Source organism: Actinoplanes sp. NPDC051405 (genome assembly GCF_055586185.1).
The window spans coordinates 198114-251161 of the sequence record NZ_JBVJIR010000002.1 but is presented as its reverse complement, the minus strand read 5'-3'; the positions used below and the strand labels follow the sequence as shown (position 1 = coordinate 251161).

At 72.1% G+C, this 53048-nt stretch carries 60 protein-coding genes and 1 riboswitch (2 of these 61 cut by a window edge); of the genes, 26 read left to right on the top strand and 34 right to left on the bottom strand.

Annotated features, from left to right (window positions below):
* Nucleotides 1-69: the beginning of a zinc-dependent alcohol dehydrogenase gene (locus tag ACZ6S4_RS05570; protein ID WP_465473741.1), read on the bottom strand. Its footprint begins 915 nt before the window's first position; the window shows 69 of its 984 coding nt (coding positions 1-69); it begins with the start codon at nt 67-69; its stop codon lies beyond the left edge, outside the window.
* A 105-nt stretch (nt 70-174) separates the two neighbouring features.
* Here ACZ6S4_RS05570 and ACZ6S4_RS05565 point away from each other — a divergent pair, with 105 nt between their 5' ends.
* Nucleotides 175-981: a CDP-alcohol phosphatidyltransferase family protein gene (locus ACZ6S4_RS05565; protein ID WP_465473740.1), complete on the top strand. Its 807-nt coding sequence runs from the start codon at nt 175-177 to the stop codon at nt 979-981.
* 9 nt (nt 982-990) lie between these two features.
* Here the strand turns inward: ACZ6S4_RS05565 and ACZ6S4_RS05560 are convergent, their stop codons facing one another.
* The 3 genes from ACZ6S4_RS05560 to ACZ6S4_RS05550 form a co-directional block, all read right to left on the bottom strand.
* Nucleotides 991-1212: a hypothetical protein gene (locus ACZ6S4_RS05560; protein WP_465473739.1), complete on the bottom strand. Its 222-nt coding sequence runs from the start codon at nt 1210-1212 to the stop codon at nt 991-993.
* Nucleotides 1213-1309: 97 nt separating this feature from the next.
* Nucleotides 1310-2779, bottom strand: coding sequence for a glycosyltransferase family 2 protein (locus tag ACZ6S4_RS05555; protein WP_465473738.1), 1470 nt, complete (start codon nt 2777-2779; stop codon nt 1310-1312).
* Nucleotides 2780-3176: 397 nt separating this feature from the next.
* Complete coding sequence (locus ACZ6S4_RS05550) at nt 3177-3386, bottom strand: hypothetical protein (protein ID WP_465473737.1); 210 nt, start codon at nt 3384-3386, stop codon at nt 3177-3179.
* 368 nt (nt 3387-3754) lie between these two features.
* Here ACZ6S4_RS05550 and ACZ6S4_RS05545 point away from each other — a divergent pair, with 368 nt between their 5' ends.
* Entirely contained in the window at nt 3755-4081 is a 327-nt protein-coding gene (locus tag ACZ6S4_RS05545) for a hypothetical protein (RefSeq protein WP_465473736.1), read from the top strand.
* 101 nt (nt 4082-4182) lie between these two features.
* On the opposite strand, the gene ACZ6S4_RS05540 is transcribed toward ACZ6S4_RS05545, so the two are convergent.
* Nucleotides 4183-4419, bottom strand: coding sequence for a hypothetical protein (locus ACZ6S4_RS05540; protein ID WP_465473735.1), 237 nt, complete (start codon nt 4417-4419; stop codon nt 4183-4185).
* Nucleotides 4420-4421: 2 nt separating this feature from the next.
* A complete protein-coding gene (locus ACZ6S4_RS05535; protein WP_465473734.1) occupies nt 4422-5246 on the bottom strand; it encodes an alpha/beta fold hydrolase in 825 nt (274 codons plus the stop codon).
* Between the two features lie 113 nt (nt 5247-5359).
* Between ACZ6S4_RS05535 and ACZ6S4_RS05530 the strand changes: the two genes are divergently transcribed.
* Complete coding sequence (locus ACZ6S4_RS05530; RefSeq protein WP_465473733.1) at nt 5360-5734, top strand: hypothetical protein; 375 nt, start codon at nt 5360-5362, stop codon at nt 5732-5734.
* Between the two features lie 7 nt (nt 5735-5741).
* Here ACZ6S4_RS05530 and ACZ6S4_RS05525 read toward each other — a convergent pair whose 3' ends face one another.
* Complete coding sequence (locus tag ACZ6S4_RS05525) at nt 5742-6512, bottom strand: alpha/beta hydrolase (protein WP_465473732.1); 771 nt, start codon at nt 6510-6512, stop codon at nt 5742-5744.
* Nucleotides 6513-6681: 169 nt separating this feature from the next.
* On the opposite strand from ACZ6S4_RS05525, the gene ACZ6S4_RS05520 reads away from it, so the two are divergent.
* Together ACZ6S4_RS05520 and ACZ6S4_RS05515 are read left to right on the top strand one after the other, a co-directional pair.
* Entirely contained in the window at nt 6682-7023 is a 342-nt protein-coding gene (locus ACZ6S4_RS05520; RefSeq protein ID WP_465473731.1) for a winged helix-turn-helix transcriptional regulator, read from the top strand.
* Nucleotides 7024-7037: 14 nt separating this feature from the next.
* Nucleotides 7038-7586: a carboxymuconolactone decarboxylase family protein gene (locus tag ACZ6S4_RS05515; protein WP_465473730.1), complete on the top strand. Its 549-nt coding sequence runs from the start codon at nt 7038-7040 to the stop codon at nt 7584-7586.
* Nucleotides 7587-7589: 3 nt separating this feature from the next.
* Here the strand turns inward: ACZ6S4_RS05515 and ACZ6S4_RS05510 are convergent, their stop codons facing one another.
* Entirely contained in the window at nt 7590-8708 is a 1119-nt protein-coding gene (locus ACZ6S4_RS05510; RefSeq protein WP_465473729.1) for an FAD-dependent oxidoreductase, read from the bottom strand.
* Nucleotides 8709-8753: 45 nt separating this feature from the next.
* Between ACZ6S4_RS05510 and ACZ6S4_RS05505 the strand changes: the two genes are divergently transcribed.
* Both ACZ6S4_RS05505 and ACZ6S4_RS05500 read left to right on the top strand, forming a co-directional pair.
* Nucleotides 8754-9362: a TetR/AcrR family transcriptional regulator gene (locus ACZ6S4_RS05505; RefSeq protein WP_465473728.1), complete on the top strand. Its 609-nt coding sequence runs from the start codon at nt 8754-8756 to the stop codon at nt 9360-9362.
* A 180-nt stretch (nt 9363-9542) separates the two neighbouring features.
* A complete protein-coding gene (locus tag ACZ6S4_RS05500; protein WP_465473727.1) occupies nt 9543-9761 on the top strand; it encodes a hypothetical protein in 219 nt (72 codons plus the stop codon).
* A gap of 1 nt (nt 9762) precedes the next feature.
* Here ACZ6S4_RS05500 and ACZ6S4_RS05495 read toward each other — a convergent pair whose 3' ends face one another.
* Complete coding sequence (locus ACZ6S4_RS05495) at nt 9763-10464, bottom strand: hypothetical protein (RefSeq protein WP_465473726.1); 702 nt, start codon at nt 10462-10464, stop codon at nt 9763-9765.
* Between the two features lie 54 nt (nt 10465-10518).
* Between ACZ6S4_RS05495 and ACZ6S4_RS05490 the strand changes: the two genes are divergently transcribed.
* On the top strand, nt 10519-10950 hold the full coding sequence (locus tag ACZ6S4_RS05490; RefSeq protein WP_465473725.1) for an ASCH domain-containing protein: 432 nt from the start codon (nt 10519-10521) through the stop codon (nt 10948-10950).
* Between the two features lie 16 nt (nt 10951-10966).
* Here the strand turns inward: ACZ6S4_RS05490 and ACZ6S4_RS05485 are convergent, their stop codons facing one another.
* Nucleotides 10967-12313, bottom strand: coding sequence for a ferredoxin reductase family protein (locus ACZ6S4_RS05485; RefSeq protein ID WP_465473724.1), 1347 nt, complete (start codon nt 12311-12313; stop codon nt 10967-10969).
* A gap of 120 nt (nt 12314-12433) precedes the next feature.
* Between ACZ6S4_RS05485 and htpG the strand changes: the two genes are divergently transcribed.
* Nucleotides 12434-14266, top strand: coding sequence for a molecular chaperone HtpG (gene htpG, locus ACZ6S4_RS05480; RefSeq protein ID WP_465473723.1), 1833 nt, complete (start codon nt 12434-12436; stop codon nt 14264-14266).
* Nucleotides 14267-14304: 38 nt separating this feature from the next.
* Here the strand turns inward: htpG and ACZ6S4_RS05475 are convergent, their stop codons facing one another.
* Together ACZ6S4_RS05475 and ACZ6S4_RS05470 are read right to left on the bottom strand one after the other, a co-directional pair.
* Nucleotides 14305-15192 (bottom strand): aminoglycoside phosphotransferase family protein, encoded by an 888-nt coding sequence (locus tag ACZ6S4_RS05475; protein ID WP_465473722.1) that lies wholly within the window; start codon nt 15190-15192, stop codon nt 14305-14307.
* A gap of 71 nt (nt 15193-15263) precedes the next feature.
* On the bottom strand, nt 15264-15788 hold the full coding sequence (locus tag ACZ6S4_RS05470) for a TetR/AcrR family transcriptional regulator (protein WP_465473721.1): 525 nt from the start codon (nt 15786-15788) through the stop codon (nt 15264-15266).
* A 59-nt stretch (nt 15789-15847) separates the two neighbouring features.
* On the opposite strand from ACZ6S4_RS05470, the gene ACZ6S4_RS05465 reads away from it, so the two are divergent.
* Nucleotides 15848-16855: an NADP-dependent oxidoreductase gene (locus ACZ6S4_RS05465; RefSeq protein ID WP_465473720.1), complete on the top strand. Its 1008-nt coding sequence runs from the start codon at nt 15848-15850 to the stop codon at nt 16853-16855.
* Between the two features lie 64 nt (nt 16856-16919).
* Here ACZ6S4_RS05465 and ACZ6S4_RS05460 read toward each other — a convergent pair whose 3' ends face one another.
* Both ACZ6S4_RS05460 and ACZ6S4_RS05455 read right to left on the bottom strand, forming a co-directional pair.
* A complete protein-coding gene (locus ACZ6S4_RS05460; RefSeq protein WP_465473719.1) occupies nt 16920-17945 on the bottom strand; it encodes a poly(ethylene terephthalate) hydrolase family protein in 1026 nt (341 codons plus the stop codon).
* Between the two features lie 183 nt (nt 17946-18128).
* Nucleotides 18129-18365, bottom strand: coding sequence for a hypothetical protein (locus ACZ6S4_RS05455; protein WP_465473718.1), 237 nt, complete (start codon nt 18363-18365; stop codon nt 18129-18131).
* Nucleotides 18366-18468: 103 nt separating this feature from the next.
* Between ACZ6S4_RS05455 and ACZ6S4_RS05450 the strand changes: the two genes are divergently transcribed.
* A complete protein-coding gene (locus ACZ6S4_RS05450) occupies nt 18469-18933 on the top strand; it encodes a MarR family winged helix-turn-helix transcriptional regulator (RefSeq protein ID WP_465473717.1) in 465 nt (154 codons plus the stop codon).
* A 231-nt stretch (nt 18934-19164) separates the two neighbouring features.
* Here ACZ6S4_RS05450 and ACZ6S4_RS05445 read toward each other — a convergent pair whose 3' ends face one another.
* From ACZ6S4_RS05445 to ACZ6S4_RS05415, 7 genes are all read right to left on the bottom strand, one after another.
* Nucleotides 19165-19326 carry a hypothetical protein gene (locus tag ACZ6S4_RS05445; RefSeq protein ID WP_360825058.1) on the bottom strand — a complete coding sequence of 54 codons (162 nt, stop codon included), beginning with the start codon at nt 19324-19326 and terminating at the stop codon, nt 19165-19167.
* Nucleotides 19327-19343: 17 nt separating this feature from the next.
* A complete protein-coding gene (locus tag ACZ6S4_RS05440) occupies nt 19344-20576 on the bottom strand; it encodes a glycosyltransferase family 2 protein (protein WP_465473716.1) in 1233 nt (410 codons plus the stop codon).
* Nucleotides 20577-20812: 236 nt separating this feature from the next.
* Nucleotides 20813-21145 carry a hypothetical protein gene (locus ACZ6S4_RS05435; RefSeq protein WP_465473715.1) on the bottom strand — a complete coding sequence of 111 codons (333 nt, stop codon included), beginning with the start codon at nt 21143-21145 and terminating at the stop codon, nt 20813-20815.
* Between the two features lie 112 nt (nt 21146-21257).
* Nucleotides 21258-21407, bottom strand: a complete 150-nt coding sequence (locus ACZ6S4_RS05430; protein ID WP_465473714.1) for a hypothetical protein — start codon at nt 21405-21407, stop codon at nt 21258-21260.
* A 158-nt stretch (nt 21408-21565) separates the two neighbouring features.
* Nucleotides 21566-22921, bottom strand: a complete 1356-nt coding sequence (locus ACZ6S4_RS05425) for a VWA domain-containing protein (RefSeq protein WP_465473713.1) — start codon at nt 22919-22921, stop codon at nt 21566-21568.
* Between the two features lie 55 nt (nt 22922-22976).
* Nucleotides 22977-23600 (bottom strand): class F sortase, encoded by a 624-nt coding sequence (locus tag ACZ6S4_RS05420; RefSeq protein WP_465473712.1) that lies wholly within the window; start codon nt 23598-23600, stop codon nt 22977-22979.
* Nucleotides 23587-24873 (bottom strand): hypothetical protein, encoded by a 1287-nt coding sequence (locus ACZ6S4_RS05415; protein WP_465473711.1) that lies wholly within the window; start codon nt 24871-24873, stop codon nt 23587-23589. Before ACZ6S4_RS05415 ends, ACZ6S4_RS05420 begins: the two co-directional genes overlap by 14 nt.
* Nucleotides 24874-25173: 300 nt before the next feature.
* Here ACZ6S4_RS05415 and ACZ6S4_RS05410 point away from each other — a divergent pair, with 300 nt between their 5' ends.
* Entirely contained in the window at nt 25174-26577 is a 1404-nt protein-coding gene (locus ACZ6S4_RS05410; RefSeq protein ID WP_465473710.1) for a serine/threonine-protein kinase, read from the top strand.
* A 167-nt stretch (nt 26578-26744) separates the two neighbouring features.
* Here the strand turns inward: ACZ6S4_RS05410 and ACZ6S4_RS05405 are convergent, their stop codons facing one another.
* The 3 genes from ACZ6S4_RS05405 to ACZ6S4_RS05395 all read right to left on the bottom strand — a co-directional run bounded on the left by ACZ6S4_RS05405 (nt 26745) and on the right by ACZ6S4_RS05395 (nt 28715).
* Complete coding sequence (locus ACZ6S4_RS05405) at nt 26745-27605, bottom strand: PfkB family carbohydrate kinase (RefSeq protein ID WP_465473709.1); 861 nt, start codon at nt 27603-27605, stop codon at nt 26745-26747.
* Between the two features lie 14 nt (nt 27606-27619).
* A complete protein-coding gene (locus ACZ6S4_RS05400) occupies nt 27620-27775 on the bottom strand; it encodes a hypothetical protein (RefSeq protein WP_360830816.1) in 156 nt (51 codons plus the stop codon).
* Nucleotides 27776-27842: 67 nt separating this feature from the next.
* On the bottom strand, nt 27843-28715 hold the full coding sequence (locus ACZ6S4_RS05395) for an amidohydrolase family protein (protein ID WP_465473708.1): 873 nt from the start codon (nt 28713-28715) through the stop codon (nt 27843-27845).
* Nucleotides 28716-28775: 60 nt separating this feature from the next.
* Here ACZ6S4_RS05395 and ACZ6S4_RS05390 point away from each other — a divergent pair, with 60 nt between their 5' ends.
* Together ACZ6S4_RS05390 and ACZ6S4_RS05385 are read left to right on the top strand one after the other, a co-directional pair.
* Complete coding sequence (locus ACZ6S4_RS05390; protein WP_465473707.1) at nt 28776-30320, top strand: DHA2 family efflux MFS transporter permease subunit; 1545 nt, start codon at nt 28776-28778, stop codon at nt 30318-30320.
* Nucleotides 30317-30928, top strand: coding sequence for an acyl-CoA-like ligand-binding transcription factor (locus tag ACZ6S4_RS05385; protein WP_465473706.1), 612 nt, complete (start codon nt 30317-30319; stop codon nt 30926-30928). The genes ACZ6S4_RS05390 and ACZ6S4_RS05385 overlap by 4 nt, the downstream gene beginning before the upstream one ends.
* On the opposite strand, the gene ACZ6S4_RS05380 is transcribed toward ACZ6S4_RS05385, so the two are convergent.
* Nucleotides 30925-31512 (bottom strand): TetR family transcriptional regulator, encoded by a 588-nt coding sequence (locus tag ACZ6S4_RS05380; protein WP_465473705.1) that lies wholly within the window; start codon nt 31510-31512, stop codon nt 30925-30927. The genes ACZ6S4_RS05385 and ACZ6S4_RS05380 overlap by 4 nt on opposite strands.
* Before the next feature lie 104 nt (nt 31513-31616).
* On the opposite strand from ACZ6S4_RS05380, the gene ACZ6S4_RS05375 reads away from it, so the two are divergent.
* Nucleotides 31617-32300 (top strand): SDR family oxidoreductase, encoded by a 684-nt coding sequence (locus ACZ6S4_RS05375; RefSeq protein ID WP_465473704.1) that lies wholly within the window; start codon nt 31617-31619, stop codon nt 32298-32300.
* A 47-nt stretch (nt 32301-32347) separates the two neighbouring features.
* Here the strand turns inward: ACZ6S4_RS05375 and ACZ6S4_RS05370 are convergent, their stop codons facing one another.
* Nucleotides 32348-32977 carry an FMN-dependent NADH-azoreductase gene (locus tag ACZ6S4_RS05370; RefSeq protein ID WP_465473703.1) on the bottom strand — a complete coding sequence of 210 codons (630 nt, stop codon included), beginning with the start codon at nt 32975-32977 and terminating at the stop codon, nt 32348-32350.
* A gap of 90 nt (nt 32978-33067) precedes the next feature.
* Between ACZ6S4_RS05370 and ACZ6S4_RS05365 the strand changes: the two genes are divergently transcribed.
* Together ACZ6S4_RS05365 and ACZ6S4_RS05360 are read left to right on the top strand one after the other, a co-directional pair.
* A complete protein-coding gene (locus tag ACZ6S4_RS05365) occupies nt 33068-33508 on the top strand; it encodes a MarR family winged helix-turn-helix transcriptional regulator (protein ID WP_465473702.1) in 441 nt (146 codons plus the stop codon).
* A gap of 41 nt (nt 33509-33549) precedes the next feature.
* On the top strand, nt 33550-35043 hold the full coding sequence (locus tag ACZ6S4_RS05360) for a GntP family permease (RefSeq protein ID WP_465473701.1): 1494 nt from the start codon (nt 33550-33552) through the stop codon (nt 35041-35043).
* Between the two features lie 45 nt (nt 35044-35088).
* Here ACZ6S4_RS05360 and ACZ6S4_RS05355 read toward each other — a convergent pair whose 3' ends face one another.
* Nucleotides 35089-35283, bottom strand: coding sequence for a hypothetical protein (locus ACZ6S4_RS05355; protein WP_465473700.1), 195 nt, complete (start codon nt 35281-35283; stop codon nt 35089-35091).
* A 169-nt stretch (nt 35284-35452) separates the two neighbouring features.
* Between ACZ6S4_RS05355 and ACZ6S4_RS05350 the strand changes: the two genes are divergently transcribed.
* Nucleotides 35453-36697 (top strand): sensor histidine kinase, encoded by a 1245-nt coding sequence (locus tag ACZ6S4_RS05350; protein WP_465473699.1) that lies wholly within the window; start codon nt 35453-35455, stop codon nt 36695-36697.
* On the top strand, nt 36685-37344 hold the full coding sequence (locus tag ACZ6S4_RS05345) for a response regulator (protein WP_465473698.1): 660 nt from the start codon (nt 36685-36687) through the stop codon (nt 37342-37344). Before ACZ6S4_RS05350 ends, ACZ6S4_RS05345 begins: the two co-directional genes overlap by 13 nt.
* Before the next feature lie 36 nt (nt 37345-37380).
* Here ACZ6S4_RS05345 and ACZ6S4_RS05340 read toward each other — a convergent pair whose 3' ends face one another.
* Entirely contained in the window at nt 37381-38163 is a 783-nt protein-coding gene (locus ACZ6S4_RS05340) for an LLM class F420-dependent oxidoreductase (protein ID WP_465473697.1), read from the bottom strand.
* 87 nt (nt 38164-38250) lie between these two features.
* On the opposite strand from ACZ6S4_RS05340, the gene ACZ6S4_RS05335 reads away from it, so the two are divergent.
* Nucleotides 38251-39282, top strand: coding sequence for an alpha/beta hydrolase family protein (locus tag ACZ6S4_RS05335; protein WP_465473696.1), 1032 nt, complete (start codon nt 38251-38253; stop codon nt 39280-39282).
* Nucleotides 39283-39301: 19 nt separating this feature from the next.
* The gene (locus ACZ6S4_RS05330; protein ID WP_465473695.1) at nt 39302-41461 is read left to right on the top strand and encodes a transglycosylase domain-containing protein; all 2160 of its coding nucleotides are present in this window, start codon (nt 39302-39304) and stop codon (nt 41459-41461) included.
* 9 nt (nt 41462-41470) lie between these two features.
* Here the strand turns inward: ACZ6S4_RS05330 and ACZ6S4_RS05325 are convergent, their stop codons facing one another.
* Together ACZ6S4_RS05325 and ACZ6S4_RS05320 are read right to left on the bottom strand one after the other, a co-directional pair.
* Complete coding sequence (locus ACZ6S4_RS05325) at nt 41471-42154, bottom strand: response regulator (RefSeq protein ID WP_465473694.1); 684 nt, start codon at nt 42152-42154, stop codon at nt 41471-41473.
* Complete coding sequence (locus tag ACZ6S4_RS05320; protein WP_465473693.1) at nt 42151-43731, bottom strand: sensor histidine kinase; 1581 nt, start codon at nt 43729-43731, stop codon at nt 42151-42153. Before ACZ6S4_RS05320 ends, ACZ6S4_RS05325 begins: the two co-directional genes overlap by 4 nt.
* A gap of 96 nt (nt 43732-43827) precedes the next feature.
* Here ACZ6S4_RS05320 and ACZ6S4_RS05315 point away from each other — a divergent pair, with 96 nt between their 5' ends.
* The 3 genes from ACZ6S4_RS05315 (at nt 43828) to ACZ6S4_RS05305 (ending at nt 46928) form a co-directional block, all read left to right on the top strand.
* A complete protein-coding gene (locus ACZ6S4_RS05315) occupies nt 43828-45225 on the top strand; it encodes a cation:dicarboxylate symporter family transporter (protein ID WP_465473692.1) in 1398 nt (465 codons plus the stop codon).
* Between the two features lie 179 nt (nt 45226-45404).
* On the top strand, nt 45405-46445 hold the full coding sequence (locus ACZ6S4_RS05310; RefSeq protein ID WP_465473691.1) for a hypothetical protein: 1041 nt from the start codon (nt 45405-45407) through the stop codon (nt 46443-46445).
* Nucleotides 46446-46523: 78 nt separating this feature from the next.
* A complete protein-coding gene (locus ACZ6S4_RS05305; protein ID WP_465473690.1) occupies nt 46524-46928 on the top strand; it encodes an ester cyclase in 405 nt (134 codons plus the stop codon).
* 27 nt (nt 46929-46955) lie between these two features.
* Here ACZ6S4_RS05305 and bluB read toward each other — a convergent pair whose 3' ends face one another.
* The 4 genes from bluB to ACZ6S4_RS05285 form a co-directional block, all read right to left on the bottom strand.
* On the bottom strand, nt 46956-47582 hold the full coding sequence (gene bluB, locus ACZ6S4_RS05300) for a 5,6-dimethylbenzimidazole synthase (RefSeq protein WP_465473689.1): 627 nt from the start codon (nt 47580-47582) through the stop codon (nt 46956-46958).
* A 36-nt stretch (nt 47583-47618) separates the two neighbouring features.
* Nucleotides 47619-47822: riboswitch (cobalamin riboswitch) on the bottom strand.
* Nucleotides 47823-47858: 36 nt separating this feature from the next.
* Nucleotides 47859-49103, bottom strand: coding sequence for a D-arabinono-1,4-lactone oxidase (locus ACZ6S4_RS05295; RefSeq protein ID WP_465473688.1), 1245 nt, complete (start codon nt 49101-49103; stop codon nt 47859-47861).
* 23 nt (nt 49104-49126) lie between these two features.
* On the bottom strand, nt 49127-50338 hold the full coding sequence (locus ACZ6S4_RS05290) for a fatty acid desaturase family protein (RefSeq protein WP_465473687.1): 1212 nt from the start codon (nt 50336-50338) through the stop codon (nt 49127-49129).
* A gap of 45 nt (nt 50339-50383) precedes the next feature.
* Entirely contained in the window at nt 50384-51439 is a 1056-nt protein-coding gene (locus ACZ6S4_RS05285; RefSeq protein ID WP_465473686.1) for a ferredoxin reductase, read from the bottom strand.
* Nucleotides 51440-51534: 95 nt separating this feature from the next.
* Between ACZ6S4_RS05285 and ACZ6S4_RS05280 the strand changes: the two genes are divergently transcribed.
* Nucleotides 51535-52707, top strand: coding sequence for a PucR family transcriptional regulator (locus ACZ6S4_RS05280; RefSeq protein WP_465473685.1), 1173 nt, complete (start codon nt 51535-51537; stop codon nt 52705-52707).
* A gap of 88 nt (nt 52708-52795) precedes the next feature.
* A protein-coding gene (locus ACZ6S4_RS05275; protein ID WP_465473684.1) for a hypothetical protein crosses the window boundary here: on the top strand, nt 52796-53048 show its 5' portion. Its footprint extends 239 nt past the window's final position; the window shows 253 of its 492 coding nt (coding positions 1-253); it begins with the start codon at nt 52796-52798; the stop codon falls past the right edge of the window.

The window sequence follows — 53048 nt, the reverse complement described above, 5'->3', positions numbered from 1 at the left end:
GACGCTCACCGGCCGGATCTCCCCCCGGCCGGGCGCGGCGAGCCAGAAGGCGCGGGAGTGACCCGTCATCGGTAATTCTCCTCCGAGCGCTGAACCGAACGCGCGGATCAAGCGTGTTCAGTGACGACAGCGGCAACCATACGCGGCAACGGATCTTGCCCACCCGGAGGCACGGTGACTATCAGTATCGCCACGATGACGGCTCGCGAGAGCCGGGGACCGATCGTCGGCCTGGCCGCCCATCTGATCCTGGTGACGGCGCTCGCCGCCACCGTGGGGGTCAGCCCGGCCGGCTGGCTGGCCGGTACGGCGTACGCCGTGGTCCTGGCCGTGGTCCTCGGCGCGGGCCTGCGCCGCAGCGGGATGCGCGCCCTCGGCCCCGCGAACGCCGTGACCCTGGGCCGCGCGACGCTCGTCGGCGGCGTGACCGCCCTGGTGGTGACCTCTTTCACGGCGCCGGTGCCGTTGCCGGTGCTGGTCACCCTGATCGGGGTGGCGCTGGCCCTGGACGGCGTGGACGGCCAGGTGGCCCGCCGCACCAACTCCACCACGAAGCTGGGCGCCCGCTTCGACATGGAGATCGACTCGTTCCTGGTCCTGGTGCTGAGCATCGCCGTGGCCGGCACCTTCGGCTGGTGGACGATCGCGATGGGCGCCTTCCGGTACGTCTTCGTCGCCGCCACGTGGGCGTGGCCGTGGCTCAGCGCCCCGCTGCTGCCGAGGTTCTCCCGCAAGGTCGTCGCGGCAGTACAGGGCGTGGCGCTGGTGGTCGCCACCGCGAGCCTGCTGCCCGAGGCTGTCGCGTTCGTCGTGCTGGCCGCCGCACTGGCCGCGCTGACCTGGTCCTTCGGCCTCGACGTGCAGTGGCTGTGGCACGAGGAGAGCCGCCGCCGGCTGAACGTCGCCCGGGCTCGGGTGGCCCAGCGCCGAGTGGTCCTTCTGCCGGACCCGCGTCGCCGGCCCGCCTCGGTGAACGCCTGAGGGCCTTGGTCAGGCGACCCGGGCGATCGCGCCCGGCGGGGGAGCGGGCACCGCGTCCGGGTGCAGAATCGCCGCGATCGCCTGGACGCCGTCGACCAGGCGCGGGCCGGGCCGCACCACCAGAGCGTCACCGTCGATCGCCCACACCTGGGCTCCCGGGAAGTGCGCCGGGATCCCGGCGGCCTGGGCGGCGGCCCCGTCCAGGTGGAATCCGCACGGGGTGACCAGCACTTCCCTCAGCCGGATCGGCTTTCGCCGTTTCCGGAGGACGACAAAGGGCCGGCGCTCACCACCCGAAGGCAGCAGACGCCGGCCCGGGCTCACGCTCCTAGCTCGACGACATGCGCTGCTGGACCTCCACGATGTCCAACACCGCCGTCGACTCCAGATCACGGCGCCTGCGCTGCTCCGGGGCCGTCGACCTGACCTGCAGCGCCCGCTGGATCGAATCCGACGGGATCACCCCGGTCCTTCGTGCGCGCCGCGGCACATGCACCGGGCGGGACGCGGAAGCCTGCTGCGGGATCAGGCCGCGGATCTCCCGGCTGGTCCACTTGATCTGCCGCAGCTGCATCAGCGACAGGTACCGGGGCAGAACCACAGCGAACACCCCGAAGGCGAACAGCAGGGTTCCTGCCGTCAGCATCGACACCCATTTCTGCCGGGCCGGCATTCCCGGCCGGCGCAGCAGGTACAGGCCACACAGCGCCAGTTTCCCGATGACGGCGAGGGTGGCGAACGCGGCAAGGTCCGCCCATGACAGCTGCAGCGCGTCGTCGCCGCGGGCCTGCCCCCACAGCACGGCGATGGTGACGGCGACGATGCTCAACGGGGCGGTGACCAGGAAAACGAAGTTGATCACCAGTGGGATGAGTTGTGTCCACCGATGACGGGCGATCGAATAGCCAGCCATCAGGAACGTCGACTTACACCAACGGGCCCGCTGCTGATAGGTGCGGCGAACCGAGGTGGGCATGTCCGTGTCGACGACAGCCTCGTTCACCCCGACCGTTTTCCCGCGCAGCAGAGCCCGTGCGGTCAACCAGTGGTCGTCGCCGGCGCCGGCGTTGTCGAGCAGATACTCCTCGGCCTCGTCCCACAACAGGTCAGCCCGGTACAGGGCCAACGCACCCGACATGGTTTCGATCGCGCCGATCTGGGTGCGGGAGGACCGGTTCATCACCATCGCGGTGCCGATGTCGAGGTCGGCGCACCGCGCCACCCAGTTGTCGGCGTAGTTACGGGTGTGGACCCATCCGGTGGCTGCCCACACCGTGGGGTCGCTCATGGCCCGCAGCAGATGCTCGAGCGCGTCACGGTGCGGCTCACTGTCGGAGTCGATGGTGAACACGAAGTCGTAGTCGCCGCGGTCGGTGGCGTACAGGCCGGTGACCTGCGCGGCGCGTTTTCCCGCGTTGGGTTGCCGCGCCCACCTGACCCGCGGGTGCGGGAACGAGCTCAAAGGGACGACGGACCCGTCGTCGACGACGATGATGTCGCAGTCCACCGTCTGGGCGAGGACGGCCCGGACGGTGGCGTGGACCGCCTCGGTTGTTTCGTTGTACGCCGGAATGATCGCGAGGACTCGGCCGGGCGCGACCGGCAGGTGCAAGTAGCGGCCGGTGTCACCGACGTGGCTCAGAACGCCCCACAGCAGAACTCCGGCGGTGAACGCCCAGAAGCCGAGAACGGCGAGGTCTTGCCCGCTGTCGCGGTAGACCAGCAGCGTTGTGGCGGCAACGCTGACGGTGGTGACGGCGGCGATCCCGACCTCAGCGAAGCGCCTACCTCCGGGCACGGCTGGCGTAGCGGATGACGGCGAAACCGGCGACGACAAGGAGCGTCCCGGCTGCGGCAACCCACTGGATGCCGAGGCTGGCGCCTGCGACGACGATCCCTGCTCCGGTGACGGGCAGGGTGGCGCTGGTGGCTGACACGTTGATTCTCCTAGCGGATGGCGCACCGGGGAGCGCCTATGTGTCGGTGTCGCAGTTGGCTATTCCGCAGGGCTGTTGTCCCCGGTGGTGGTGGTTGAAGCCGGACAGGGTGCGGTGACAGACACTATGGATGCGCGCCTTCTTCCGCTATTGAAGTCCCGCTCAGGGGGTAGTCCGGACGGTTGTGCGACAAACCGATGATCGTCGTAAATGCAGAACAATCGCCTGCTCACCAGCCGTGAGGCCGCAAGCAGGAGATCAATCACTCGACGGTGGGCGGCGCGGCCGGGTCTGCGGGCGTTTCGGTGACCGTGGTGCCGCGTAGATTCCGGCGGCACCGACCGCGGTGATGAACATGAGCAGGAACTCGTCACGGCCAAGACCGCCGAGTATTGCGGTGGTCAGGATCTGAAACACCGACAGGACGACGGCGACAGCGGTCTTGGCCCACGTCGCGTACGGCGACATGGGCTACATACACGCCGGCGGTGACAAACGCGATCGCGATGGACACCCACTCGGCCGGCTCGATGTTCCGGTCACCAGACAGCGCCTGATAGGCGACGACAACGGCGGCGGTTTAGCGCCGCAACGATCGACATTCCGTACTTCAAGGCGGCGACTAGCTGGGGTTCTATAGGAAAGGCCGTCTTGCTATGAATCGGCGGCCGGGATGGAAAGGCAGGAATTGTCAGACCCGCTGACCACCCGGCGCGGCACCAAGGCCTACGCCCCTCACACGGAACGGCAGGGCCTGCAACGCGGTCGATGCATGGATGCGCCGACTCGGCACCGGTTGGCGCGAAACCACCGGCCAAGACGCCTAGATTCAGGTCATGGATCGGGTGGCCCCGACCCACGAGTACGGCGTCGACCGGCAACGGGTGTGGCGCGACCGGGCCACTTCCGCGTCGAACGTCCAACGGATCACCTTCGGCCGGCTCGGCGACGCCCGCTGGTTCTGCGACCGCCGTGCACGTGAAGGCGCGGACGTGTTCACCGCCGACCAGCCAAACCACGACCTGGCGCTACGGCTCGCCTACCGGTGGATGGCCGAGTCGGGCCGGCACCGGTTTGCGACACCGCTGCCTACAACAGCCGGTCCGAGCCCATGGATGGGCTGCCGTGGGTACGCCGCGGCGGCGAATGGTTCCGAGGACTGAGCGACTCCCCGGTCATGCGGGTGCACGCGTCGAAATCCCCAGCCGGAGAGAACACAACACGCGGCCCCTCGGACGGCGTGGACCACGTTCGACGCCTGCGGCTACGTGGAGTGGCCGACCCCACACCGGGTCCGCCGCTCGATCATGATCGGGCAGTTGTCGACGAGTACTTCTTCTGCAAAGAAGCTACGGGTGTCGCGGCCGCCGACCACGACGGCCTTGTCCCGGCGGGCGGCCGGTGGCTCGTCGCACTCGAACGTGACGCCGACGAGGTCGTCGCCGAGGCCGAGGGCGTACACGATCTCGGTGGCGGACGGGAGCAGCGAGACCAGGCGCATGGTCAAGCAGTGTGCCGCAGGATCTCCTCGATCACGACACCCCACACGGCCCGGGGCGGGAACTCGTGGCCCACGCCGGGCAGCGGCACCAGCCGGGCGTCCGGGATCTCCCGGGTCAGCGCCGCCGGGTGCGCCATCGACAGCAGCGGGTCCACGGTGCCGTGCATGACCAGCGTGGGCACGCCGACCGTGCCGAGGCGGTCGCGGACCGGCGGGCCGCAGGCGGCCAGCCAGTGGTTGCTGTACGCCGCGGCCGGATCGGTGGTGCGGTCGAAGACCCGCTCGGCGAGTTGCCGCAGGTGGGCCGCGTCCGCGGTGAACGGTCCGCCCACCTCCGCCACGCAGGCGACGAGCTCGTCCACCGCCGCCGTCCGGTCCGACCAGTCGGTCCGCGGTGGCCGCGGCCGCACCGTCCCGGCCGGCACCTCGTCGACCAGGCCCGGCGTGGTCGAGATCAGCGTCAAGGTGCGCAGCCGGGGCGGGTCCTCGACGGCCAGGCGCTGAGCGAGTCCGCCGCCGAGTGACAGCCCCACGATGTGCGCCCGGGCCACCCCCATGGCGTCGAGCACCCCGAGCGCGTCCTCGGCCATGTCCACCTGGGAGTACGGCGGCGCCCCGGCCGGGAACGACGTCGACCGGCCGGTGTCGCGGTGGTCGTAGCGGATCACGAAGCGGCCGCCGTCGGCCAGCCGGCGGCAGAACCCGTCCTCCCACCAGTCCATCGACCGGGCGCCGCCGGCGATCAGCAGCACCGCGGGGTCGTCGCGCCGGCCGAACGCCTCCAGGCACAGATCCACCCCGTTCGCCGGCACCATCGTCTCGCCCATGGCCGGAGTATTGCCGCGCAGCCTGACAGTTTCCTGCGCCGCGCTGTCCCCCGAAAGGCTCACGTCGCGGCGCTCCGGTCTCCGAAGATCATCGTCCGTGGCAGGGTCGGGCCGTGCCTCTGCCCGATCTCGCCACCTACACGCCGCACCGCACGGTCACGGACGCGACCTTCGAGGGCGTCGCCGTACCGGGCCTGCGGGCCGAGTTCTTCCACCGCGCCGAGGGCGAACGGGTGGCCTCGGCCGGCCGCTACTCGCTGGGCGGCCGTGACCTGCTGCTGGCCTGGGGCTGGACCGACGAGCCGGACTGCCGGTTCTCGTCCGTCCGCGATCCCGACGGGTTCTGGCATCCGGAGACCGCGGGCTGCCCGGTGGTCGAGATCCTGCGCGACGGCGCGGCACCGGACGCGCCGGTGACCGGGCTGGCGCTGCGCACCCCGGCCGGTCAGTGGATCACCGCCGACCGGGCGCCGGCCCGCGCGCGCTGACAGCCGGTCAGCGCAACGCTCGCGAGACGAGATCACAGGCGGCCGGCAGGCACGTGCTCCAGTAACCGAAGTTGTGCCGGCCGCCGGTGTACGAACCGGCGGCCCTGGGCTGCGGCAGGGCCCGTTCCAGCGCCCGCACGTCGCCGAGCAGGCCGTCGTCGGTCCCGCACCAGAGCCCGACCGGCACCCCGCGCAACGCGGCCGCGCCGGCGAAGACCTCGTCACCGGGGGAGACCGCCGGCGAGAACGCGGCCACGGCCCGTACGAAGCCGGGAAAGGTCTGCGCCAGCAGCAGAGCGCCGTACCCGCCCATGGACCAGCCGCACACCGCCAGCCGGTCGGTGGCGAAACCGCGTTCGGCGCACCAGGCCGGGATCTCCTCGTGCACCATCCGCTGCGGGTCGTCCGCCCCGGAGGGCCGCCAGGAGAGCCGGCCCCCGGTCGCGCCAGCCAGCACGAACGGCGCGTTGCCCCGCCGGACCGAGTCGGAGGCGAACCGGCCCAGCCCGAGCGCGGGGAAGTCGGCGGCGGTCTTCGAAGCGCCGTGCAGGACCAGCAACACGGGCAGGCCGCGGCCGTCGCCGTACCCGGCCGGCACGGCGGTGTAGAAGTCGACGGTCCGGCCGCGGGCGGCCGATCGCCGCTGCTCCAGCCGCTCGTCACCGAGCGGGGCCCCGGGGATCACCGGTACGGCGGAGCCACGCCGCTGATACCAGCCACTGACCGCCGCGACCCCCGCCGCCGCGCCGGCCCCCGCCAGCAGGGTCCGCCTTCTCACCCGGTCTCCATTGTCCCTTCAACGGCGTCCACGGCAGCGAGGTGACGGTGGGTCAGGCGTTGCCGTGCCGGACCGCGGTGGCCTGGGCCGACCCGCTTCGGATTCCGAATCACCCGGCCACGCGTTACTGTATCGGAAACAGAAGCACTCGGGAGGGGGCGGGAACGCGATGACGGTGCCGAGACCGGGCCAGCCGGTACGCGGGTCGAGCACCGGGCGTCCGCTGATGGCGGCGCTCGACCTGTTCGGCCGGCGCTGGAGCCTGCGCATCGTGTGGGAGCTGCGGCACGGTGCGCTCGGCTTCCGGGCCCTGCAGCAGCGCTGCGACGACATGTCCTCCAGCGTGCTGCGGCAACGGCTGTCCGAGCTGGTCGAGGCCCGGATCGTCGCGCAGGAGGCGGACACCGCGTACGCGCTCACCGAGCTGGGCCTGGCCGCGTACAAGGCGCTGCGACCGCTGGTCCGGTGGGCGGACGACTGGGCGAGCGCCCTCGAGGACGACGCCCCGTGACCAGGATCGCCCCGGTGGAACCACCGTATGCGCCGGACGTGGCGGCCCAGCTGGAGTCGATGATGCCGGCCGGGGTGCCGCCGATCGGGCTGTTCCGCACCCTCGCGCGCAACCTGCCGATGACGGCCGCGATGAGCGGGTGGGGCCGCTACGAGCTGGGACCGCGGCTGTCGCTGTCCATGCGCGAGCGGGAGATCGCCATCGTGCGCACCTGCGCGCGGTGCCGCTGCGAGTACGAGTGGGGCGTGCACCTGAAGTTCTTCGCCGAGCGCGTCGGGCTCACCGACGACCAGATCCGCTCGCTGACGGCCGGGTCCGCCGGCGACCCGTGCTGGGCGACGGCGAGTGAGCGGGCGGTGATCCGGGTCGTCGACGCGCTCTGCGACACCGGCGACGTCGGCGATGAGCTGTGGGCGGCGGCGCGGGAGGTGCTGGCCGAGCCGCAGCTGCTCGACCTGCTGCTGCTCTGCGGCTGGTACCACGCGATCAGCTTCACCGCCCGAGCCGTCCGGGTCGCCCTGGAACCGGGCGCTCCCCGCTTCGCGGACGTCGCCGCCCCCTGACGCTCACGGGTGCCAGTCGGCGTAGCGGGCCATCGACCGCAGCGCCAGGCGCGGCGGCGTCCAGCGGATCGCGGTGTTGCGCGCGGCGACCAGCAGCGGCTGAGTGAGCCGCTGGCCGAAACGCCCGATGCGGTACGAGGCCCGGGCGACCGACTGCGACCGGGGCCGCCGCCGCGCGTCGTAGTCGGCGAGTCCCTCGGCGAGCGGCCGGCCCGGCGGGCACGAGGCCCCGAGGACCACCGCGTCCTCGATGGCCTGGGCCGCACCCTGGCCGAGGTTCGGCGTCATGGCGTGGGCGGCGTCACCGAGCAGGGCGACGGTGCCGCGCACGTAGGTCGGCAACGGGGCCGGCAGGTGCCGCAGATCGTGGTGCAGGACGGTCGTCGTCGCGTCGAGCAGCGCCGGCACGGGGTCGTGCCAGCCGCCGACGATGTCCCGGACGACCGCCTTCTCGTCGTCGGACCGGGTGCCCGGCGGGGCGTTGGTGGCCGCGAACCAGTAGACCCGGCCGTCGCCGAGCGGCACGATGCCGAACTCGGTTCCCGGGCCCCAGGTGATCGCGACCGTGAGCTCGCCCGTCCACGGTTCGTCGGTGACGCCGCGCCACGCCGTCGTCCCGACGTATCGCGGCGGGGCGGCGTCCGGCCAGAGCTGGCGGCGTACGGCGCTGTCGATGCCGTCGGCGCCGATGATCAGGTCGGCCTCGAAGCGGCCGGCTGACGAGAGCACCGCGCCCGGCTCGATGCTGCTCACCGCGGCGTTTGTGACCAGTGCGGACTCGGGCAGGGCGGCGAGCAGGACGCGGTGCAGCGTGGCACGGTGGATGCCGAGAGCGCCTGTCCCGAGGGCCGACTCCAGGTCGGCGGCGTCGATGCGGGCCAGCCAGCGGCCGTCCGGCGTACGGGTGCCGCCCGGCGCGTCGACCCGGCCCTGGGCGCGCACCTCGTCGCCCACGCCCAGCGCGTCGAGCCCGGCCAGTGCGTTGGCCATCAGCGTGATGCCGGCGCCGACGGCTCCGATCCGTGGCGCGCGTTCCAGCACGGTCACTTCCCACCCGGTCCGGCGCAGTGCCAGGGCCGCGCACAGCCCACCGATCCCGCCACCGACGATGACAGCCTTCATGTCGCGCCACCCTTCTACATCTGTAGAAAGCCATACTACGCAGTCGTGGCCACCACCTCACCCGAGCGCTTCGCCGCTCTCACCGACGCGGCGATCGCGCTGATCGCCGAGCTCGGCATGCGAGGCCTGACCCATCGCGCCGTCGACGCCCGGGCCGGGCTGCCGGCCGGGACCGCCTCGGCCTACCTGCGTACGCGTAAAGCGCTGGTCGAGGCGGTCGTGCAGCGCATCGCCGACCTGGACACCGCGGACCTGGCCACCCGGGCGGTGCCAACCGGAGCCGTCGACGCGGCCCCGGATCTCGACGCGCTGGCCGCGAGCATCGCCGCGCTGCTGGACGACTGGCTGACCACCGGCCGCACGCGCACCCTGGCCCGGTACGCCTGCCTGCTGGAGGCCACCCACCACCCCGAGCTGCGGCCGATCCTGGCGTACGGGGTGGCCATGCGGGCGCAGGCGCAGGCGCTGCTGACCGCGGCCGGGGCGCCGGACGCCGAGCAGCGCGGCAGTCACCTGGTGGCCGCCGTCGACGGGCTGCTCTTCGACCGGCTGGCCGGCGCGGGCTCGCTCGCCGCGCCCCCACCCGGCACGCCGCAGAACCGCGCGGACCTGACCGCGGCGGTACGTGGTCTGCTCCGCGCCGCGATTGCTTAAGTACTCTCACGCTGCGTAGACCATCCGGCCGGCAATGATGGCTGTACGGGCCATGTGACTACATCCTGTCACGTCGCCTAGAGTGGTACGGTCGGCAGCTGCTGACGTAGTGAGCAGGAGATAACCGTGCATCTGAGCGAAGTCGCCATGGCCGCGGCTATCACCGTGAGTATCGCGGGCGTGTCTTACGCTGCGTTGAACACCGATCGGATCCGCAGCACCGCCGAGACCGTGGCGGGCCAGGCCTCGTGCCGGACCGTCGACCAGGCCATCCTCGGCTACGTGGCACAGCACGACGGCACCGCGCCCACCACGATCAAGCAGATCCAGCCGTGGGTGAAGGGCGACATCTCGGCGTACCGGATCGTCAAGGGCCGGGCCACCGGACCCGGCTGCTGAATCACGGTTGCGGGTCGGCCTGGATCTCGACCCGGTGGCGGAGATACTCGTCGTCGGAGGTCCGGGCGATCTCCAGCGCCCGGGTCACGAGCTCCTGCAGCTCCGCCGGGTGCGACGCCCGTCGCAGGGACAGGATCGCCAGGATGCACCGGCGCAGATCAAGGTCGTCGTCGGTGACGAAGCGCCGCAGGGCGGCGTCGGCCGCGCGCCGGTTCAGATCCCGGTAGCTGTCGCGTTCGGCGGCGCTCTCCGGGGTCAGGATCCTGGTGCCGGGCTGGTAGCGCAGGCTGAGAGACGTCCAGTACATGGCGCGGACGGCGCCGGCCGCGTCGGCGACGGTGCCCGCCTCCAGGCGTTCGATCAGGGCCGCCCGGACCCGGCGCCGGCCGTACGCGTCGAGCGCGGGCCGGATCAGCTGACTGACATGGCTCGGGTCCCGCTCGTGCACGGCGGCCCGCATCAGCGGCTCGAACCACTCGTCCGGCACGGCGCCCGCCTCGGCGCGGGCCTTGATGGCTCTGCCGACGACCCAGCGGGCGCGGTGCCGCCACAGCCGGCGTTTATTCGGCTCCTCCGACCATTGTGGAGGCTCGGCGCCGGTGAGCCGCAGCAGCTCCCACAGCAGGACCTCATAGGCGGCGGAACGGTCGACGGTCCGGCCCGGCAGCGGCAGGAACTCCCTGGGCGGCTCCTCCGTCGGCACGCCCGGCAGCGTAACCGAGCGGCGCAGCCGTCGAGGGATCCGTACGCTGCCGGCATGGACATCGACGCCGCACCGGCTTACTTCGCCTTCCCCGGCCCGCTGCGCGACCAGCTCGTCGGCGCGATCCTGACCGGCGCCAAGACCTCCACCTCCAGCCTGGTCGCCGACTACGAGCACCACAACGAACCGCTGCCGCAGGTCGGCGAACGGTCGGTGGTGATGGACTCGCAGGACCGGCCGGTCGCGGTCATCGAGACGACCGAGGTCCGGGTCGTCCGGCTGGGCGACGTCGACCTGCGGCACGCGATCGACGAGGGCGAGGGCTTCGAGTCGGTGGCCGCCTGGCGCGCGGACCACGAGGACTTCTGGCAGAGCGCCGAGGCCCGCGCGGACCTGGACGACCCGGCCTTCACCGTGGACGACGACACCCTGATGGTCGCCAAGCGCTTCCGCCTGGTCGAGATCCTCCCGCCACCGACGGCCTGAGCGGGTGTCCGCCGCGTCAGCTCGCCAGGCTGAAGCGTTCCGAGTGCACCTGGGCCGTCGGCACCTTCAGGGCGCGCAAACTGCGCAGCACCGCGTCGGTCATCGCCGCCGGGCCGCAGACGTAGACGTCCCGGTCGGTGATGTCCGGGACCAGCGCCAGCAGGTTCTCCGGGGCGAACGGGGTGTTCGGCGGGGTGCCCGCACCGGTACGGCCGGTCAAGACGTGCAGCCGGGCGCCCCGCGACTGAGCCAGGTTCTGCAGTTCGCCGAGCAGGACCGCCTGCTCGGTCGTGGCCGCGCGGTACAGCACGGTCGTCGGGCCGGTCGCCTCCTCCAGCAGGGCCCGGATCGGGGTGATGCCGACGCCGCCGGCGATCAGCAGGGTGGCCGGTTTCGTGCGGCTGAGGGCGGTGAAGGCGCCGTACGGGCCCTCGGCGAAGACCCGGGTGCCGACCGGGACCGTCCGCAGGCGCGCGCTCGCCGTGCCCACCGCCTTGGCCGTCAGGCGCAGGGTGCGGCCGTCCGGGGCGGCCGACAGGGAGAACGGGTTGGCCTCCCACCAGCGGCCGTGGCCGAGGAACCGCCAGATCATGAACTGGCCCGCGCGGGCCGGCAGCTTGTCCAGGTGCTTGCCGGTCACGTAGACGGAGACGACGTCGTCGGACTCGGGGACCACGGCCGCGACCCGGAACTGGTGGCGTGCGTTGCGGACCAGGGGCAGCACGATCCGGCCCACGATCAGGGAGCCCAGGGCGAACACCCACAGCGCCCACCAGTACGCCTCGGCGAGCGGCGAGGAGGTGAACGTCGAGACCTCGGTCAGCTGGTGGATCAGGGCGAAGACGATGGCCACGTACAGCAGCAGGTGCACCGTGTGCCAGGCCTCGTACGACAGGCGGCGGCGGGCCACGCGTACCGAAAGGCCCGCCGCGACGAGCACGATGCCGGCGGCGAGCATGCCCAGCAGGACCGGCAGCTGGCCGCTCAGGGCCTTGAACTCCTTCAGCGGCGTACTGCTGTATTCGCCGGCGTAGCCCAGCAGGACGAAGGTCGGGTGCAGCAGGACCAGCCAGAACAGGGTGAAGCCGGTCCAGCGGTGCCACGAGGTGAGCCGGTCCATGCCGATCCGCCGGTCCAGCCAGCCGATCCGGGCCACCAGCAGGAGCTGCAGGATCATCACCAGCGCCAGGTGCAGCCCCAGCCACTTGCCGAAGCCGAGGATGGCGTTCTTGGCCGGGTCGGCGGTGAGGAACACCGTCTCGACGATGAGCACGTTGAGCGCGACGACCGACCACAGGACCACGCGCCCGGTCAGCGCGGGGGACAACCCGGCGGGGGCGGTGGCGTGGTGCGCAGCGGGCATGGTGACTCCCAGTCCGGACGGAAGGCCGTCAGTTCAGCACGGCGGGGCGATCCGGGGGAAGGCCGGTCACTGTCAGGTCATACGATCGCTGCGGAACGACAAACCGGCACGGAGGGTGTTATGAGTTCGGAGACGCTGGAATTCCAGGCCGAGGCGCGGCAGCTGCTGCAGCTCATGGTCCATTCGATCTACTCGAACAAGGACATCTTCCTGCGGGAGCTGATCTCCAACGCCTCCGACGCGCTGGACAAGCTGCGGCTCGCGGTGCTGACCAGCGATCTGGAGGCCGACACCGGCGATCTGCACATCGCGCTGGAGGTGGACGCCGAGGCGCGCACGCTGACCGTGCGGGACAACGGGATCGGCATGTCGCGGGACGAGGTCGTCGCCCTGATCGGCACCATCGCCAAGTCCGGCACCGCCGAGATGCTCAGCCGGCTCAAGGATGCCAAGGAGTCGGCCGAGCTGATCGGCCAGTTCGGCGTTGGTTTCTACTCCACCTTCATGGTCGCCGACAAGGTCACCCTGGTGACCCGCAAGGCGGGCGAGAGCGAGGGTACGCGCTGGGAGTCGGCCGGCGAGGGCACCTACACGATCGAGTCCGTCGCCGACGCCCCGCAGGGCACCGCGGTGACCGTCCACCTGCGTCCCAAGGACGAGGAGGACGCGCTCTACGACTACACCGACGAGTGGAAGATCAAGGAGATCGTCAAGCGGTACTCCGACTTCATCGCGTTCCCGATCCGGATGGGGGACCAGACCCTCAACTCGATGAAGGCGCTGTGGGCGCGCCCCCGGTCGGAGGTCAAGGACGAGGAGTACACCGAGTTCTACCGGCACATCAGCCACGACTGGACCGACCCGCTCGAGACCATCCAGATGAAGGCCGAGGGCACCTTCGAGTACGAGGCCCTGCTGTTCATCCCGTCGCGGGCCCCGCACGACCTGTTCCAGCGCGACGGCCGCCGCGGCATCCAGCTCTACGTCAAGCGCGTCTTCATCATGGACGACAGCCGTGAGCTGATGCCCGACTACCTGCGCTTCGTCAAGGGCGTGGTGGACGCGGCCGACCTGTCGCTGAACATCTCCCGCGAGATCCTGCAGCAGGACCGGCACATCCAGCTGATCCGCCGCCGGCTGGCCAAGAAGGTCCTCAGCACCATCAAGGACCTGCAGACCAAGGAGCCGGAGAAGTACGCGACCCTGTGGCGCGAGTTCGGCCGCGCGATCAAGGAGGGCCTGCTCGGCGACGCCGACGACCAGAAGGCCATCCTCGACGTCGCGTCGTTCGCCTCCACCGCCGGCAGCGAGCCGACCACCCTGGCGGCCTACGTCGAGCGGATGCCCGAGGGCCAGGACGAGATCTACTTCATGACCGGCGAGACCCGCGCGCAGGTGGAGAACTCCCCGCACATGGAGGCCTTCACGGCCAAGGGGTACGAGGTGCTGCTGCTCACCGACCCGGTGGACGAGATCTGGGTCGACGCCGTCCCCGAGTACGACGGCAAGAAGCTCCAGTCCATCGCCCGGGGCTCGGTGGACCTGGCGTCGGAGCCGGCCTCGGAGGAGAAGTCGGGCGAGTTCGGGCCGCTGCTGACCTGGCTCGGTGAGACGCTGACCGACGAGGTCAAGGAGGTCCGGCTCTCGACCCGGCTGACCACCTCCCCGGCCTGCCTGGTCAGCGACGCTGACGACATCACCCCGACGCTGGAGAAGATGTACCGGGCCATGGGCCAGCAGGTGCCGCCGGTCAAGCGGATCCTCGAGCTGAACCCGGACCACCCGCTGGTCAGCGGCCTGCGCACGGCTCACGAGCAGCGCGCCGACGACCCGAACCTGCCGGAGACCGCCGAGCTGCTGTACGGCACGGCGCTGCTGGCCGAGGGCGGCGACCTGGCCGACCCGGCGCGCTTCGCCAAGCTGCTGGCCGACCGGCTGGCCCGTACCGTCTGATCCGCCGGCCGCCCGCCCGCGCTCCCGCGGGCGGGCGATCAGCCGAGGATGGCGGTGAGGGTGTCGCCGGCCGTCGCGGCCATCACCGGGTTGGTGTCGACGTAGTACGGCAGGGCGACGATCGCCTGCACGATCGCCCAGCCGATCCCGCGCGCCCACCTGGCGTCGTCGACGCCCAGCGCTTGCCGGTAGACGTCGCGGGCGTCGGCGGGCAGCAGGTTCCACGCCGGCATGAGGTCCACGGCCGGATCACCGACGCAGACCGTCTCCAGGTCGATGACGGCCGCCAGGCGGCCGTCGCGCACGAGCAGGTTGCCCGGCATGAGATCGGCGTGGATCCAGACGTCGGTCGCGGCGGCGTCGGCAGCGCGGCACCGCGCCCAGATCTCGGCCAGCCGGGCGGTGTCGATCAGGTGCGTGCTCTGCGCCAGCGCCCGCTGGACATCGTCGTCCTCGGCGGCCAGCGGGCCGCCGCGGGTGATGCCGTTCCACGTGCGGCCACCGGTGTCCACGGCGTGCAGCGCGGTGACGAAGCCGGCCAGGTCCCGGGCGAACGTGCCGGGGTCGCCGATGGTGTGGTGGCTCGCGGTCTCCCCGGGGATCCACCGGTACACGGTCCACCAGCCGTCGTAGCCGGACCCCGGGGCGCCCAGCGCGACTGGTTCGGGCACGGCCAGGGGCAGCTGCGCGGCCAGCCGTTCCGCCTGCTCCTGCTCGTGAGTGAGCTCGTCGCGCCGGTCGGCCGCGGCGCTGGGTCGCAGGGGGACGCGGGCGACCAGCTCGTCGCCGAGGCGGAACAGGGCGTTGACTGTGCCGTGCGAGGTGACCGGCCGCACGGGCTCGTCACGCCACTGCGGGAACTGGGCGGCGACGAGGGCGGCGACGTCGGCGGGGCTGACGTCGACCTGGTCCGCGTGCATTTTCATGAGCTGCGCCGCACCGGGCGCCGGGGCCGTTCGTCGTCGATCATCGCCGGTCAGCACACCGCACCGGGCGATCAGTTGTCGAGCCGGTTTCCGGCCGGAGCCGCGGGAGTCAGGGCGGCCGCCACCGTCGTCCGCACCAGCTGGGCCGGGTCGGCGCAGGTCAGTTTGCCGTCGAGGAGCAGGACCGCCAGCCCGTGCACCATCGCCCAGGCGCCGATCTGCAGGGCCGGGGCGGCGAGCCGGCTCGCCAGGATCTCCGCCGTGCGCGCGGCGGCGGCGTTGGCGGTGGGTCGGCCGTACATCAGCCGGAACAGGCCGGGGTGGGCGAGGGCGAAAGCCACGTACTGCTCGGCCATGTCGGTCAGTTCGGCGGCGGCTTCGAGGCGGTCGGCGAGCTGGGCGAAGCCGTACGTCGCCAGCGCGGCGAGCAGCGCCTCCTTGTCCGCGTAGTGCCGGTACGGGGCGTTCGGCGAGACACCGGCCCGCCGCGCCACCGCGCGCAGCGAGAACGTCTCGTCCTCCTCCAGCAGCTCCAGCGCGGCGTCGAGCAGTGCGGCCCGCAGATCGCCGTGGTGATAGGGACGCGAAGTTGACACTGCACACACCACCTTCCTAATGTGCGCAGTGTATACATTCGCGATCTCCGGGAGGGCCAGTGTCCGTCCACTCCACCGAGGTACGCCTGGCGGCCCGCCCGCACGGCTGGCCCACCGCCGAGACCTTCGAATTCACCCGCGTCGAGGTGGCCGACCCGGCGCCCGGTCAGCTGCTGGTGCGCAACGTGCTGATGAGCGTCGACCCGTACATGCGCGGCCGGATGGACGACCGCAAGTCCTACGTGGCGCCGTTCACGGTCGGCGAGGCGCTGGAGGGCGGGGCGCTCGGCGAGGTCGTCGAGTCGACGGTTGACGGGTTCAAGCCCGGCGACACGGTGCTGCACGGGCTCGGCTGGCGCGAGTACGCCCTGGTGGACGCCCGCTCCGCGGCGAAGGTCGACCCGTCGCGGGCGCCGCTGGGTGCGTACCTCGGGGTGCTGGGCATGACCGGGCTGACCGCGTACGCGGGTCTGCTGCGCACCGCCGAGTTCAAGCCCGGCGATGCCGTCTTCGTCTCCAGCGCCGCCGGCGCGGTCGGCCAGGTCGTCGGGCAACTGGCCCGGCACCGGGGCGCCGCCAAGGTCATCGGCAGCGCCGGATCAGCGGCCAAGGTCGCCTTCCTCACCGACGAGCTGGGCTTCGACGACGCGTTCGACTACCACGACGGCTCGATCCGCGAGCAGCTCAAGCGGGCGGCGCCGGACGGCATCGACGTGTATTTCGACAACGTCGGCGGCGACCACCTCGAGGCCGCCATCTCGGCGCTGAACCTGCACGGCCGGATCACCATCTGCGGCATGATCAGTGTCTACAACGCCACCGAGCCGACCCCCGCGCCGCGCAACCTGGCCATGTTCATCGGCAAGCGGCTCACCATGCGCGGCATGCTGGTCCGCGACCACGGTGACCTGCGGGGCGCGTTCATCGAGGAGATGGCGCCGCTGGTCGCCGACGGCAGCATCCGGCACCACGAGACCGTGTTCGAGGGGCTGGACCAGGCCCCGGAGGCCTTCCTGGCCATGCTGCGCGGCGACGGCCTGGGCAAGGTCCTGGTCAAGATCGCCTGATCCGCTTTCCGGTGGGCCCGCCACCGGCGTTCCGGTGGCGGGCCGCTGAGATGTCCGGGGACCTCTAGGAGTGCGGGCAGGTGTCGCGGTATTCCTGGATCGCCGGGCCGCTCGGCGCCGGGCAGAGGAACTGCTCGTAGCGGGTGTCGTTGTCGATGAACCGCTTGAGCCACGAGATGCTGTACTTCGCGATGGTCACGTTGGCCGAGGCCGGCGCCGAGTGCGAGGCGTTGTTCAGCTCCAGGTACGCCTTGTCCGAACTGCTCGGCAGGCTGGTGTAGAACGGCTCCGAGTGCGACGCCACGGGTGCCACCGTGTCGTTCTCGGCCCCGATGATCAGGGTGGGCACGGTGTCCGACGACCAGTTCTTGGTGGAGTGGTACGGCGTCAGCGGAATGGACGCCTGCAGCTGCGGACGGGTCCGCGAGGCGGAGAGGCTGCCGCCGCCACCCATCGAGTGGCCCATGACCCCGAGCCGGCTCGCGTCGATCCGGGTGCGTACGGAGCTGGTGCGGGTCAGATAGTCGAGCGCGGCCAGCAACTGGGTGCCGCGGCTGGCCGGCTGGTCGTAAACGCTGAGCGTGTCGATGGTGATCACCACGAAGCCCTGCGAGGCGAGGCGGGGGCCGTACCAGGCGACGCTGGACTGCGAGGCGGTGAAGCCGGGCGAGACCGCGACCGCGCCGAAGGTGCCGGCGGTGGTGCTGGTCGGGTAGTAGATGGTCCCGCCGCCGAAGCCGGAGACGCTGGACCGGGCCACGGTGGTCTGGGCGATGGCGAACGAGCCGCGGCCGGCTTCGATGCTGGCCACGGTGGGGGCGGGGCCCCGCTCGTACGGGTTGGCCGCGAGGGCGCGGCCGGCCGTTCCGGTGGTCCTGGCCGTTTCGGTGGTCCGGGCCGTTTCGGTGGTCCGGGCCGTTCCGGTGGTCCGGGCCGTTTCGGTGGTCGCGGCGGCGAGGTGTTGGGCGGCCGTTCGGGCGGTCCCGGCGGCGAGGTTCGGGCCGGCCCCGAGGGCTGGGCCGGCTGGGGCGGTGACGAGGGCGGCGGTGAGGGTGGCGGCGGCGAGCAGGTGCTTGGCGGGATTTCGCATGTCCGGAGCTCCCTAGGGTGGGGGAGGAACTCACCGACGTCGTCCGGCACCGCGGGGTTGGCCCGTGGGGACGGCCGTTCCGGCGGCCTCGCCATCGAGGCAGATCAATGCTCCGTCACATTGGTTACTCGCCGGTAATCCCACTGTCATCATGTTTCGCCGATATGACGAAACCTCGAAGGCTCAGTGGCTGCGTCCCGCCTCGCGGGCTTGGCGCTTGCGTTCGCGCTGCTCACGGGTGTAGCGCTTGCGGGCCTCAAGATCGATCTTCCATTGCTCTCGGGCATACGCCTCGGCGCCGTGCACGGCATTGCGGGTCTGTGCCGGCCCGATCATGGACCGGAAGAACCAGTTGTCGAACGTCTCGTGGAACCACCGTGCGAGCCGGTTGCCGCTCCGGCTCGTTGCGTCCTTCGGCATGTCTGAACCCCTCCCGGCCCCGCGACTCCGATTGATCGTTGCCGCACCAATGGTTTGTGTACCAACTATTGGTAGTCTAACCATGGAGCTGAGGAGAACGCGCATGAGTGACCCGGTCGACACCGAGGACCCGCTGGCCCTGGAGCAGCAGGTCTGCTTCGCGCTGTCGGTCGCCGCCCGCGGCGTCGTGGCCGTCTACCGGCCGCTGCTGGAGCCGATGGGCCTGACCCACCCGCAGTACCTGGTGATGCTGGCGCTGTGGCAGCACGCCCCGCTGTCCGTGCGCGAGCTCAGCGGGCTGCTGCAGCTCGACCCGGGCACGCTGTCACCGCTGCTCAAGCGGCTGGAAGCGATCGGCTACCTGCGCCGGGAGCGGGACCCGGCCGACGAACGCAGCCTGGCGGTGACGCTCACGCCCGCCGGGCAGGCGCTGCGCAGCCGCGCCGAGCAGATCCCGCCGGCTGTGGTGCAGCGCCTGGGTATGCCGATCGAGGAACTGCGGAGCCTGCACGCGGCCCTCACCCGGGTCATCGCCGCCGCCCGCCCGATCGAGCCCAGTCCGTCCTGACCCAGGCATGGGCTGCCGACCTACGTCCGGCCGTGGCCGCCGACCTACGTCCGGCTGGGACCTACCGATCCGCGCCCGGCCGCAGGGCTTCAGTCCCACGCGGGCCGCGGTTCGAAGGCCCGCGCATTGCTGAGGTTCTCGGCCCGGCTCACGGCGGCGCGTCCCCGGCCCGGGCATGGCCGGGGCCCCTGTCCCGGGCGGAAGCAGGGGCCGCGGACAACTCGGCGACGATCAGCCGCGTACCCGGCGCCGCTTCGGGACCAGGCGCATGACCGCCAGGCCCGCCACCATCAGGGTGACGCCCGCGACCAGCGTCCATACCGTGTTGAAGCCGGTCAGAGCGAGCGCCCCGCCCCCGACCGTGGCGCTGCCACCGGCAACTTGTCCGTACATGATTTCCTCCCCAGGAATCAGACGTTGATCCATTCGCGGCGGGAGCCGCGCAAGGTCTTCCAGACCGCCAGCCAGTACACCCCCGACCGCCACTGCTCGTAGGCCCATTCGGGAAGCAGGACCGCCGCCAGCAGCAGGTCCGACGGGCGGTTGCGGCGCACTGTCCACACCCGTTCCGCGACGAACACCAGCGTGAGCGGCGCCCACTTCCAGGAGAACGGCACCGCGCCGTAGCCCAGCGTCATCACCAGCAGGAACAGCAGGTAGGCGGGCGCCATCAGGGAGCCGGCGTAGATGGCCAGTTGCCGGCCCAGGTCCGCGGCGGTCGCCCGGGTGAGGCCGTAGATGCGCAGGCTGTCGAGCATGCCGCGCTGCCAGCGCAACCGCTGGTCCCTCAGCGCCTTCCAGGTCGGCATGATGTCGGTGACCGCGCGGGCCGAGGCGGGCGCCATCGGCCGGTAGCCCAGCGCCCGGAAGGCGAAGGTCAGCTCGATGTCCTCGGTGGCGGTGTCGCGGTGGTAGAACTCGCCGGGATGGCCGGGCAGGCGGTGACCGCGGGCGGCGATCACGGCCCGCACCGCCCCGACGTCGAAGAGGGTGGCCACCCCGGACAGCACCAGGGCGTTGTCGCCGCCGCGGCCGGTCTGGCGGGCGAAGCGCTCGTACTCGTTGCGTTGCAGGCGGGCCAGCAGGCTGGTCGGTGCTAGTTCGGTGCGGAAGCAGGCGCAGACCGCGCCCACCTCGGGCCGGCGGCGCCGCGACCGGCGGTGCCCATTGAGCTGCGGGCGCAGCAGGGCCCGGCGGGCGTGCTGGGTGAAGTCCGGGTCCAGCATGCTGTCGGCGTCCGTGACCAGGATCTCGTCCTCGTCGCGCAGCCGCGGCAGCAGCCTGGTGATCGCCCAGTTCAGCGCGCCGGCTTTCTTGTGGACGTTGACGCCGGGAAACTCCAGCACGGTGGCGCCCGCGGCCCGGGCGAGCCGGGCGGTGTCGTCGGTGCAGTTGTTCGGCACGACGATGATCTCGTCGAGGCGGGGTGCCCATTGCTCGCGCAGGGCCCGTACGGTCGCCGCGATGGAGGCGGCCTCGTTGTAGGCCGGGACGACGGCGACGACGAGCGGCGTACGGACCGGCAGCGGCACGCGCCGGGTCTGCTCGCCCGGGTTGCGCGGCCGGCTGACGCGGGTCCGCACGACGCCGGGCTCACGACCATGGCGGGCGTATTCGCTGGTCCGCGGCCTGTTGATGATCATCGAGACAGAACGTAAGCGCGATGGACTCTGCCGCGCATCAGGCGTAGGGGGTCGTGATCCGCCGGGTCGGCTGAGGGCTCAGGGCCGCAGTGATGAGTGGCCGGGTCGACATGCGCCGGTACGGTCCGATATGCCCGGTCGCGGACACGACGAGGCCCCGCTGGACCGCCGCTCGGTCGGGGGGAGCTGCGGCGGTCCGGCGGGGCCGGCTCTGTGTCGGTGCGGGCCCGCGGGGCTTACCGGGTACGCGGGTCGGCGTCGCGGCTGCGCGTACCGGACTTGGCCAGACCGCGGCTGACCAGGTAACCGATGGTCAGCAGGGTGACGTACCACCAGGCCTTGTCGGCGGCGAAGTAGTCGCTGCCGTCGTTGACACCGCGGTCGCCGACGAGCTGCGAGGCGAGCAGGACACCGGCGACCGCGGCGAGATACACGAACAGCTCGGTGGTCTTCCAGGAGGGCTTGGTCTCGTCACCCTGCACCGGGCGGGCGTAGTGCCGGGTGTCATGGTCGGCGTCGGCCAGCAGTCCGGTGGTGCGGTGGCTACCGGTGATCGGGGAGGTCGTCATCGTGGTCTCCTCTGAGGCGTTCGTCCACTTCGGTGACCACGGAATCCCCGCCATGGTGGGGGCAAAAACGCAGAGATCATCCAAACGGCGACGATTCACCCGTACGGGTTGATCAACGGTCCCAGCCGTCGCAGCAGTCGTCCGGCTCCTCGGCCAGCAGATCGAGCAGATCCGTGCCGGTCTGCTCATCGGTGCGCAGCCGCGGAACCGCGACGATCAGTCCGAGCTTGAGCGCGCAGTCCTCGCCGAAACCGTGGATCATCCGGTCCACCCGGGTGGGATGCCCGCACCGGGCGCACGGCTTCTTCGCCGGCCGCCCCGACTCCGGCCGCCCAGACTCCGGCCGCCCCGACTCCGCGAACAACTCCACAACCCGATCTTGCCGGTTTTCCGTGCTCAGCGCAGGGCCGTGGCGATCTGTCATCGCTGGTTCCGCTCATCCGCCCGGGAACTCGGCGGCACCTGGGCCCGGCCACGAGCCACAACTCCCGGCACCCTGGCCCGTCCCCGGGCCACCCCGGGCGGCGTCGCGGGCAGGTGCCCGACGGTCGCCGGTTGCCCGGCCGCCGGTTGCCCGGCCGCCGGTTGCCCGGCCGCCGGTTGCCCGGCCGGCGGTTGCCCGGCCGGCGGTTGCCCGGCCGGCGGTTGCCCGGCCGGCGGTTGCCCGGCCGGCGGTGCCGCCTGGTGATCGGCCGGCGGTATGCCTGGTCCGGGCTCGCGGGCGACCGCCGGCGGTATGCCTGGTCCGGGCTCGCGGGCGACCGCCGGCGGTATGCCTGGTCCGGGCTCGCCGGCGACCGCCGGTGGTTCTGCCGGGTGTCGGGCAGCCGCGGGCGGCAGTGCCGAGATGTGCTCCCCGGACGGCGGTGGCCGGGATCGACGACGCCGCCACCAGAGCATTGCGGCGATCGCGACCGTCAGGCCGGCGGCGACCAGGCCCAGCAGCACCACCGTGCTCCACGGGCGACCCGTGGCGGGCGGGCCGGCCGCCGGCGCCGGCACCACCGCGTCACCGGCGAGTTCGAGGTCGCCCGCGTCGACGCGGACGGACACCGTCGCCGGCAACGACGGTGGCGTAGGGAAGCGGATCAGATGGCGCCCCCGCAGCGTGGTCGTCACCTGGTCCAGCGCGGGAATGACCACCGGATCGCCCGCCGGTGCGAAGAAGCCTCCGGTGCCCGCCGCCGCAGTCGCCCAGTACGAGCCCCCGGCGGCCGTGCCCACCACGACCAGGATCGTGCCGCTCGCCCGGAACCGGCCGGCCAGCACCTCCGCCCGCTCGCCGCCCGCGTCGGCCGCGGTCGTGTAGAGCACCACCACCCGCCGCCCGCTCTCAGCCGTCGGGAACTGCCGTACCGCCAGGCCCAGCGCCGCCGCGGTGTCGCGCTCGCCGCGGGGCCGCATGGACGTGAGGGCCCGGATCACCCCGGCTCGCCCGCGCTCGCCGCCGGCGGTGACCGAGGCGGGTGCCGAGCCGGTGATCACAGCCGAGCGGGTGGTGCCCGGTGCTTCGAGGATGAACCGGGCAGCCGCACTGAGCCACGCCGGGAGGGCGGCGGCGCCGGCCGCCGATGTGTCGACGACCAGGGTGACCGCGAGGCCGTCCGTCACGACGGGCTCCACGGTGGCCTGCCGGCGCTTGCCGTCGTGCGTCACCGAGACGGCTGCCGGCAGGGTGCTCGCGCTCAGGTCAACTACCAGCGACGTCTGCGCGCCGTCGACCAGGACAGCGGTGACCGGCAGCGGGACCGGGGCTGCCGCTGCCGCGGGGCTCACACCCAGCAGCGTGCCCGTCGCCAGCAGCAGGGCGGCGGCTCGGGTGCGGCGGCGGTCAGGCCTGGTCCGCGTACACGATGACATTGTCCCGGTAGCTTCCTCGAGTGTGGTCGAAGCTTCCGCCGCAGGTGACCAGCCGCAACGTGGGGTCGAGGCTGGGGGCGTACACCAGGTCGGTGGGGAATCGGTTCTTGGCGGTCTGCGCCACCTTGCGCACCCGGAACGTCACGGTGGTGCCGTCCGCCCGGTCGACGCGGACCTCCGTGCCGCGCTTCAGGTTGCGGAGGCCGACGAAGACGCCCGGGCCGGTGCGGGAGTCGACGTGGCCGAGGATCACCGCGGGGCCTGGTTGGCCGGGGCGGGGGCCGTCCTCGTACCAGCCGGCGACGTCGGCACGCTCCGGCACGGCGACCGTCCCGTCGTCCTGCCGGCCGAGGTGCTGCAGGGTGCTGTCGACGTGCAGCGCCCGGATCCGTAGCCGGACCGGTGCCGCCACGGTGGGATAGGTGCGGGCCGAGCGGAAGGCGTCCGCCCGTGCGGCGGCGGACGGTGTGGCGCCGGCCGTGGCCGGCCGCGCGGTCGCCTCCGGCTGAGCGCCGGCCAGGACGGCGACGGCGGCCAGTGCCAGGCTCGCGAGCGACACGGTACGGGCGTACGCCTGCATGTCAGCGATGCCCACCGGCGAGCCCGCCGTGGCCGGTCTCCGGTCCACCTTGCGGCAGGCGCGCCGCCACCTGGGCCCCGAAGCCGTCGGCGAGCCGGCGGGCGAGCTCGAACATGTGCTCGTAGGTTTGCCCGGCCACCTCGTGAGCGCGCTGGTAGTCCTTGGCGGCGTACAGGTCGGCGTGGCGCAGCAGCATCTCGTCGTGCTGCACCAGCGCTTCGGTCAGGGCGGCCGCGGTCATCCGGCCGCCGGTGGCCGGGGCGAGGATCGCCGCCAGTCCCCGCTCGAAGTCGTGCAACGCCTCGCGGGCGCGCTGCTTGCGGTCGTCCTGCCCGGCGGCGGTGGCGCTCGCGTACGCCACAAGCTGCTCGACGTGGGACGCCCACTGGGCCTGGAACCGCCGGGCGACCGGCGCGCCGAACAGGGTGTCGACCGCGGCCGCCACGTCGCGGGTGTTGCCGTTGATCATTTCAGCGGCGGCGTCGAAGTCCGGTGTGCCGGTGACCGCCGCCCGGCTCACGTCCTCGACCAGGGCGGCGTGCTCCGCCAGCAACTTGCCGAGCTGGGATCGCAGCCGCCAGACCGGCTCCCGCAGCGTGGCCCGGTCGGCCGCCGGCAGCAGCGCCTCGGCCAGGGTCAGGCCCAGGTCGTACGTGTGCTGGAAGCTCTGCCGGTACAGCCGGTCGGCGGCGGCGTGGTCGCCCGCCGCGTACGCGTCCGCCTGCTGGGTCAGGTGGTTGACGTGCATGAGGACCGCATCGCGGGCGGCCGCCCGGGGCAACCGGCCCTGTGACGCGCCGGCGAAGAAGTCGGCGAGTTCCTCCTCGTACTCGATCAGTTCCTCGCGGGCGTGGGCGAGCGCGCCGGCGTCCTGGTCGGCCACGGCCGCGGCGTACGTCACCAGGCTCACGACGTGTTCGGACCACATCGGCCCGAACTGGGTGGCTGTGGCGGCGCCGAAGAGCTGTCCGATCAGGCCGGTCATGGCGTCGGTGTTCTGGCCGAGTGCGGCGTCGGCGGCCTGGACGAAGCTGTCGTCGCCGCGGATCCGGCTTCGCATCAGGTCGGCGGCCAGGATCGAGTGCTGCCCGAGCAGCGCCTGCAACCGGATGGCCTGATCGGCGGCGGGGACGCGGGCCAGTCGGTGAACGTGTGCGGCCTGGCTGGGCGCCACGACCGGCGCAACCGGACCGCGCGTGGCGACGGCGGCCGGGCCCGTCGAGAGGATCGCGGTCAGTCCCAAGCAGAGCATCGGCAGCAGTCGTCGGGTCGGTCGGTGTTCCCGCATACGCCTCATCGCCCAGCGTCTCGTCGCCCGGCCGGGCCACGCGCGGACCGCCACCGCACCGGGAGGCGGCCGGGAGCCCGGCGGGCCGGTGACCAAGGGCAACCGGGACGGTTGCCGATGGTGATGTCGCAGCCACGATACGCGCGCATCGATGACGTTCAAGTCCTCCGAGTGGCGCGACCGGGCGACTGTGTGGACAGCCCCGGCTCGTCCGAACTCCGCGTTCGGGAGGCCGACATCGGCGGCGCCGTCCAGTATCGTGAAGTGGCTGCTGACCTTCGCAAACGTCCGGGGTGTGGCATGGCGCAAGGACACCTGGTGGCCGGCCGCTACCGGCTGCTGCGGGCCCTCGCCGCCGGGGGCATGAGCGAGGTCTGGCTGGCCGACGACGAGCGGCGGTCCCGCCCGGTCGCCATCAAGAAATGCGTGCCGCCGGAGGGCCTCACCCCGGCGCAGCGCGACCTCGTCCGAGATCTGACACTGCGCGAGACGCGGGCGCTGACCCGGGTCCGGCACCCGCACGTGATCCGCATCCTCGACGTGCTGTCCGACGACGAGGACCCCTGGATCGTCATGGAGTACGTCGCCTCCCGCTCACTGCTCGAAGTCCTCCAGGAGTCGGGGCCTCTGCCGCCGGCCCGGGCCGCCGCCATCGGGCTGGCCGTGCTGCACGCGCTGAACGCGGCCGGCCGGGCCGGGGTGCTGCACCTCGACGTGAAGCCGGCGAACGTGCTCATCGCCGACGACGGGCGGATCGTGCTCGCCGACTTCGGCCCGGCGGGCACCGAGGCCGGCGTCCGCGCGCTGACCAACGCCGGGATCACGCTCGGCTCCCCGAAGTACGTCGCGCCGGAGCGGCTGCTCAGCCAGGTGTCGACCGCGCAGGCCGACCTGTGGTCGCTGGGCGCGACGCTCTACCACGCCGTGGAGGGCCGGCCCCCGTTCGCGGGGGAGACCACCGAGGACACGCTGCGGGCGCTGACCACCGGCACACCCGACCCACCCGTGCAGGCCGGTCCGCTGACCGAGGTGCTGGAGGGTCTGCTGCGGCCCGAGCCCGCGGAGCGGCTGACGGCGTCCGAGCTGGAGGACCGGCTGCGTGAGGTGGCCGCGGTGCCGCGCCGGCGGGAGCGGCGGAGGGTGGCCGTCGCGGTGGCTTTTGTCCTGCTGGCCGCGCTCGGTGGGACGGCTGCGGCCGTACGGCAGGACGGCGGGCCCGGCGACCGGCCCGCGATCGCCGCCTCCCCGGTCGCCCGGGCCCGGTTCGTGCTGCCGGAGGACTTCCGCTGGTGGACCGAGACCGGGCAGTTCCGGGTGGCCGTGCCGGCGGGCTGGCGCCGCAGCTGCAACGCCGCCGGTGACCTCGTGTTCCGGGCCGCGCGGGGCGAGCTGAGCCTGCGGATCAGCCGGTGGGAGCCGCCGCCGCGCAACGTCGTCGCGGGACTGATCGCCGCGGAGAGCGCCACCCGGCTGGCCTCGTACCGGCGGGTGCGGATCGAGGCGCTGGCGCAGCCACCGGACGCGGTCTGGGAGTACACGTTCCGGGACGCGGACGCCGGACTGATGCACGGTTTGCGCCGGGTGCTCAGCGTGGACGGCGACACGTACCTGGTGGAGTGGCATGCGCCGGGCGCGGCGTGGGCCGGGGAGTTGCAGCGAATGGCCGTGGTGCTGGACAGCTTCGGGCCGGCGCCGGGCGCTTAGGGCCTGTCCTGCCGGTCATGACGGCCTGCGCCGGGCCCAGCTTCCGCCTCGCGGCGCGGTCCGAACGGCCGAATACAACCCCGGTATTCGACCGTCCGGCCCACTTGCGAAGCGAAACCTGGACCTCGGCTCGGCGTCGCCATGACCGGCAGGACAGGCCCTGGCCGTCAGGTCAGGTGCGCGGGTCCGTCCGGCAGGGACCGGAGCCAGGAGCGCGGCCCGGTGTGCCGGACCCGGATGCCGGCGATGCGTACCGCGTACCGCAGCGCCGGCAGCAGGTCGTCGCCGCGGCCGAGGGCGACCGCGAGTGCGCCGTGGAAGGCATCTCCGGCGCCGGCCGTGTCGACCGCCGGGACGGCCGGCACGGTGAGCTCGCCGTGCTCGTCGCCGTTCCACCAGATCACCGGCTGCGAGCCGCGGGTGATCGCGCCGCGCCGCACGCCGGCGGACCGCAGCGCCTCGCGGACCGGTGCGCTGCCCGGCGGACGGAACGCGGCTGAGCACGCCACGACGTCGGCCAGGGGCAGCAGGTCCGCGAAGACCGGACGCCAGCTGCCCGCGTCCAGCAGCAACGGCCGACCGCTACGCGCGGCACCCAGAGCCAGCTGCGGATGGTGCCCGTCCACCAGCACCACGTCCGCGCCGGCCAGCAGCTCAGTGAAGCCCGGGGGCACCGGGGCCTCGGCGGTGCCGGCGTTCCGGCTGACGATCGTGCGCTCGCCGGTCGCGTCCAGCACGGTGACGGCCGAGACCGGCGGAGGCGTACGCGCCAGCGGTGTCGCGTCGAGCAGCGTCACCCCGTACGCCTCGGTGTCGGCCCGGATCAACCCGCCCAGCGGATGCGCGCCGACCGCCGTGACCAGCGTGACCTGGGCGCCCAGCGCGGCCGCGGTGATCGCGGCGTTGGTGGCCGGCCCGCCCGCGGCCACCTCGGCGGTGAGCGCCTCGACCTTGGAGTCCACACCGGGCAGCCGGTCGACGCGCTGCACCAGGTCCACGGTGGCCAGGCCCACGCAGACGACGTGCACGGCGGGCCCGGGGCTCAGTTCGCCAGTTCGGAGAAGAACGTGCCGACGTTGCGGAAGACCTCGGCGATGCCGTCGCCGATGCCCTGAGCGATGTCCGCCGCCGGGCCCGGGTTGGTGCCGATGTAGAAGATGACCAGGATCAGCACGATCCAGCCGACGGCCTTCTTCATCGCACACCTCGTCCCGTGGGTCTTGATCGATGTGATCGTGGCACAACCGCGCACCCCTGACGTGGATCTACGCGCTATCGATACCGAAAAGCCGGGCCGCGTTGTGCCAGCAGACCGCGCGCAACCAGTCGTCGCCGAGCTCCAGCCGGCGCAGGGCCTCGAGCTGGTGGGCGTACGGGTAGGGGATGTTGGGGAAGTCGCTGCCCAGCAGCACCTTGCCCGCCAGGCCGAGCTCGCGCAGCCGGGGCAGCAGCGCCGGCGGGTACGGCGCCAGCTCCTCGAAGAAGTCGGTGAACGCCATGGTGGTGTCCAGGCCGACCCGTTCGTAGCGCTCGGCCAGCTCGAGGAAGCCCTCGTACTCGGGGCCGCCGAGGTGGGCGGTGAGCATGGCCAGGCGCGGGTGACGGGCCAGCACCGCGCCGATCGGGCCCGGGCCGGTGAAGCCGTGGGGGACCGGGCCGGAGCCGGCGTGCACGACGACCGGGGTGCCGCTCTCGGCGAGCAGGCCCCAGGCCTCGTCCAGCAGCTCGTCGCGGGGGTCGAAGCCACCGACCTGCAGGTGCAGCTTGAAGATGTGGGCGCCACGGTCCAGCGCCGCGCGGACATCGGCGGCCGCGGACGGCTCCGGGAAGAAGGTCGCGCTGGGCAGGCAGCCGGGGGTACGTGCCGCGAAGTCCAGCGTCCAGGTGTTGAGGTCGGCGGCCATCCCGGGGCGGTGGGCGTACGCCAGCGCCGAGAAGACCCGTACGCCCAGCGCGCCCAGCTCGGCCACGCGCTCGGCCTCGGTGCCGCGGTAGCGGATCGGCCAGGCCCGGCCGATCAGCGGTCCGGCCTGGTCGAAGTGGGCCCAGACCCGGCGCTGCATCCGCTCGGGCAGGAAATGGGTGTGCACGTCGGCCAGCCCGGGCAGGCCGAGCTCGCTCAGGAAGTCGTTCACCACCCGATCATCGCCTACGTCACATTCCGATAGCTACTAGCTTTTGAATGTTACTGTCATTTCATGGCTACTTCCACTTCGCGGTGGTGGGCGCTCGGCGCGCTCGCCCTCTGCACTCTCGCCATCGGGCTGGACAGCACGGTGCTCAGCGTCGCGCTCCCCACCCTGGCCGGCGACCTGCACGCCACCACCGGTGACCTGCAATGGATCACCACGTCGTATCTGCTGGTGATGGCGGCCGCCCTGCTGCCGGCCGGCATGCTCGGGGACCGGTTCGGCCGCAAGCGGATGCTCATCGGCGCGCTCGTGCTCTTCGGTGCCGCCTCGGTCGCCTGCGCGTACGCGGTCTCGACCGGCCAGCTCATCGCCGCCCGGGCCGCCCTCGGTCTCGGCGCCGCCGTCCTCATGCCGCTGACCTCGGCCGTCCTGACCGTGATCTTCAACCCCGCGGAACGGCCGAAGGCGCTGACGATCTGGGTGACCGCCAGCGCGCTCGGCATCCCGCTCGGCCCGGTCGTCGGCGGCTGGCTGCTGGACAACTTCTGGTGGGGCTCGGTTTTCCTGATCAACGTGCCGATGGTGCTGGCCGGGCTGATCGCGGTGCTGCTCTGGGTGCCGGAGTCGCACGGTGACCGGGCGCGGCGCTTCGACCCGCTCGGCATCGTGCTGTCGGCGGCCGGGCTGGTCGCCCTCACGTACGGGATCATCGAGGCCGGCGAACGCGGCTGGACCGACGCCCGGTCGCTGCTCACCGCCGTGGGCGGGATCGCCGTCCTGGCGCTCTTCCTGGCCTGGCAGCGGCGGGCCCGGGCGCCCCTGGTGGACCTCGCGCTGTTCCGGTCCCGGGCCTTCACCTGGGGATCGCTGCTGGCCACGGTCGCGAGCTTCGGCATGTTCGGGATGCTCTTCGCGCTGCCGCAGTTCTTCCAGGCCGTCGGCGGCAACGACGCCCTCGGCACCGGGCTGCGCCTGCTGCCGGTGATCGGCGGGCTGCTGGTGGGTGCGCGGGTCGCGGGCCGGCTGGAACCGCGCCTGGGGGCGAAGACCGTCGTGACGGCCGGGCTCCTGCTGATGGCGGCGGGGTTGTTCACCGGCGCCACCACCGGTCCGGGCACCGGGTACGGCTTCGTCGCGGCCTGGATCGCCGTCGCGGGTGTCGGGCTGGGCTTCACCATGCCGCCCGCCATGAACGCCGCCCTCGGCGCACTCTCGCCCGAGCGCAGCGGTGTGGGTTCGGGACTGATCCAGGCGCTGCGCCAGGTCGGCGGGGCCGTCGGGGTCACGGTGCTGGGCACGGTGCTCAACGGCGCGTACCGCGACGGGGTCGACGTGACCGGGCTGAGCGCCACGGCAGCCGACGCCGTCCGGGACAGTGCCACCGCCGGGGTCGCGGTCGCCGGTGGGCTGGGCGATGCTGCCCTGCTGGGATCGGTGCAGGCCGCCTTCACTTCCGGCATGGACCTGGCGCTGGTCGTCGCGGGCGGGGTGGCGGTGGCTGGTGCCGTACTCTCGCTGCTCTTCCTGCCCGCCCGCCCGGCGGCGCCGTATCCGGCGAGCGCCCCCCTGCCACCCACGACGCTGCCGGCACCGGCAGAATCGGTGGTATGACGTCGACCCCGCCGGCCGGCCTGCGTGAGCGCAAGAAGGCCCGGACCAAGGCCGCGATCCGCGAGCACGCCATGCGGCTGTTCCACGAGCAGGGGTACGCCGCCACGACGGTCGACCAGATCGCCGAGGCGGCGGACGTCTCGCCGAGCACGTTCTTCCGGTACTTCCCGACCAAGGAGGACGTGGTCCTCACCGACGACTACGACCCGCTGATGGTCGCGGCGCTGCGGGCCCAGCCGGCCGAGCTGTCCCCGATCGAGGCGATCCGGCGCAGTGTCCGGGAGCTGTTCGGGCAGCTCACCGACGCGCAGTGGCAGCAGGAGCGGCGCCGCCAGCAGCTCATCGCGAGCGTGCCCGAGCTGCGGATGCGCATCCAGCAGCAGTACGCCGACTCGATCACCCTGATGGCCGAGGTGGTCGCTGAGCGGGCCGGACTGCCGAGCGACGACTTCGCCTCCCGGGTGGTCGCGGGGGCGGTCATGGGCGCCGCGCTGGCCGCCAACCGGGGTGGCCGGACCATGGCCGACGGCGCCGCTTACTTCGAGGACTTCGACCGGGCGCTGGCCCTGCTCCAGGCCGGCCTCCCGGTCGGGCCTTCCGCCGGCTAGCCGGGGACCTGCCCCTGCTCGGTGGCGCGGTCGTCCAGTGACCGGCGGGCGGCCGTGAGGATGCGGTCGGAGAGATCGGTGCCGGCCGTCGCCCGGGACAGCATCAGGGCGCCCGCCATCGTCGCGATCGCCACCAGGTCCTCGTCGTCGCCGTCGGCCATCCAGCGGGCGAAGTCGCGCACCCCGTCGGCGTACGGCTCGCGGGCCGGGCTGTCCGGCGCCTCCCGGGCCATGTCGCCGCCGAAGGCGGTGGTCGGGCAGCCCTGACCGGCGTGGTCGCGGTGCTCGGGGGAGAAGTAGTAGTCCAGCAGCTCGCGCCGGGCGGCCGCGTGGTCGCCGGGATGCCGGGTGTCCAGGGCGGTCAGCCGCTCGCCCAGCTCGCCGAAGGCCCGGCCGGTCGCCTCCGCGACCAGCGCCTCCTTGGACGCGAACTGCTTGTAGAAGCCGCCGTGGGTGAGCCCGGCCGCGGCCATCAGGTCGGTGACGCTGACCCCCTGGACGCCGCGCTCGCGGAACAGCCGCGCCGCCTCGGCGATCACCCGTTCCCTGTTCTGCTGTGCCTGTGCCTGGGTCACCCGTGCCATCCCGCACCTCCGGCACCCATCTTATATGACGCTCGTCATCTAACCTTGCGACCGATAGATGACGACCATAATCTAAACCCGTCGGATCAACGGAAGGAACCACCATGCGGCTCGAGAACTCCGTCGCCCTCGTCACCGGGGCCAACCGCGGCCTCGGCCGGCACTTCGCCGCCCAGCTCGTGCAGCGCGGCGCCAAGGTGTACGCGGCGGCCCGGCGCCCCGAGACCATCGACCTGCCCGGCGTGATCCGGGTGCGGCTCGACATCACCGACCCGGAATCGGTGGCCCAGGCGGCCAAGATCGCCGACGACGCCACCGTGGTGGTCAACAACGCCGGCACCAGCCTCGGCGTGAACCTACTGGAGGGCGACCTCGACGCGATCCGGCTGGAGATGGAGACGCACTACTTCGGCACGCTCGCCGTCACCCGGGCCTTCGCGCCGGTGCTGGAGCGCAACGGCGGCGGCGCGGTGCTCAACGTGCTGTCCGTGCTGTCCTGGCTGCACCCTGGCCCGTTCGGGGCGTACAGCGCGGCCAAGGCGGCCGAGTGGGCGCAGAGCAATGCCCTGCGTGACCTGCTGGCGCCCAGGGGCATCACGGTGTCGGCGCTGCACGTCGGCTTCATGGACACCGACATGGCGGCCGCCGTCCCCGCGGACCAGAAGATCGACCCGGCCGTCGTGGCGACCCTGGCCCTGGACGGCATCGCGGCGGGCAAGCCCGAGATCGTGGCCGACGAGTTCAGCCGTACGGTCAAGGCCGGACTGTCGACCGCCCTGCAGGACTGACCCGCGGGGCCGTCCCGGCCAGGCCCGGGACGGCCGCCCGATCGCGCTCAGGCGAAGCGCTTGGCCAGGTCGCGGGCCTGCTCGTGGGCGAGCCGGCGGCCGGTGGCCGCGTCGGCGGTGGCCAGGTTCGGCCGGAAGTGCACCTCGCTGACGTCGGCGACGCCGGCCCAGCGCAGCCAGTCGGTGAAGAACGGCGCCTGGAAGTCGGCGCCGAACGCCGGCCCGCGGCCGGGGCCGTAGACCGCGCTGGTGTAGACGACCGCGGCGCGCTTGCCGGTCAGCAGGCCGGTGTAACCCTGCTCGGGGTCGAAGCCGAAGACCAGGCCGGGCTGGCTCACCACGTCGATGAACTGCTTGAGCACGTACGGCACGCCGGCGTTCCACATCGGGACGCTGAACAGGTAGCGGTCGGCGGCGTCGAAGCGGTGGAAGGTGTCGACGGCGGACTGCCAGGCCTCGGCCGCCGCGCCCCGCGGCTGCTCGCCGGCGAAGATCGCCATCTTGGCCGCGGCGGCGTCCGGGCCGAAGGCCGGCAGGGTGCCGTCCCACAGGTCGTACGTCTCGACGGTGACGTCCGGGTGCTCGGCCCGGAACGTGTCCAGGAAGGACGCGGCGATCGCCGGCGACTCGGACTGCCCGCCGCGCGGCGAGGCGGAGATGTGCAGGAGCTTGGTCATGGTGGCTCTCCTCGGCTCAACTTGAATGCGTGCGCACGCACATTTCTACGCCGATATGTGCGCACGCACAAGAGTCGCTAGGCTGCGGTGATGAGCGACACCGGAGTTGCGGCCTGGGGCGCCCTGCTGCGCGTGCACGCCGCCCTCGTCCCGCAGCTCGACCGGGAATTGCAGGCGGCCTGCGGACTGCCGCTGACCTGGTACGACGTCCTGCTGGAGCTCAACGCGGCACCGGGCCGACGGCTCAGCATGGGGGAACTGGGCGCCGTGGCGGTGGTCAGCCGGTCCCGGGTGAGCCGGGTCGTCGACCAGCTCGCCGCCGACGGGCTCGTCACGCGCGAGGCCAATCCCGACGACCGCCGGTCCGCGTACGCGACGATCACCGAGGCCGGCCGGGCCCGGCTGCGCGCCGCGGCGCCGGTTTATCTCGGCGGGATCGAACGTCACTTCACCGCCCACCTCGCCGCCGCGGAGGCCCGCACCGTGGCGACGGCGCTGGGAAAGGTCATCGCCGCGCTGGACCGCTCCTGAACGAACGGTTGGAAAACGCCGGCATCGGGTAGGGCACGCCCATGACCTCGCTCTCTGCCCCGGTGTTGGCCGCGGAGGCGATAACCTCCGCCGGAACCGGCCAACTCGTCCTGGCCGCGGTGCTCGGCATCGCGGTTGTCGTCCTGCTCATCGCCTGGGCCAAGTGGCATCCCTTCCTCGCCCTGATCCTGGGCGCGGCCGTCCTCGGGGTCGTGGCCGGCGCCGCGCCCGACGACACCATCACCTCCTTCACCGCGGGAGTCGGCAGCACGGTCGGCAGCGTCGGACTGCTGATCGCGCTCGGCTCCATGATCGGGGCGCTGCTCGCCGAGTCGGGCGGTGCGGACGGCATCGTCACCACGATCGTCCGCAAGTTCTCCGGATCGGCGCTGCCCTGGGCCATGGCGGGCGTCGCCGCGCTCATCGGCCTGCCGCTGTTCTTCGAGGTCGGCGTCGTGCTGCTGGTGCCGATCGTGCTGCTGGTGGCCCAGCGCACCGACGTACCGCTGCTCAAGATCGGCATCCCGGCGCTGGCCGGCCTGTCGGTCCTGCACGGCCTGGTCCCGCCGCACCCCGGTCCGCTGGTCGCGGTCTCCAGCCTGGGCGCGGACCTCGGGCTCACCCTCGCCTTCGGGCTCATCTGCGCGATCCCCACGGTGATCATCGCAGGCCCGATCTTCGGCAACTTCATCGCCAAGCGGGTGCCCCTGGCGGTGCCGGCCCAACTGGTGCCCGCGGGCAGCGGTGGCCGGTCCGCCGGATCGGGCCCGGCCGGCGGTCAGGACTTCGTCGACCGTGACGACCTGGCCAACGCCGGTTCCATGGAGCCGGACAAGCCGGTCGACAGCGACCTGCCGAGCCGGCGGCGCAACCCGGGCGTGCTCGCCGCGGTGCTCACCATCCTGCTGCCGATCGTGCTGATGCTCATCCGCGCGGTCGGTGAGCTGACCCTCGACGAGGACACCGGGCTGCGCAAGGCGCTCGACATCGCCGGCACCCCGGTGGTGGCGCTGCTGGCCGGCGTGCTGCTGGCCATGTGGACGCTGGGCAAGCGGGCCGGCTTCGACCGGGCGCAGACCTCGGCGGTCATCGGCGGCTCGCTGCCGCCGATCGCCGGCATCCTGCTCATCGTGGCCGCCGGTGGCGGGTTCAAGCAGGTGCTGGTCGACGCCGGGGTCGGCAACGTGGTCGCGGACGCGGCCAAGGACGCCAACATCTCCGCGCTGCTGCTCGGCTTCCTGGTCGCGGTCGGCATCCGGGTGGCCACCGGGTCGGCCACCGTCGCCACGATCACCGCCGCGGGCATCGTGGCCCCGCTCGCCGCGACCCTGGACAAGCCCGAGATCTCGCTGCTCGCGCTGGCCATCGGCTGTGGCTCGCTGTTCTTCTCGCACGTCAACGACGCGGGCTTCTGGCTGGTCAAGGAGTACTTCGGGATGACCGTCGGGCAGACCATCAAGACCTGGTCGGTGATGGAGACGATCATCTCGGTGGTCGGGTTCGCCTGCGTGCTGATCCTCGACATCTTCGTCTGACCCGGTCCTTTCCTCCGGTGACCGCGCCCGCTCCGGCAGGCGCGGTCACCGCTTGGTGCGGAGGTACGGCACGACCAGCGCGGCGATGCACAGCAGGGTGACCATGCCCAGGCCGAGGTGCACGACCAGCGGGCCGCCGTAGATCGACAGCGCCAGGTTGCCGACCGTGCAGAGCAGCAGCAGGGTCCAGACGAGGGCCCGGGTGGCTGAGGATGTGCTGGAACGGTCGATGTCGGTCATGGCTGACTCCTCGGTGGGGACGGGACGCGGTGTGCATCCGTTGCCATCGACGCTAGGCAGCCGCGCGGGCCGTGCCGATCCCGTCATCTGCCCTGCCGGGGTACAGCAGGCTGTACTTTCGGGCCCCGGCCCTGCCACGGGTGGCGGCTTGGCCCTAGGGTCAGCGGCCATGGAGGCGAGGGAGATCCGGCGGCTGGCCGGTGAGGCACGCAGGTCGACCCTGCGGGCGCTGCGCGACCTGCTCGTCGGTCTGGGCACCGCCACCCTGGCCCTGGGCGCGCTGTCCTGGCTGCTCCTGGTGGCCGTCGCGAGCCTGATCGGCATCGGACTGCTGGTGCTGCCCTCGGCCCTGCGCCTCCTGCACGCCGTGGCCGACATCGAGCGCAACCGGCTCTCGCGCCGCGGCGAGGAGGTGCTCAGCCCCGGCCCGCCACCGGCCCGATGGCGGGCGGCGCTGGCCGACCCGGGCACGCGGCGCGAGGTGGCCTGGGCGGCCCGGCACGCCACCGTGGGCCTGCTGCTCGGCGGGCTCGGCATCCAGCTGCCGGTCTGGGCCGTACGGGACGGCACGTTCGCCCTCTGGTGGCAGCTGATCCCCGAGGGCGAGCGGACCCCGGGGCTCGGGCTGTGGACCGTGCACGACTGGCCGGGCGTCGTCACTGTCACGCTGCTGGGCCTCTGCTGGGCCGTGGTGACGGTCGGCCTCACCCCGGCAATGGCCCGCCTGCAAAGCGCGTACGGGCGGCGGCTGCTCGCGCCGGGCCCGGAGGTCGATCTGTCGCTGCGCGTCGCCCAGCTCACCGCGACCCGCGCCGCCGCCCTCGACGCGCACGCCATCGAGCTGCGCCGCATCGAACGTTCTCTGCACGACGGCACCCAGAACCGGCTCGTGGCGACCACCGTGCTGCTCGGCGCCGCCCGTCGCATGCTCACCCGCGACCCCGCCGAGGCCGAGGCGCTGCTGGAACGCGCGCAGAGCTCGGCCGAGCTGGCCCTGGCCGAGCTGCGCGCGGTGGCCCGGGGCATCCTGCCGCCGGTGCTGGCCGACCGCGGCCTGGCCGGCGCGCTGAACGGGCTCGCCACCGACAGCGCCGTGCCGTGCCGGATGGATGTCGACGTGCCGGACCGCTGCGCCGCGTCGGTCGAGTCCACCGCCTACTTCGTGGTGGCCGAGGCCCTCACCAACATCGCCAAGCACAGCGGGGCCACGCAAGCCGCGGTCGAGGTGCGCAGCAGCAGCGGCCGGCTCCGGCTGCGCATCACCGACAACGGCCGGGGCGGAGCCGACGAGACCGGCGGCTCGGGCCTGATCGGCATCCGGCGCCGCGTCGAGGCCCTCGACGGCGCCCTGACCATGACCAGCCCGCCCGGCGGGCCGACGACCCTGGAGGTGGAGCTGCCGTGCGGATTGTGATCGCCGAGGACGATGCCCTGTTGCGGGAGGGACTGGCGTTGCTGCTGCGCGCCGAGTCGCTGGACGTGGTCGCCACCGCGGGCACCCCGGACGCCTTCCTGGCGGCCGTCGAAGAGCACGCTCCGGACGTGGCCATCGTCGACGTGCGGATGCCGCCGACCCACTCCGACGAGGGAATCGTGGCGGCGGTCGAGGCCCGGCGGCGCCGGCCCGGGCTGGCGGTGCTGGTGCTGTCCGCGTACGTCGAGCAGATGTTCGCCACCGAGTTGCTCGCCGGCGGTGCCCGGGGCCTGGGTTACCTGCTCAAGGAGCGGGTGGGCCGGGTCGAGGAGTTCCTGGAGGCGCTGCACCGGGTGGCCGGCGGCGGCACGGCCGTCGACCCGGAGGTGGTGGCTCAGCTGTTCGCCCGGACCCGCCCCGACTCGCGGCTGGACCGGCTCAGCCCGCGCGAGCGCGACGTGCTGGCGCTGATGGCCGAAGGGCTGGGCAACGTGGCCATCGCCGAGCGGCTCTTCGTCAGCGAGGGGGCCGTGCACAAGCACATCCGCAGCATCTTCAACAAGCTCGACATGGCGCCCGACGACCGCTCGGACCGCCGGGTCGCCGCCGTGCTGCGCTACCTGGACGGGCGCGAGCGCGCTTCCTGAACGGGACGGCCGGGCCCGTGGGCCCGGCCGCCGTGCTCACGCGTTCTGCTCGTCGCGCCAGGCCAGCCACTGCTTCAGCGGGCCGAGATCCGGCTTGGGCCCGCCGACGCCGACGGTGAAGAGCGAGACGCCCTTCTCGCGCAGCTCGGGCCCGCCCGCCGACGGATCGCCCTTCGGCGCGCCGGCCGACACCTCGATCTCGGCGGCGTCGCGATCCACGTCCGCGCAGTGCCCGCGCAGCACCCCGAGTTTGCGTTCGATGGTCTCGGCGTCGCCGAAGCTGTGCCAGATGTCGGCGTGCCTGGCGACCAGCTTGAGCGTCTTCTTCTCGCCGCCGCCGCCGATCAGCACCGGGATGTCCCGGGTCGGCGGCGGGTTCAGCTTGCCCCAGCGGGACTCGATCCGCGGCAGCGCCTCGGCGAGGTCGTCGAGCCGGCCGCCGGCCGTGCCGAACTCGTAGCCGTACTCCTGGTAGTCCTTGGCGAACCAGCCGGAGCCGATGCCGAGGATGAGCCGGCCGTCGCTGATGTGGTCGACCGTGCGGGCCATGTCCGCCAGCAGCTCCGGGTTGCGGTAGCTGTTGCAGGTGACCAGGGCGCCGATCTCGACGCGGGAGGTCGCCTCGGCCCAGGCGGCGAGCATCGTCCAGCACTCGAAGTGCAGACCCTCGGGCTCACCGGTGAGCGGATAGAAGTGGTCCCAGTTGAACAGCACGTCGACGCCGAGCTCCTCGGCCTCGGCCGCCGTGCGGCGGATGGTGGCGTAATCCATGTGCTGGGGCTGGAGCTGCAGCCCGATCCTTACCGGCCTGGAGGTCATGATCGCAGCCTAATCCCGTACGGAGTGTGATCTACCGCTCGGGGGATTCTCAAGGTCAGCACAGGTTCGTATCGCAAGATGGTGACCATGCGTAGACGGACAATGCTGGCCGGACTGGCCGCCACCGCCGGCGCCGGCGCCCTGACGGCGTGCACGTCGCCGAGCGGCACGGGCGGTTCGGCCACGGCCTCCGCCAGTGCCACCGCCCTACCCTCAGGGTCGGCCTCAGCCTCCGTCTCGGCGGCTCCGATCCTCGCCTCCACGACCGCGTCGTCGCTGGCGCCGCAGAACGTCACGGCGCCGTACGCCCCGGCGCCGGGAACCGCCCCGGCCGGTGCCTTCGCGGTCGGCCAGCGGGTGCTGGAGTTCTCCCGCGGCGCGGACCGGCCGCTGCCGACCACGGTGTGGTATCCGGCCACCGGCGAGGCACAGCCCAGCCCCGACCCGGTCGACGACGCGCCGGCCGCCCCGGGCCGCTTCCCGCTGGTGCTGTTCAGCCACGGCCTGACCGCCCAACCCGGCGACTACGCCCCGATGCTCACCCGCTGGGCCCAGGCCGGCTTCGTCGTGGCCGGCCCGACCTACCCGCGCACCTCGTACGGCGCGGCCGACTTCTACGCGCCGGACATCATCAACCAGCCGCAGGACGCGTCGGCGGTGCTGGACTCGCTGCTCGCGCTGACCGACCCGCTCGGTGCGATCATCGATCCGGACCGGCTGGGCGCCGCGGGTCACTCCGGTGGGGGAATCACCACGGTCGGGTTGTTCAGTGCGCATCGTGACGAACGTCTCAAAGCAGGCGTCGTCCTGGCCGGCACCGACTTCCAGGGAATGCCCTTCACCGGCCCGTCCGCCGCGATGCTCTTCGTGCACGGCCGCAAGGACAACACCGTGACCTACCGGGCCGGGCACGCCGTGTTCGCGGCGGTTCCCTGGTCACGCGCGATGCTGTCGATCACCGACGGCGGGCACGTCACCCGGGCCAATGATTTCGAGGCGACCACCGTCACCTCCACGGAGTTCCTGCGTTGGGCCCTGCACGGTGACACCGCCGCCAAGGCCCGCATCCCGGGGGCCGCCCGGACCGGTGACGTGGCCACTCTCGAGACCGACCTCTGAGAGGCAGCCCTGGATCTTCATGACTAACCTGGTTCGAGTGACTTCCCCTACGCCTCCCCGCGACCGCAACAAGTTCGCCAGCGCCGGATCACTGCTGATCTGCGGGTTGCTGGCGGGCGTGGTGGTCGCCGCAGCCTCGTTCCCGGCCGTCGCCATGTCAGGGCTGGCGGCCAAGGCCGGTTCGGAGACGTTCGCGCAGTTGCCCAGCCAGCTCGAGCAGCAGACGGCGCCGCAGGTGACGCGAGTCTTCGCCGCCGACAACAAGACCCAGCTCGCGGTCATGTTCGACGAGTTCCGCAGTGACGTCCCGCTCAAGGACATCTCGGTCAACATGCAGAACGCGATCGTGGCCGCCGAGGACCACCAGTTCTACAAGCACAACGGGGTCGACCTCAAAGGCGTCGCCCGGGCCTTCGTCAACAACAAGCAGGGCGGCGACAAGCAGGGCGCCTCGACGCTGACGATGCAGCTCGTCCGGATGACCCTGGCGTACTCGGCGAAGACCCCGCAGGAGGCTGTCGACGCCACCAAGGACACCCCGGAGCGCAAGCTCTCCGAGATGAAGTACGCCCTGCAGCTCGAGAAGGAGCTCTCCAAGCAGGAGATCCTTGAGCGCTATCTGAACATCGCCCCGTTCGGCAACGGCGCGTACGGGGTCTACGCCGGCAGCCAGGTGTACTTCCGCAAGAAGCCCAAGGACCTCACGGTCGCCGAGGCGGCCCTGCTGGCCGGCATGGTCAAGGCGCCGACCTCCTTCGACCCGACCACCGCCAGCGGCTACCCGCAGGCGCTGGACCGGCGCAACTACATCATCGACAACATGCGGGACCTCGGTTACCTCAAGCCGGACGACGCGGCCAAGGCCAAGGCGGTCAAGCTCGGGCGCACCACCAACCGGCCCGGCAACGGCTGCGTGTCGGTCGCGAAGAACAACTGGGGCTTCTTCTGCGACTACTTCTACCGCTGGTGGCTGAGCCAGGAGGCGTTCGGCAAGACCACGTACGACCGGGAGCGTCAGCTCAAGACCGGCGGCTACCGGATCGTGACCTCGCTCGACGTCAAGGCGCAGAGCGCGGCCCGCAAGGAGATCACCGGGCTGATCAAGGACACCAACCGCAACGCGCTGCTGCTGGCCGGCGTCGAGCCCGGTTCCGGCCGGGTGCGCACCCTGGCGGCGAACCGCAAGTACAAGCTGGACAGCACCTCCGATCCGGAGAACAAGATCTCCTCCGACCCGGCCAAGGCGGCCGAGGGCATCCGCGGCACGTACCCGAACACGACCAACCCGATCATCACCGGTGGCGGCGACATCACCGGCTACCAGGCCGGCTCGGTCTTCAAGATGTTCACCATGGTCGCGGCGCTGGAGAGCGGGCTCGAGCCGAGCTTCACGATCAACGCCCAGGAGCGGTACAAGTCCGGCTACATCATCGACCCGAGCTCCGACGCGGCCTGCCCGGGCACGCACTTCTACTGCCCCGGCAACTCCTCCAAGAGCGAGGTCGGCCCGTTCAACATGTGGACCGGCTTCGGCCGCTCGGTGAACACGTACTTCGTGCCGCTGCAGGAGAAGGTCGGCGCGGAGAACGTGGTCGACGTGGCCAAGCGGTTCGGGGTCAAGTTCCGGGCGCAGAAGGACGCGGAGATGGCCGACAACGAGGAGGCCGCGAACCAGTGGGGCGCGTTCACCCTCGGCGTCTCGGCCTCGACGCCGCTGGACATCGCGAACGCGTACGCGACGCTCGCCGGTGACGGCATGTACTGCGCGCCCACCCCGATCCAGCAGATCTACACCCAGGACGGCAAGAAGAGCGACATCGGCCAGCCCAAGTGCAACCGGGCGACCAGCAAGGACGTCGCCCGCAAGGCGCTGGACGCGGCCCGCTGCCCGGTCGGGGACCGCGCGCAGCTCGGCAACTGCGGCGGGGCCACCGAGGCGAACGCGCGCCGCGTCGTCGGTCACCCGATCTTCGGCAAGACCGGTACGACCGACGACGACAAGACCGCCGCGCTGGTGGTCGGCACCCAGCAGCTCGTGGTGGCCGGTTACCTGGTCAACCCGGACTGGGCCGGGCACACCGACCGGATGTCGCACGGCATCGTCAACCCGGCGGTCTACCGCACCGTGGCCGACTACATGGAGGGCAGGCCGGAGGAAGAGTTCAAGAAGCCCGGCTGACGAGGATGGTCAGGCCGGCCGGTACTCGACCTCCGGCCGGCCCGGGCCGCCGTAGCGGGAGCTGCGGACGACCCGGCCGGCGTCGGCCAGGTGCTCCAGGTAGCGGCGCGCGGTGACCCGCGACGCCCCGATGCTGCCGGCGACCTCGGCGGCGGAGAGCCCGGCAGGGCCGGTCACTGCCCGCAGCGCCGCCAGCACCAGATCGAGGGTACGGGCGTCCAAGCCCTTGGGCAGCGAGTCGTGCGGGGCGCCGCGCAGGGTGGCCAGCACCCGGTCGATCTCGTGCTGGGCGGCGACCTCCCCGGTGTCGCGCAGCTGGCTGCGGTAGCGCGCGTAGCCGTCGAGCTTGTCGCGGAACGCCGCGAAGGTGAACGGCTTGAGCAGGTAGTGCGTCACGCCGAGAGCCACGGCGGCCCGGACCATCGCGATGTCCCGGGCCGAGGTCACGGCCAGCACATCCGTGCCGCTGCCGGCCGCCCGCAACGCCCGGGCGACCTCCAGGCCGTGCTTGTCCGGCAGGTTCAGGTCAAGCAGCACCAGGTCGACCGGTCCGGCCCGCAGTGCGGCCATCGCGTCGCGGGCGGAGTGCGCGACGGCGACGACCTCAAAGCCCTCGATCCGCTCGGTGTAGGCCCGGTGGGCCTCGGCGATCAGCGGCTCGTCGTCGACCACGAGCACCCGGATGGCGCTCATGACGGCACCGGCACCGGCAGCCGGACGGTCAGCACCGCGCCGCCGCCGGTGGCCGGGGTGACGTCGTAGCTGCCGCCGTACCGCTCGGTGACCTGGCGGACGAGGGCGAGCCCGACCCCGTGGCCCGGCCCGTCCTTGGTGGTCCAGCCGCGGCGGAACGCCGCCGCGGCCTGGTCGGCCGACATGCCCGGACCGGTGTCGGTGACCCGGACCAGCACCGCGGCGTCCTGTTCGCGGACCAGCACCCGCACCCGGCGCGGCGGCGGCGCGGCCGCGACCGCCTCCAGGGCGTTGTCGACCAGATTGCCGACGACGGTGAGCAGATCCCGGCTCGGCAGCGGCTCGCCCTCCAGCCGGGACGACTCGTCCACGGTCAGCTCCACCCCGCGCTCGCTGGCCTGGGCCGACTTGCCCAGCAGCAGCGCCGCCAGGGCCGGCTCGGTGAGCGCGCCGACCACCTGGTCGGTGAGCTGCTGGGCCAGCGCCAGCTCGTCGGTGGCCAGCCGGATCGCCTCGTCGGTGCGGCCCAGCTCGACCAGGGTCAGCACGGTGTGCAGGCGGTTGGCGGCCTCGTGCGCCTGCGACTGCAACGCCTCGGTGAGCCCGCGCACCGAGTCCAGCTCCCCGGTCAGCGCCCGCAGCTCGGTGTGGTCGCGCAGGGTCAGCACCGTGCCCAGGGTGCGGCCCTCGAACCGGGTCTCGCGCTGGCTGGCCACCAGCACCCGGTCACCGGCCAGCACCGGCTCGTCGACCGTGGTGCGGCGCGAGGTCAGTAGGGCCGCGGCCTCGGCCGGCAGGTCCAGCTCGTCGACGCGGCGGTCGGTGCGCGCGTCGTCAGCGATGCCGAGCAGCCGCCGGCCCTCGTCGTTGATCAGGGCCACCCGGCCGTCCCGGTCGACCACCACCAGACCCTCCCGTACGGCGTGCAGCACCGCGTCGTAGTACTCGTACATCCGGGTCATCTCGGCCGGGCCGAGCCCGTGTGTCTGCCGGCGCAGCCGCCGGCTGAGCAGCCAGGCCCCGGCCGCGGCCAGCAGCAGCGCGGCCACCGTGGCCAGCGCGACCGTCGGCGCCTGGCCCAGCAGCTTACGGTTGATCTCCTTGGTGGTGATACCGACCGAGACCAGGCCCATGACGGTCCCGTCGGCCGCGCGCACCGGCACCACGGTGCGCACGGACTCGCCGAGACTGCCCCGGTACTGCTCCACGACCGTGCCGCCGGCCAGCGCGCCGGCCACCGTGCCGGCGAACTTCTGCCCGATCAGGTCGGGGTTGCGGTGGGTGTACCGGGTGCGGTCGGTGGCCATCACCACGACGAAGTCGGTGCCGGTGGCGATCCGGGTGGCTTCCGCGTACGGCTGCAGCACGGCACTGGGCCGCGGCGAGCGCAAGGCGTCGGCCACCATGGGGGAGTGGGCGATGGCCTCCGCGACGGCGCTGACCTCCTCGACCGCGGCGTCGTGGGCGTCGTTGCGGGCCAGCAGCACGGCGCCGGTTGTGCCGCCGGCCACGAGCAGGCTGACGACCAGCACCTGCAACGCGAACAGCTGCCCGGCGATGCTCCAGCGTCGTCTCATCGGCGTGTTTCCAGTCGTCGTCGTCGCGTTTCGCCGCGGTGAACAGAATGAACGCAATGGTGCCCCGGGGGTGAGACCCAGGACACAGTCTGCGGCATGGAGAGTCAGAGCCCCGCCCCGCCCGCCCCGACCCCGGGGGCGAAGCGGGACCGCACCCACTACTTGTATCTGGCGGTGATCGTCGCCGTCATCCTCGGCATCGCCGTCGGCTTCCTCGTGCCCGACTTCGCGGTCGAACTGCGCCCGATCGGCACCGGCTTCGTCAACCTCATCAAGATGATGATCAGCCCGGTCATCTTCTGCACCATCGTGCTGGGTGTCGGTTCCGTCCGCCAGGCCGCGAAGGTCGGCAAGGTCGGCGGGCTCGCGCTCGGCTACTTCCTGATCATGTCGACCGTCGCCCTGGCCATCGGCCTGGTCGTCGGCAACCTGATCCACCCCGGATCCGGCCTCAACCTGAGTGCCTCGGTCGCCGAGGCCGGCCAGAAGGCGGTCGGTGACTCGGCGAGCGAGGGTACCGCCGACTTCATCCTCGGCATCATCCCGACGTCGCTGTTCTCGGCGCTGACCGAGGGTCAGGTGTTGCAGACGCTGCTGGTGGCGCTGCTGGTCGGCTTCGCTCTGCAGTCGATGGGCTCGCGCGGCGAGCCGGTGCTGCGGGCCGTCACGGTCCTGCAGCGGCTGGTCTTCAAGGTTCTAGCGATGATCATGTGGCTGGCCCCGATCGGCGCGTTCGGCGCGATGGCGGCGGTGGTCGGCGCGACCGGCGTCGACGCCCTCAAGAGCCTGGCCCAGATCATGCTGGGCTTCTACGCCACCTGCGCGATCTTCGTCTTCGTCATCCTCGGCTCCCTGCTGTGGCTGGTCGCCCGGATCAACCTGCTCAAGCTGCTGCGCTACCTGGGCCGGGAGTTCCTGCTGATCGTCTCCACCTCGTCGTCGGAGTCGGCGCTGCCCCGGCTGATCGCCAAGATGGAGCACGTCGGCGTCAGCAAGCCGGTCGTCGGCATCACCGTGCCGACCGGGTACTCCTTCAACCTGGACGGCACGGCCATCTACCTCACCATGGCCTCGCTGTTCGTCGCCCAGGCGGTCGGCGACCCGCTGTCGGTCAGCGAGCAGATCTCCCTGCTGGTCTTCATGATCATCGCCTCCAAGGGGGCCGCGGGCGTCACCGGCGCGGGCTTGGCCACGCTGGCCGGCGGCCTGCAGAGCCACCGCCCGGAACTGCTCGACGGCGTCGGCCTGATCGTCGGCATCGACCGGTTCATGTCCGAGGCGCGGGCCCTGACCAACTTCGCCGGCAACGCGGTCGCCACCGTGCTGATCGGCACCTGGACCAGCGAGTTCGACCGGGACCGGGCTCAGCGCGTGCTGGCCGGGGAGGACCCGTTCGACGAGGCGACGATGGTCGACGAGCACGACGACCCGCCCGCGGCGGCCCAGCCGCCCGCCACCCCGCCGCCGGCTGTTCCCGCGGGCGCACCCGCCTGAAGCCGCGGCACCTGATCCGCCACTCCGTCGCGCCCATCCCGACTGCCCCGGGCGCGGCGGGGTGGCGCCGTGCCGACTCTTCGGTCGGTGGCCATCCGGGCGTTGCGGCTCGGCCACGCATCCACCACCGTGGAGCCCATACATTGCCCGTGGTCTATCCATTCGGTGAAGGTGGGCACATGGTCGGTAGGGGCAGAATCGCGGCTGCGCTGTCGGTAGCGCTGGCAACCATCGGACTCGCGGCACCGGCACCCGCCGGCGCCGCGATCAGCCGGGCCGACCTGGCTCTGCGCTGGGCGCCCATCCATTACCAGGACGTCGACGCCACCGGCAGCCACGCCCTGGGCGGCAAGGCGGACTACCTGACCAAAGTGAACTTCGACGGCGACTGGAACGGCCGCAACAACTGGGACCGCGCAGCCGAGTCCGGCGCGTCGTTCTCGGCGGCGGCGTACTACTCGGTGGCGGAGACCAGCACCCACTGGTACGTCACCTACTTCTTCTTCCACCCCCGGGACTGGGCCGACCACCCGTTCTTCGAGACCGAGCACGAGAACGACGGCGAGGGCGTGCTGCTGGCGATCCAGAAGGACGGCTCCACGTACGGGGTGCTGCGCTCCGCGGTCACCGTGGCACACACGAGCTTCTACTCGTACACGCCCAGCGGCAGCACCTGGACCACCGGCCGCGAAACGGTCGACGGCACGCTGCAGCTGCAGTCGTCACCGCACGACTCGTTCCAGCACCCCGTGACCGCACAGGAGGTCCAGGGCCACGGCCTCAAGGCGTACCCGCAGTACGCCATCAACGGCGACGGACTCGTCTACTACCCGTCGACCGAGGGCGAGACGCCGAGCAGCACCAACGACCGCGACGTCCGCTACGAGCTGATCGACATCTTCGCGGCGGGCGGCCTGTGGGCCCAACGGGACAACACCAACCTGTACGCGAACCTGGGCACCTTCGCCGGAGACACCTCGGGCGGGTGCGGCGTGGGCACGTACTCGTGCGGCACCAACTCGGCCAACGCGCCGTGGGGCTGGGACGACGGCGACGACCTGCCGGGCCGCGGGGAGATCGCCACGGACCCGGCGAAGCTGTCGGCCGAGTACTTCACTGTGCCGGGGGAGTTGGGGCGGGCTTACGCGTACAACCCGTACACGGCGGAAAAGGCCGACCTGCGCGAGGCCGCGCGGACCGCACCGACCGTCACGGACTGACGGCGCAGCCGGCGGCCGGGGATCTCCCGGCCGCCGTTTGCAGTGCGCCGAAGGTCGCCATGGCATAGAAATTGATGCATGGATGCGACGGAGATCGCGCGCGCGTGGTTCGCCATGTGCCGCACGGGGGACGAACAACGGCTGACCGACCTGGTCACCGAAGACTTCGTGGCGCACGGACCGGGCGGCAGCGGCGACCTGCCCGCCTTCACGACGTGGCTGCGCTGGTATCCGGCAGCTTTCGCCGACCAGGAACCGGTGCTGGAGGACGTGATCGTCAGCGGGGACCGGCTGGTGGTGCGGTACACGATCCGGTCGACGTACCGGGGTGGCTATCTGGATCTGCCGCCGGACGACCAGCGGGTGCGGGAGACCGGGATCATCATTTTCCGGCTGGCCGGGGGAAAGGTGGCGGAGAGCTGGTTCGAGGGCAATGACCTCGAGGTTGCCCAGCAGATCGGCGGCCGGATCACCCCGGCCTGAGCCGGGGCCTGTCCGCGCGGGCTCGGCTCAGCCGCCCCAGCGGTCCGTGTGCAGGGCCAGCTGCAAGGGCCGGCGTCGCCGCCAGCCGTGCCGTTCCAGATCCGGTACGTCCTCGAGGTGGCTCACCGGCCCCAGGCACAGCCAGGCAACCGGCCGCACCGAGCCCGGGATGCCCAGCAGGCCGCGCAGGAAGTCCTCGCGGTAGAAGGACACCCACCCGACGCCCAGTCCTTCGGCCGTGGCCGCCAGCCACAGGTTCTGGATGGCCAGGCACACCGAATAGAGCCCGGCGTCGGCAATCGCGTGCCGCCCCAGCACCGCCGGCCCACCCCGCCCGGCGTCGTAGGTCACCACGACCGACAGCGTCGACTCCAGGATCCCGTCGATCTTGATGCGGGCGAACCGCCGCGCCGTGTCGCCGCCGAGGGTGGCGGCGAAGGTTTCGCGTTCGGTGTGCACGTGCTGGTGGAATGTCTGCCGGAGGTCGCGGTCGCGGACCAGGATGAAGTCCCACGGCTGGGACAGTCCGACGCTGGGCGCTTCGTGCGCCGCCGTGAGTATCCGGCCCAGCACATCATCGGGGACGGGCGCGCCGGTGAACTGGCCCCGGACGTCGCGGCGGCGGCTGATGGTCTCGTACAGATCGTGGGTCATGGGCAGGCTCCCGCTGCGCTCGTGCCCCGGGCAGGCCGGGATCATCGACGCGAGGCCGGTCTTCGGACTCCCGGATCAGCGCCTCACCGCCCGCCTTCCCAGCCGTCCGGCCAGTGGCTGCGCACAAGGATGCGCGTGGGCGGCAGCTCCCCGGTCACCGCGGCGGGCCCGTGCCGGATTCTCACCGGCTTCCCGATTCTCCCCACCCGTGGGCGGGGCACCTCGCAACAAGTTCGTGCCGGACGACACGCTACCGCCACGGACGGCGGCCGCGGGTCAGTGGCCCAGGATGTCGTCGAGCCAGGGGTTGCGGAAGGTGCCCTTGGGGTCGTACTTCGCGACCAGGGCCCGGAAGTCGGAGAAGCGGGGGTAGCGGCTGCGGACCGTTGCCGCGTCCGCCGTGAAGACCTTGCCCCAGTGGGGGCGGGCCTCCAACGGCGCGAGCTGCTCCTCCAGCGCCGCCACTGCCGGGAGGACCGCGGCCGTGTCGGCGATCCAGGTGAAGTGCAGGCCGAGGCTGTCGCGCTGGTAGTTCATGCTCAGCCACAGGTCGTCGGCCGCTACCGTACGGATCTCGTTCACCTGCAGGACCGGGACGATCTTCTCGCGGACCCGGGCCACCGCGTCGATCGCCTCCAGGGCGCGGTCGAACGGCACCATCCACTCCGACTGCAACTCCGCGCCGGTGCTGGGGGTGAACTCCATCTTGAAGTGCGGCAGCCGGGCGTGCCACGGGCCCGGTACGCCGAACTGGTCGGTGCTGTTGTCCGCCGGCACCCCGGGCACCGGGTGGCGCTTCCCGTCGGCCGGGCGGGCGCCGAAGAGCGGGCCTTCCGGCAGCTCGTCCGTACGCTTGAACCAGGCGTGGTTGATGTCCCCGGTCTGCCAGTTGGTGAACAGGCTGACGCTGTACCCGGCCGCGAGGATCTCCGGCAGGTGCTGTTCCAGCGACGCGCGGGGCAGGTCGTCGTAGACGTACTGGCGGATCTCGAACGCCGGCACCACGTCCAGGGTCAGCGCGGTCACGACGCCGAGGGCACCCAGGCCCACCACCGCGCCGGAAAAGTCTTCGTCGCCGCGGCGGAGGGTCACCAGTTCGCCGTCGCCGCGGATCAGATCGATCGCTGCTACCGAGGTGGCCAGGTTGCCGTGGCGGACGCCCGAGCCGTGGGTGGCCGTGGTGACCGCGCCGGCCACCGAGATGTGCGGGAGCGATGCCATGTTGTGCACCGCCAGGCCTTCCGCGTCGAGGCGGTCGACGAGTTCGCCGTACCGGATCCCGCCGTCGACCCGGACCGTCCTGCGGTCCTCGGCGATCTCCACGACGCGGGGCATGCTGATCAGGCTGACCAGGTCGCCGGTCGTGTCGGCCATCCGGTTGAAGGAGTGCCCGCTGCCCAGGACCCGCAGCGGCCCACCGGCCCGGACGATCTCCTGCAGCTCCGGCAGCGCCGCCGGCCGGTGCAGCCGGCGGGCGCCGAAGGTGATGTTGCCGGCCCAGTTGGTCACCACGTTGCTCACCGGACCAGCCTAGGCCGTGCGGGTCAGGAGTTCACAGCTACGGGCTCGGGCTGGGTCTCGGTGGCCGGGCGCTGCCAGCGGGTCGCCTTCACCTTGCGGCCGCTGGCCGGGCGCGGGCCGTCGGCGAGGGCCTTGGCCTCGCCGCGGTTGGGCAGCGAGAGCCGGAAGACCTTGTACCAGGCGGAGCCGACCTGCCGGGGCAGCGAGCCGCTGGTGTACGAGAGCCCGTACCGCTGGAACAGGTCGCGGATCTGCGGCGCGATCTCCTGGTACCGGTTGCTGGGCAGGTCCGGGAACAGGTGGTGCTCGATCTGGTACGACAGGTTGCCGGTCATGATGTGCATCGCCCGGTTGCCGTCGATGTTGGCCGAGCCGAGCATCTGGCGCAGGTACCACTCGCCGCGGGTCTCGCCCTCGATCGAGGTGCGCTCGAAGGTCTCCACGCCCTCCGGGAAGTGACCGCACATGATCACCGAGTGGGTCCACAGGTTGCGGACCAGGTTGGCCGTCGCGTTGGCGGCGATCGTGGTCAGCCAGGAGCCGGTCAGCGCGGACAGGGCCGGGTGCACGCCGTAGTCCTTCAGGATCTGCTTGCCGATCTTGCGGCGGACCTGCTTGAGCCGCTCCTTGAACTGCGGCGACTGGCGGCGCTTCTTGGTCTTGAGGTTCTTGCCCAGCTCCAGGTCGTACGCGGCGATGCCGTACTCGAAGAAGCAGGCGTTGACGAAGTTCCAGAGCGGCTGACCGAGATGGATCGGGCTCCAGCGCTGCTGCTCGTCGACGCGCATGATGCCGTAGCCGAGGTCGTTGTCCTTGCCGATCACGTTGGTGTACGTGTGGTGCAGCTCGTTGTGCGAGTGCTTCCACTGCTCCGACGGCGAGGCGTTGTCCCACTCCCAGGTGGTCGAGTGGATCTTCGGGTCGCGCATCCAGTCCCACTGGCCGTGCATGACGTTGTGCCCGATCTCCATGTTCTCGAGGATCTTGGCAACCGACAGGCCGGCCGTGCCGAGCAGCCAGGCCGGCGGGAAGATCGACACGAGCAGGACCGCGCGGCTGGCCAGCTCGAGCCGGCGCTGAGTGGTGATCACCCTGCGGATGTACCGGGCGTCGCGTTCGCCGCGGCTCGCCACGATCTCGTCGCGCAGGGCGTCCAGCTCGCGGCCGATGGCCTCGATGTCCTCGGCGGTCAGGTGCGCGATCGGGTTCTTCGGCTTGCGCTGCAGAGTGGTCACGGCAGTCCTCGGTTTCTTCGTGGAGCGGGGAGCGGGAGCGGAGTCTCAGTGGTCCAGGTGGCAGTTGCCGGCGGCGGCCGAGATGCAGGTCTGCACCAGGACGTTGTCGCCTTCGACGGCGGTGGTGATCGAGCCGTCGCGCAGGTCGCGCACGGCGCCCTCGGTCATCGGCAGCACGCAGCTGAAGCAGATGCCCATCCGGCAGCCGGACGGCATCAGCACGCCCGCGGCCTCGCCGGCCTCCAGCAGCGGTGTGCTGCCGTCGGCGTCGACGACCGTGCCGGAGCGGCCGAAGGTGACCTTGCCGCCGTCACCGGTGGCGATGACGGTCGGGCGGAACCGTTCGACGTGCGGCTGCGTGATGCCGGCCTCGGCGAAGTGCGCGCCCAGGTCGTCCAGCATCTCGTTGGGTCCGCAGGCCCAGGTGTGCCGCTCGGCCAGGTCGGGGACCAGGGTGGCCAGCTCCGGCGGGGCGATCCGGCCGGCGGTGGCGGTGTGCCGCTCGACGAAGCGGATCCGGCCCGCGGCGGCCAGCGTGCGCAGCTCGTCGCCGAAGACGACGGCCTCGCGTTCCCGGGCCGAGTGCACCAGCACGACGTCGTCCAGCTCGTGCAGGGCGCTGCGCAGGATGCCCATCACCGGGGTGATGCCGCTGCCGGCGGTCACGAACAGTACCTTGGCCGGGCGGGTGGCGGGCAGCGTGAAGTCGCCGGCGGGCTGGTCGAGATGCACCAGCATGCCGCGCCGGGCGTTGCGGATCAGGTAGTTGCTGACCACGCCGTCCTTGACGGCGTTGACGGTCACCGAGAGCCGGCCCGGTGCGCTGGTCACCGAGTACGCGCGCCACAGCCGTACGCCGTCCACGTCGACGCCGATGCGGACGTACTGGCCGGGCTCGTGCCGGCGGAAGCCGCGACCGGGCCGCAGCACCAGGGTCACCGCGTCGCGGGTCTCGGGCCGGACCGCCTCGATCCGGGCGCGCAGCACGCCGGCGTTGCGCAGGGGCGCGATCACGTCGAGGTAGTCAGCCGGCACCACCGGTGTCGTGAGGAGCTCCACGACCCGCCAAGCACCCGATCGCAGGGTTTGAGTCACCGCCATGTCTCAAGCCTGCGGTGATCTCGGCACGAATGCCTGACCCGGTCAAGGGAATTTAGCGGCAGGTTATTGTTCCCTACGAACAAAAGGGGGTCGCGGTGAGCGATGTGAAGGACTTCCGCCTGTCCGCCGAGGCGGCCGCCCCGCTGCGGCACGCGCTCCCGGCGGTCGCCACCCAGACCGTGGAGGCCATCACCGAGGGAGTGCCGGCGTACGCCAAGGCCTTCGCCGGGGAGCTCGGCCCGCAGATCGAGAAGGCGGTCCGGGCCGCGCTGGCCACCTTTCTGAACCTGGTGTCCCGTTCGGCCGGCAAGGGGCGGGGCTCACCGCTGACCCCGGCGCTGGAGGCAGCGTACGCGCTGGGCCGGGGTGAGGCGCGTAACGGGCGCAGCCTGGACTCGCTGCTGGCGGCGTACCGGCTGGGGGCGCGGGTGGCCTGGCGGGAGCTGGCGGCGATCAGCGTCGGGGCCGGGCAGGACTCGGCGACCATCGCGCACTTCGCCGAGCAGGTGTTCGCGTACATCGACGAGCTCTCCGCCGCCAGCGTCGCCGGGCACGCGGACGAGCTGGCCAGCTCCGGCCGGGTCCGCCGGCACCTGCTGGAACGCCTGGCCCAGGCGCTGCTGGCCGGCGAGCCCGCGCACGTGGTGACCGCGGCGGCCGAGCGCGCGGAGTGGGTGCCGCCGCAGACCCTCACCGCGGTGCTGGTGCCCGAGCCGTTCGCCCGCTCGGTGCTCGATCTGCTGGACGCGCGGACCCTGCACGTCGCCGAGGCCGGCCCGGACGAGACCTCGGTGCTGCTGGTCCCGGACGCCCAGGGCCCCTCGCGCATGCACCTGATGCGGTTGCTGGTGGGCCGGGGCGCGACCGTCGGACCGGTCCGGCCCTGGCTGCAGGCCCGCGACTCGCTCGCCCGGGCCGTGCGGACCTCCCGGTTCGCGCCGAGCGCCGGGGGAGCGGTGGTCGACACCGAGGATCACCTCGTCGCGCTCATCGTCACCGCGGACCCGCAGGCCCTGGCCGACCTGCGGGCCAAGGTGCTGGCTCCCCTGGCGGACGAGAAAGAGCCGGTGGCGGCCAAGCTGGCCGAGACACTGCGCGCCTGGCTGCAGCACCAGGGCCGCCGCGACGAGGTCGCCGCGGCGCTGTTCGTGCACCCGCAGACGGTCCGCTACCGGATGACCAGGCTGCGCGAGCTGTACGGCGACCGCCTGCGCGACCCGCAATGGCTGCTGCAACTGACCGTCGCCCTGGCCCTCGAACCCGCCTGAGCCGCCGTCCGCCGAACGAATGACCACCGTGGTCCCGTCCCGCGCGACGCGCTTATGGTCAGCGCGGACACGACGAACGGGGACAAGCGTGGACGATGACGACGAAGAGCTGCGGACCGGACAGGATGTCGTCCGCGAGGTGCTGGCCGCGCTGGCCCCGGCCGAGCTGCCGTACGTGGGGACGGTGCTGGAGGCGTACCGGATCGAGCCCTGGACCCTGACCGGTCTGGCCGGTGGCCGGCAGGTCGGATGGGCACCGTTCGTGCTGGGCTTCGTCGCCGAGACGGTGGTCACGCTCGCCGAGGGGGAACCCGGGCCGGCGCCCGCCCGGCGGGGCCGGC

Bases quoted from the DNA above. Each gene is read 5' to 3' on its own strand.
- ACZ6S4_RS05370 (WP_465473703.1), bottom strand. From the start codon at position 32,977: ATGACCAAGCTCCTGCACATCTCCGCCTCGCCGCGCGGCGGGCAGTCC.
- ACZ6S4_RS05435 (WP_465473715.1), bottom strand. From the start codon at position 21,145: ATGACGACCTCCCCGATCACCGGTAGCCACCGCACCACCGGACTGCTG.
- ACZ6S4_RS05385 (WP_465473706.1), top strand. From the start codon at position 30,317: ATGACGTCGACCCCGCCGGCCGGCCTGCGTGAGCGCAAGAAGGCCCGG.
- ACZ6S4_RS05315 (WP_465473692.1), top strand. From the start codon at position 43,828: ATGGAGAGTCAGAGCCCCGCCCCGCCCGCCCCGACCCCGGGGGCGAAG.
- ACZ6S4_RS05440 (WP_465473716.1), bottom strand. From the start codon at position 20,576: ATGATCATCAACAGGCCGCGGACCAGCGAATACGCCCGCCATGGTCGT.
- ACZ6S4_RS05545 (WP_465473736.1), top strand. From the start codon at position 3,755: ATGGATCGGGTGGCCCCGACCCACGAGTACGGCGTCGACCGGCAACGG.
- ACZ6S4_RS05350 (WP_465473699.1), top strand. From the start codon at position 35,453: ATGGAGGCGAGGGAGATCCGGCGGCTGGCCGGTGAGGCACGCAGGTCG.
- ACZ6S4_RS05455 (WP_465473718.1), bottom strand. From the start codon at position 18,365: ATGCCGAAGGACGCAACGAGCCGGAGCGGCAACCGGCTCGCACGGTGG.
- ACZ6S4_RS05490 (WP_465473725.1), top strand. From the start codon at position 10,519: ATGGACATCGACGCCGCACCGGCTTACTTCGCCTTCCCCGGCCCGCTG.
- ACZ6S4_RS05415 (WP_465473711.1), bottom strand. From the start codon at position 24,873: ATGCGGGAACACCGACCGACCCGACGACTGCTGCCGATGCTCTGCTTG.
- ACZ6S4_RS05510 (WP_465473729.1), bottom strand. From the start codon at position 8,708: ATGAAGGCTGTCATCGTCGGTGGCGGGATCGGTGGGCTGTGCGCGGCC.
- ACZ6S4_RS05540 (WP_465473735.1), bottom strand. From the start codon at position 4,419: ATGCGCCTGGTCTCGCTGCTCCCGTCCGCCACCGAGATCGTGTACGCC.
- ACZ6S4_RS05430 (WP_465473714.1), bottom strand. From the start codon at position 21,407: ATGATCCACGGTTTCGGCGAGGACTGCGCGCTCAAGCTCGGACTGATC.
- ACZ6S4_RS05485 (WP_465473724.1), bottom strand. From the start codon at position 12,313: ATGCCCGCTGCGCACCACGCCACCGCCCCCGCCGGGTTGTCCCCCGCG.
- ACZ6S4_RS05535 (WP_465473734.1), bottom strand. From the start codon at position 5,246: ATGGGCGAGACGATGGTGCCGGCGAACGGGGTGGATCTGTGCCTGGAG.
- htpG (WP_465473723.1), top strand. From the start codon at position 12,434: ATGAGTTCGGAGACGCTGGAATTCCAGGCCGAGGCGCGGCAGCTGCTG.
- ACZ6S4_RS05550 (WP_465473737.1), bottom strand. From the start codon at position 3,386: ATGTCGCCGTACGCGACGTGGGCCAAGACCGCTGTCGCCGTCGTCCTG.
- ACZ6S4_RS05380 (WP_465473705.1), bottom strand. From the start codon at position 31,512: ATGGCACGGGTGACCCAGGCACAGGCACAGCAGAACAGGGAACGGGTG.
- ACZ6S4_RS05305 (WP_465473690.1), top strand. From the start codon at position 46,524: ATGGATGCGACGGAGATCGCGCGCGCGTGGTTCGCCATGTGCCGCACG.
- ACZ6S4_RS05450 (WP_465473717.1), top strand. From the start codon at position 18,469: ATGAGTGACCCGGTCGACACCGAGGACCCGCTGGCCCTGGAGCAGCAG.
- ACZ6S4_RS05340 (WP_465473697.1), bottom strand. From the start codon at position 38,163: ATGACCTCCAGGCCGGTAAGGATCGGGCTGCAGCTCCAGCCCCAGCAC.
- ACZ6S4_RS05400 (WP_360830816.1), bottom strand. From the start codon at position 27,775: ATGAAGAAGGCCGTCGGCTGGATCGTGCTGATCCTGGTCATCTTCTAC.
- ACZ6S4_RS05445 (WP_360825058.1), bottom strand. From the start codon at position 19,326: ATGTACGGACAAGTTGCCGGTGGCAGCGCCACGGTCGGGGGCGGGGCG.
- ACZ6S4_RS05285 (WP_465473686.1), bottom strand. From the start codon at position 51,439: ATGGCGGTGACTCAAACCCTGCGATCGGGTGCTTGGCGGGTCGTGGAG.
- ACZ6S4_RS05335 (WP_465473696.1), top strand. From the start codon at position 38,251: ATGCGTAGACGGACAATGCTGGCCGGACTGGCCGCCACCGCCGGCGCC.
- ACZ6S4_RS05325 (WP_465473694.1), bottom strand. From the start codon at position 42,154: ATGAGCGCCATCCGGGTGCTCGTGGTCGACGACGAGCCGCTGATCGCC.
- ACZ6S4_RS05320 (WP_465473693.1), bottom strand. From the start codon at position 43,731: ATGAGACGACGCTGGAGCATCGCCGGGCAGCTGTTCGCGTTGCAGGTG.
- ACZ6S4_RS05520 (WP_465473731.1), top strand. From the start codon at position 6,682: ATGACGGTGCCGAGACCGGGCCAGCCGGTACGCGGGTCGAGCACCGGG.
- ACZ6S4_RS05460 (WP_465473719.1), bottom strand. From the start codon at position 17,945: ATGCGAAATCCCGCCAAGCACCTGCTCGCCGCCGCCACCCTCACCGCC.
- ACZ6S4_RS05310 (WP_465473691.1), top strand. From the start codon at position 45,405: ATGGTCGGTAGGGGCAGAATCGCGGCTGCGCTGTCGGTAGCGCTGGCA.
- ACZ6S4_RS05360 (WP_465473701.1), top strand. From the start codon at position 33,550: ATGACCTCGCTCTCTGCCCCGGTGTTGGCCGCGGAGGCGATAACCTCC.
- ACZ6S4_RS05330 (WP_465473695.1), top strand. From the start codon at position 39,302: ATGACTAACCTGGTTCGAGTGACTTCCCCTACGCCTCCCCGCGACCGC.
- ACZ6S4_RS05475 (WP_465473722.1), bottom strand. From the start codon at position 15,192: ATGAAAATGCACGCGGACCAGGTCGACGTCAGCCCCGCCGACGTCGCC.
- bluB (WP_465473689.1), bottom strand. From the start codon at position 47,582: ATGACCCACGATCTGTACGAGACCATCAGCCGCCGCCGCGACGTCCGG.
- ACZ6S4_RS05410 (WP_465473710.1), top strand. From the start codon at position 25,174: ATGGCGCAAGGACACCTGGTGGCCGGCCGCTACCGGCTGCTGCGGGCC.
- ACZ6S4_RS05365 (WP_465473702.1), top strand. From the start codon at position 33,068: ATGAGCGACACCGGAGTTGCGGCCTGGGGCGCCCTGCTGCGCGTGCAC.
- ACZ6S4_RS05390 (WP_465473707.1), top strand. From the start codon at position 28,776: ATGGCTACTTCCACTTCGCGGTGGTGGGCGCTCGGCGCGCTCGCCCTC.
- ACZ6S4_RS05375 (WP_465473704.1), top strand. From the start codon at position 31,617: ATGCGGCTCGAGAACTCCGTCGCCCTCGTCACCGGGGCCAACCGCGGC.
- ACZ6S4_RS05355 (WP_465473700.1), bottom strand. From the start codon at position 35,283: ATGACCGACATCGACCGTTCCAGCACATCCTCAGCCACCCGGGCCCTC.